The organism is Burkholderia crassaminum, from assembly GCF_964265005.1.
Taxonomy (GTDB): domain Bacteria; phylum Pseudomonadota; class Gammaproteobacteria; order Burkholderiales; family Burkholderiaceae; genus Burkholderia.
The window spans coordinates 1-57,671 of record NZ_OZ183799.1 but is presented as its reverse complement, the minus strand read 5'-3'; the positions used below and the strand labels follow the sequence as shown (position 1 = coordinate 57,671).

36 protein-coding genes, 1 tRNA gene and 3 rRNA genes (1 of these 40 running past the window's edge) are annotated in these 57,671 nt (G+C 61.8%); 28 read left to right on the top strand and 12 right to left on the bottom strand.

All coding sequences use genetic code 11. The features are described 5' to 3' along the window. From ACPTTF_RS00200 to ACPTTF_RS00165, 8 genes are all read left to right on the top strand, one after another. Nucleotides 1–292: the 3' end of an ABC transporter substrate-binding protein gene (locus ACPTTF_RS00200; RefSeq protein WP_166963994.1), read on the top strand. 713 nt of this gene lie to the left of the window's left edge; 292 of the gene's 1,005 nt are visible here — the last part of the coding sequence; its start codon lies off the left edge, out of view; it ends in the stop codon at nucleotides 290–292. A gap of 115 nt (nucleotides 293–407) precedes the next feature. Next, nucleotides 408–1,205, top strand: a complete 798-nt coding sequence (locus tag ACPTTF_RS00195; RefSeq protein WP_040142661.1) for an ABC transporter ATP-binding protein — start codon at nucleotides 408–410, stop codon at nucleotides 1,203–1,205. A 29-nt stretch (nucleotides 1,206–1,234) separates the two neighbouring features. Beyond that, nucleotides 1,235–2,092, top strand: a complete 858-nt coding sequence (locus ACPTTF_RS00190; RefSeq protein ID WP_166963995.1) for an ABC transporter permease — start codon at nucleotides 1,235–1,237, stop codon at nucleotides 2,090–2,092. A gap of 88 nt (nucleotides 2,093–2,180) precedes the next feature. Then, on the top strand, nucleotides 2,181–3,548 hold the full coding sequence (locus ACPTTF_RS00185; protein ID WP_166964049.1) for a sensor histidine kinase: 1,368 nt from the start codon (nucleotides 2,181–2,183) through the stop codon (nucleotides 3,546–3,548). Nucleotides 3,549–3,560: 12 nt separating this feature from the next. After that, entirely contained in the window at nucleotides 3,561–4,238 is a 678-nt protein-coding gene (locus tag ACPTTF_RS00180; RefSeq protein ID WP_047851516.1) for a response regulator, read from the top strand. A 286-nt stretch (nucleotides 4,239–4,524) separates the two neighbouring features. Continuing rightward, complete coding sequence (locus ACPTTF_RS00175) at nucleotides 4,525–5,655, top strand: porin (protein ID WP_423369953.1); 1,131 nt, start codon at nucleotides 4,525–4,527, stop codon at nucleotides 5,653–5,655. 336 nt (nucleotides 5,656–5,991) lie between these two features. Next, nucleotides 5,992–8,010 carry a site-specific DNA-methyltransferase gene (locus ACPTTF_RS00170; protein WP_423369952.1) on the top strand — a complete coding sequence of 673 codons (2,019 nt, stop codon included), beginning with the start codon at nucleotides 5,992–5,994 and terminating at the stop codon, nucleotides 8,008–8,010. After that, entirely contained in the window at nucleotides 8,010–11,036 is a 3,027-nt protein-coding gene (locus tag ACPTTF_RS00165) for a type III restriction-modification system endonuclease (protein ID WP_423369951.1), read from the top strand. Before ACPTTF_RS00170 ends, ACPTTF_RS00165 begins: the two co-directional genes overlap by 1 nt. Nucleotides 11,037–11,291: 255 nt before the next feature. Here ACPTTF_RS00165 and ACPTTF_RS00160 read toward each other — a convergent pair whose 3' ends face one another. The 5 genes from ACPTTF_RS00160 to egtB all read right to left on the bottom strand — a co-directional run bounded on the left by ACPTTF_RS00160 (nucleotide 11,292) and on the right by egtB (nucleotide 14,972). Further along, on the bottom strand, nucleotides 11,292–11,681 hold the full coding sequence (locus ACPTTF_RS00160; RefSeq protein WP_166964004.1) for a hypothetical protein: 390 nt from the start codon (nucleotides 11,679–11,681) through the stop codon (nucleotides 11,292–11,294). A 188-nt stretch (nucleotides 11,682–11,869) separates the two neighbouring features. Beyond that, nucleotides 11,870–12,124, bottom strand: coding sequence for a hypothetical protein (locus ACPTTF_RS00155; RefSeq protein WP_166964006.1), 255 nt, complete (start codon nucleotides 12,122–12,124; stop codon nucleotides 11,870–11,872). A gap of 37 nt (nucleotides 12,125–12,161) precedes the next feature. Next, nucleotides 12,162–12,449, bottom strand: coding sequence for a hypothetical protein (locus tag ACPTTF_RS00150; RefSeq protein ID WP_166964007.1), 288 nt, complete (start codon nucleotides 12,447–12,449; stop codon nucleotides 12,162–12,164). A gap of 302 nt (nucleotides 12,450–12,751) precedes the next feature. Beyond that, complete coding sequence (gene egtD / locus ACPTTF_RS00145; RefSeq protein WP_423369950.1) at nucleotides 12,752–13,765, bottom strand: L-histidine N(alpha)-methyltransferase; 1,014 nt, start codon at nucleotides 13,763–13,765, stop codon at nucleotides 12,752–12,754. After that, nucleotides 13,749–14,972 (bottom strand): ergothioneine biosynthesis protein EgtB, encoded by a 1,224-nt coding sequence (gene egtB, locus ACPTTF_RS00140; RefSeq protein WP_423369949.1) that lies wholly within the window; start codon nucleotides 14,970–14,972, stop codon nucleotides 13,749–13,751. The genes egtD and egtB overlap by 17 nt, the downstream gene beginning before the upstream one ends. Before the next feature lie 560 nt (nucleotides 14,973–15,532). Between egtB and ACPTTF_RS00135 the strand changes: the two genes are divergently transcribed. Together ACPTTF_RS00135 and ACPTTF_RS00130 are read left to right on the top strand one after the other, a co-directional pair. Next, nucleotides 15,533–16,009: a carboxymuconolactone decarboxylase family protein gene (locus ACPTTF_RS00135; protein WP_423369948.1), complete on the top strand. Its 477-nt coding sequence runs from the start codon at nucleotides 15,533–15,535 to the stop codon at nucleotides 16,007–16,009. After that, entirely contained in the window at nucleotides 16,009–16,890 is an 882-nt protein-coding gene (locus ACPTTF_RS00130) for a sigma-70 family RNA polymerase sigma factor (RefSeq protein WP_166964015.1), read from the top strand. Before ACPTTF_RS00135 ends, ACPTTF_RS00130 begins: the two co-directional genes overlap by 1 nt. Before the next feature lie 93 nt (nucleotides 16,891–16,983). Here the strand turns inward: ACPTTF_RS00130 and ACPTTF_RS00125 are convergent, their stop codons facing one another. Both ACPTTF_RS00125 and ACPTTF_RS00120 read right to left on the bottom strand, forming a co-directional pair. Continuing rightward, a complete protein-coding gene (locus ACPTTF_RS00125; protein ID WP_423369947.1) occupies nucleotides 16,984–17,499 on the bottom strand; it encodes a DUF2628 domain-containing protein in 516 nt (171 codons plus the stop codon). A gap of 309 nt (nucleotides 17,500–17,808) precedes the next feature. Beyond that, nucleotides 17,809–17,885 (bottom strand) — tRNA-Val (locus ACPTTF_RS00120). A 596-nt stretch (nucleotides 17,886–18,481) separates the two neighbouring features. On the opposite strand from ACPTTF_RS00120, the gene ACPTTF_RS00115 reads away from it, so the two are divergent. The 7 genes from ACPTTF_RS00115 (at nucleotide 18,482) to ACPTTF_RS00085 (ending at nucleotide 26,583) form a co-directional block, all read left to right on the top strand. Continuing rightward, complete coding sequence (locus ACPTTF_RS00115; protein ID WP_423369946.1) at nucleotides 18,482–18,736, top strand: hypothetical protein; 255 nt, start codon at nucleotides 18,482–18,484, stop codon at nucleotides 18,734–18,736. A 312-nt stretch (nucleotides 18,737–19,048) separates the two neighbouring features. Continuing rightward, complete coding sequence (locus tag ACPTTF_RS00110; RefSeq protein WP_423369945.1) at nucleotides 19,049–19,657, top strand: hypothetical protein; 609 nt, start codon at nucleotides 19,049–19,051, stop codon at nucleotides 19,655–19,657. A 179-nt stretch (nucleotides 19,658–19,836) separates the two neighbouring features. Next, complete coding sequence (locus tag ACPTTF_RS00105) at nucleotides 19,837–22,611, top strand: type VI secretion system Vgr family protein (protein WP_423369944.1); 2,775 nt, start codon at nucleotides 19,837–19,839, stop codon at nucleotides 22,609–22,611. 2 nt (nucleotides 22,612–22,613) lie between these two features. Continuing rightward, nucleotides 22,614–24,191, top strand: a complete 1,578-nt coding sequence (locus ACPTTF_RS00100; protein WP_423369943.1) for a hypothetical protein — start codon at nucleotides 22,614–22,616, stop codon at nucleotides 24,189–24,191. Then, on the top strand, nucleotides 24,188–25,261 hold the full coding sequence (locus ACPTTF_RS00095) for an Imm72 family immunity protein (protein WP_423369942.1): 1,074 nt from the start codon (nucleotides 24,188–24,190) through the stop codon (nucleotides 25,259–25,261). The genes ACPTTF_RS00100 and ACPTTF_RS00095 overlap by 4 nt, the downstream gene beginning before the upstream one ends. 89 nt (nucleotides 25,262–25,350) lie before the next feature. Further along, nucleotides 25,351–26,250 carry an Imm72 family immunity protein gene (locus tag ACPTTF_RS00090; protein ID WP_423369941.1) on the top strand — a complete coding sequence of 300 codons (900 nt, stop codon included), beginning with the start codon at nucleotides 25,351–25,353 and terminating at the stop codon, nucleotides 26,248–26,250. Between the two features lie 15 nt (nucleotides 26,251–26,265). Further along, nucleotides 26,266–26,583 carry a hypothetical protein gene (locus tag ACPTTF_RS00085; protein WP_423369940.1) on the top strand — a complete coding sequence of 106 codons (318 nt, stop codon included), beginning with the start codon at nucleotides 26,266–26,268 and terminating at the stop codon, nucleotides 26,581–26,583. 816 nt (nucleotides 26,584–27,399) lie between these two features. Here the strand turns inward: ACPTTF_RS00085 and ACPTTF_RS00080 are convergent. Beyond that, the gene (locus tag ACPTTF_RS00080) at nucleotides 27,400–28,158 is read right to left on the bottom strand and encodes an anti-sigma factor family protein (RefSeq protein ID WP_423369939.1); all 759 of its coding nucleotides are present in this window, start codon (nucleotides 28,156–28,158) and stop codon (nucleotides 27,400–27,402) included. Then, nucleotides 28,155–28,676 carry a sigma-70 family RNA polymerase sigma factor gene (locus tag ACPTTF_RS00075; protein WP_059527789.1) on the bottom strand — a complete coding sequence of 174 codons (522 nt, stop codon included), beginning with the start codon at nucleotides 28,674–28,676 and terminating at the stop codon, nucleotides 28,155–28,157. Before ACPTTF_RS00075 ends, ACPTTF_RS00080 begins: the two co-directional genes overlap by 4 nt. 156 nt (nucleotides 28,677–28,832) lie before the next feature. Between ACPTTF_RS00075 and ACPTTF_RS00070 the strand changes: the two genes are divergently transcribed. The 11 genes from ACPTTF_RS00070 (at nucleotide 28,833) to mads8 (ending at nucleotide 51,800) form a co-directional block, all read left to right on the top strand. Further along, nucleotides 28,833–29,927 carry a catalase family peroxidase gene (locus ACPTTF_RS00070; protein WP_423369938.1) on the top strand — a complete coding sequence of 365 codons (1,095 nt, stop codon included), beginning with the start codon at nucleotides 28,833–28,835 and terminating at the stop codon, nucleotides 29,925–29,927. Then, nucleotides 29,924–30,457, top strand: a complete 534-nt coding sequence (locus ACPTTF_RS00065) for a cytochrome b (RefSeq protein ID WP_423369937.1) — start codon at nucleotides 29,924–29,926, stop codon at nucleotides 30,455–30,457. Before ACPTTF_RS00070 ends, ACPTTF_RS00065 begins: the two co-directional genes overlap by 4 nt. Before the next feature lie 574 nt (nucleotides 30,458–31,031). Next, a 16S ribosomal RNA gene (locus tag ACPTTF_RS00060) occupies nucleotides 31,032–32,564 on the top strand. Nucleotides 32,565–33,013: 449 nt separating this feature from the next. Continuing rightward, a 23S ribosomal RNA gene (locus ACPTTF_RS00055) occupies nucleotides 33,014–35,895 on the top strand. 155 nt (nucleotides 35,896–36,050) lie between these two features. Next, a 5S ribosomal RNA gene (gene rrf / locus ACPTTF_RS00050) occupies nucleotides 36,051–36,163 on the top strand. The 16S, 23S and 5S rRNA genes sit together here, the layout of an rRNA operon. Nucleotides 36,164–36,675: 512 nt before the next feature. Beyond that, nucleotides 36,676–36,891: a methylation-associated defense system helix-turn-helix domain-containing protein MAD1 gene (mads1, locus tag ACPTTF_RS00045; protein ID WP_103524192.1), complete on the top strand. Its 216-nt coding sequence runs from the start codon at nucleotides 36,676–36,678 to the stop codon at nucleotides 36,889–36,891. Next, nucleotides 36,884–38,926 (top strand): methylation-associated defense system DNA methyltransferase MAD2, encoded by a 2,043-nt coding sequence (gene mads2, locus ACPTTF_RS00040; protein WP_423369936.1) that lies wholly within the window; start codon nucleotides 36,884–36,886, stop codon nucleotides 38,924–38,926. The genes mads1 and mads2 overlap by 8 nt, the downstream gene beginning before the upstream one ends. Before the next feature lie 46 nt (nucleotides 38,927–38,972). Beyond that, nucleotides 38,973–40,385 carry a methylation-associated defense system restriction endonuclease subunit S MAD5 gene (gene mads5, locus ACPTTF_RS00035; protein ID WP_262539240.1) on the top strand — a complete coding sequence of 471 codons (1,413 nt, stop codon included), beginning with the start codon at nucleotides 38,973–38,975 and terminating at the stop codon, nucleotides 40,383–40,385. Further along, nucleotides 40,385–44,548 carry a methylation-associated defense system protein kinase MAD6 gene (gene mads6 / locus ACPTTF_RS00030; RefSeq protein ID WP_423369935.1) on the top strand — a complete coding sequence of 1,388 codons (4,164 nt, stop codon included), beginning with the start codon at nucleotides 40,385–40,387 and terminating at the stop codon, nucleotides 44,546–44,548. Before mads5 ends, mads6 begins: the two co-directional genes overlap by 1 nt. Beyond that, nucleotides 44,548–46,221: a methylation-associated defense system protein MAD7 gene (gene mads7, locus ACPTTF_RS00025; protein ID WP_262539238.1), complete on the top strand. Its 1,674-nt coding sequence runs from the start codon at nucleotides 44,548–44,550 to the stop codon at nucleotides 46,219–46,221. The genes mads6 and mads7 overlap by 1 nt, the downstream gene beginning before the upstream one ends. After that, the gene (gene mads8 / locus ACPTTF_RS00020; protein WP_423369934.1) at nucleotides 46,218–51,800 is read left to right on the top strand and encodes a methylation-associated defense system ATP-binding protein MAD8; all 5,583 of its coding nucleotides are present in this window, start codon (nucleotides 46,218–46,220) and stop codon (nucleotides 51,798–51,800) included. The genes mads7 and mads8 overlap by 4 nt, the downstream gene beginning before the upstream one ends. A gap of 244 nt (nucleotides 51,801–52,044) precedes the next feature. Here mads8 and gyrB read toward each other — a convergent pair whose 3' ends face one another. The 3 genes from gyrB to dnaA all read right to left on the bottom strand — a co-directional run bounded on the left by gyrB (nucleotide 52,045) and on the right by dnaA (nucleotide 57,560). Continuing rightward, a complete protein-coding gene (gene gyrB, locus ACPTTF_RS00015; protein WP_423371830.1) occupies nucleotides 52,045–54,519 on the bottom strand; it encodes a DNA topoisomerase (ATP-hydrolyzing) subunit B in 2,475 nt (824 codons plus the stop codon). Nucleotides 54,520–54,710: 191 nt separating this feature from the next. After that, on the bottom strand, nucleotides 54,711–55,817 hold the full coding sequence (gene dnaN / locus ACPTTF_RS00010) for a DNA polymerase III subunit beta (protein WP_006750113.1): 1,107 nt from the start codon (nucleotides 55,815–55,817) through the stop codon (nucleotides 54,711–54,713). A gap of 168 nt (nucleotides 55,818–55,985) precedes the next feature. Next, complete coding sequence (gene dnaA, locus ACPTTF_RS00005) at nucleotides 55,986–57,560, bottom strand: chromosomal replication initiator protein DnaA (protein WP_243771782.1); 1,575 nt, start codon at nucleotides 57,558–57,560, stop codon at nucleotides 55,986–55,988. Between the last annotated feature and the right edge of the window lie 111 nt (nucleotides 57,561–57,671).

Below are 57,671 nucleotides of genomic sequence, written 5' to 3'. Positions count from 1 at the left end.
CAAGGCGGAGGCGACCAAGCTCGCGCACGCGTTCGCGAAGACGATGCAGTTCATCCATACGCACAGCGCCGAGGACATCGCCGCGAAGATGCCGGCCGACTACCAGAAGGACAAGGCGCTGTACTTGACCGCGCTGAAGGCATCGCTGCCGATGTACACGGCCGACGGCAAGATGCCGGCCGACGGCCCGGCCACCGTGCTGAAGGTGTTGTCGGCGTTCAACCCGTCGGTGAAGGGCAAGCATATCGACCTGGCGCGCACCTTCACGAACGATTTCGTGAACGCGAAGTAACGCGCTGCGGCGCCGGCGGCGGCGATCCCGCCGCCGTGCGTTCCCCGTTCCGGCCCGGCTGACCGGCCCGGCGTCGCCACGATGCGACGCCCTCCTCACCCGCAGGACGAATGCGATGAACCAGGCAGTCTCCCCGAGCACACCGGCGATCGAGTTTCGCAACGTGTCGTGCCGCTTCATTTCGCCGGAAGGCAAGGCCACCGTCGCGCTGCGCGACTTCAGCATGAGCGTCGCGCGCGGCGAGTTCATCGCGATCGTCGGGCCGACCGGCTGCGGCAAGTCGACGACGCTGAACCTGATCACCGGGCTGCTCAAGCCGGTGTCGGGCGAAGTGCGCGTAATGGGACGCCCGGTCGACGGGATCGATCCGCGCATCGGCTTCGTGTTCCAGGCCGACGCCGTGTTCCCGTGGCGCAACGTGATCGACAACGTCGCGGCGGGCCCGCTGTTTCGCGGCCGCTCGAAGGACGTCGCGTATGCGCAGGCCGAGGAATGGATCCGCAAGGTCGGCCTCGACAAGTTCACGAAGCACTACCCGCACCAGCTCTCCGGCGGGATGCGGAAGCGCGTCGCGCTCGCGCAGACCTTCATCAACCAGCCGGAAATCCTGCTGATGGACGAGCCGTTCTCCGCGCTCGACATGCAGACGCGCACGCTGATGCAGGACGAGTTGCTGCAGCTCTGGTCGGCGAACAAGGGCTCGGTCGTGTTCGTCACGCACGATCTCGAGGAGGCGATCGCGCTCGCCGACCGCGTGTTCGTGCTGACCGCGCGCCCCGCGACGCTCAAGCGCGTGTACGAGATCGACCTGCCGCGCCCGCGCGTCACGTCGGAGATCCGCTACGACGCGCGTTTCATCGAAATTTCCAAGGACATCTGGCACGACCTGCGCGAAGAAGTGCAGATCGGCTGACGGCAGCAAGGACAGGATAGGACAGGAGCATGACCGACATGACGCTTCCCCCCACCGCCATTCCGGCGAAGTCGCTCGACGACGAGTCGCGCGCCGCGCAAACCCGGCTGCGCCGCCGCCGGCAACTGATCATCGGCCTGCGGATCGCCGTGCTCGTCGTCGTGCTCGGCGGCTGGGAACTCGCCGCGCGGCTCAAGTGGATCGACCCGTTCTTCTTCTCGCAGCCGACGCTGATCTTCGCGCAGATCCAGGACTGGATCGTCAACGGCACGTCGCAAGGGCCGCTGCTCACGCAGGTGTGGGTGACGCTCGAGGAAACCACGATCGGCTTCCTGATCGGCTCGGTGGCCGGCGTGATCTGCGGGATCGTGCTCGGCCGCAACAAGCTGATGTCCGACGTGTTCGGCCTGTACATCCAGATCGCGAACTCGATTCCGCGCGTCGTGCTCGGCTCGATCTTCGTGATCGCGCTCGGCCTCGGGATGGCGTCGAAGATCGCGCTGGCCGTCGTGATGGTGTTCTTCGTCGTGTTCGGCAACGCGTTCCAGGGCGTGCGCGAAGCCGACCGCTACCTGATCGCGAATGCGCAGATCCTCGGCGCGTCGCGCCGGCAGATCACCACGTCGGTCGTGATCCCGTCCGCGCTCTCGTGGATTCTCGCGAGCCTGCACGTGAGCTTCGGTTTCGCGCTGGTCGGTGCGGTCGTCGGCGAATTCCTGGGTTCCAAGCAGGGCATCGGTTTGCTAATCTCCACCGCCCAGGGCGCGTTCAACGCGAGCGGCGTGTTCGCGGCGATGATCGTGCTGGCGGTGGTCGCGCTGGCCGCCGACTACCTGCTGACCTGGCTCGAGAAGCGGCTGCTGAAGTGGCGCCCCGCGGCGTTCTGAACGCCGCAGACGGACGCCTGACATGACACTTCCGACCGCGCCGGCGCTCCCGGCGCGGTTCGGCATTTCGGAGAAGGAGCGCAACAGGATGGCGCACAGCCTGCGCGGGCGATTGCTGTGGTGGCTGCTGCTGCCGCTCGCGGTGTTCATGCTGATCGCCGGCGCGATGTCGTACGACACCGCGCGGACCACGGCCGCGCTCGTGCAGGACAGCGCGCTCGTCGCGTCCGCGCGCACGATCGGTGAGGACATCGAATGGCGCAACGGGCTGCCGGTCGCCGACGTGCCGCCGGCCGCGCTGGAGATCTTCGAATCGCCGTCGGGCGATTCGGTGTTCTACAAGGTGATCGACGGGCACGACCGCCTGCTCGCGGGCACGCCGGCGCTCGACGTGCCCGCGCGGCACGGCGTCGAGCCGACGCTGTACGACGCGTCGCTCGATGGCGTGCCGCTGCGCGCAGTGGCCTACGATCGCCAGCTTTACGACGAGGGACGGGTCGAGACGGTCACGGTGGTCGTCGCGAAGACGACGCGCTCGCACCGCGCGATGGTCGCGACGATCTGGCGGCCGCAGCTCGTGCGCCTGTCGCTGATGCTGATGCTCGCGATGGGGCTCGTGTACCTCGGTCTCACCTTCGAGATGCGTCCGCTGCTGAAGCTGAAGGACGACGTGGCCGATCGCGGGCCGATGGAGCTGGAGCCGATTCGCCCCGAGCGGCTGCAGAACGAGCTGCGGCCGATCGTCGATGCGATCAACCAGTGCATCGCGCGCCTGAACATGCACACGGCCACGCAGCGCCGCTTCATCGCGGATGCCGCGCACCAGTTGCGCACGCCGATCGCGGTGCTCGACACGCAGATCCAGTACGCGCAGCGGCGCGGGCACGACGATCCGGAGCTCGCGTCGGTGCTCGACAGCATGCAGCGCAGCAGCCGCAAGATGGCCGACGTGACCGACAAGCTGCTGCTGCTCGCGCATGCGGAGGCGACGCCGTCGACGCTGCTGACCCAGCGCGTCGATCTTGCGGCCGTGGTGTCGAGCGTGCTCGAGGAAACGATCGTGCTCGCGCAGCGGCGCAATATCGACCTCGGTGCCGATCTCGGCGAGCGGCTCGACGTCGCGGGCAGCGACAGCCTGCTGACCGCGCTGGTGATGAACCTCGTCGACAACGCAGTGCGCTACACGCAGCCGGGCGGCTGCGTGACGGTGGTCGCACGCCGTGACGGCGACGCGATCGTGCTCGACGTGGTCGACAACGGCCCCGGCATCCCGGCCGAAGCGCGACCGCACGTGTTCAAGCGGTTCTACCGCGTGGCGGCCGACACCGAAGGCTCGGGCCTCGGGCTCGCGATCGTCCGCGAGATCGCGCAGGCACACGGCGGCAGCGCGTCGCTCGCGCCGGGGGCCGGCAATCGCGGTATTGTCGTGACCGTGCGGCTGCCCGCATACGATTGAAGAGAAGTCGCCATGAAACTCCTGCTGGTCGAAGACAACGCCGAACTCGCGCACTGGATCGTGAACCTGCTGCGCGGCGAGGATTTCGCGGTTGACTCCGTCGGCGACGGCGAGCGCGCCGACACGGTGCTGAAGACCGAACGCTACGACGCGGTGCTGCTCGACATGCGCCTGCCCGGCATCAGCGGCAAGGAAGTGCTCGCGCGACTGCGGCGCCGCAACGACAACGTGCCGGTGCTGATGCTGACCGCGCACGGCTCGGTCGACGACAAGGTCGACTGCTTCGGCGCGGGCGCCGACGATTACGTCGTGAAGCCGTTCGAATCGCGCGAGCTGGTCGCCCGGATTCGCGCGCTGATCCGCCGGCAGGCCGGGGTCGGCACGACGCAGCTCGTGTGCGGCGATCTCGTCTATGCGTTCGGCACGCGCGAATTCCGCTGCGGCGAAACGGTGCTCGCGCTGCGCCGCCGCGAGCACGCGATCCTCGAAACGCTGATGCTGCAGCAGAACAAGACGGTATCGAAGGCACGCCTGATGGACAGCGTGTTCGCGCTCGACGACGAGCCGAGCGCCGACGCGATCGACATCTACATCCACCGGCTGCGCAAGCATCTCGCGGGCAGCACGGCCGAGATCATCACGCTGCGCGGGCTGGGTTACATCCTGCGCATGAAGAGCGCGCAGGACTGACGCTCGCTCACCCGTCGCCGGGAACGGCACGTCGATTCGTAGCACGAAACGTGTGTGACACTAGCCGGATGCCCGGCAGGCCCGCCTTCGCGCGCCTGCCCGATTCGTGATTGTTGCGCGTTCGGTGTTTTCACCGATCCGATTCTTGCGCCCGGGAAAGCGTCGTGAAGGATTGCACCCTCTACGATGCTATGCGTCGGCCCTCTCGCTGTGGCCGGCAAGAGTCGGCATACATTACGTACTGCCAACGACCAGATTTCAATGCGGCAGCTCGGAGGAGACGATCTTGAAACGAAAAACCCTTGCCCTTTCCATCGCGGCGGCTGGCCTGTGCGCCGGCACCCAGGCGCACGCGCAGTCGAGCGTGCAGCTCTACGGCCTGATGGACCTGAGCTTTCCGACCTACCGGACCCACGCCGACGCGAACGGCAATCACGTGATCGGCATGGGCAACGAAGGCGAGCCGTGGTTCAGCGGCAGCCGCTGGGGCCTGCGCGGCGCCGAAGACATCGGCGGCGGCACAAAGATCATCTTCCGCCTCGAAAGCGAATTCGTGGTCGCGAACGGCCAGATGGAAGACAGCGGCCAGATCTTCGACCGCGATGCGTGGGTCGGCGTCGAGGACGATCGCTTCGGCAAGCTGACGGCCGGCTTCCAGAACACCATCGCGCGCGACGCGGCGGCGATCTACGGCGACCCGTACGGCACCGCGAAGCTTTCGACCGAGGAAGGCGGCTGGACCAACTCGAACAACTTCAAGCAGATGATCTTCTACGCGGCCGGCCCGACCGGCACGCGTTACAACAACGGCATCGCGTGGAAGAAGCTGTTCAGCAACGGCATCTTCGCGAGCGCCGGCTACCAGTTCAGCAACTCGACGCAGTTCGCGACCGGCTCCGCGTACCAGGTCGCGCTCGGCTACAACGGCGGGCCGTTCAACGTGTCGGGCTTCTACAACCACGTGAACAACGGCGGCTTCACGAACCAGACGTTCTCGGTCGGCGGCAACTACACGTTCGACATCGTGCGCCTGAATGCCGGCTATTTCCGCTACAACGGCGACCAGGGCCCGCTCGGCCAGCGTCACGACGATTCGTGGACGGTGTCGATGAAGATCGCGCCGAAGGGCGCGCTCGACTACGAGCTCGGCTACCAGCAAATGCGCATCAAGAACGCCGCGAACAACTCCGACGGCTTCACGCCGAACGCGAACCTCGGTGCGTTCAGCCTGACCAACGGTGTCAGCAACGGCTTCAAGGAGACGATCTACGGGTCGGTGTTCTATCACCTGAGCAAGCGCACCGAGGTGTACCTGGCCGGCGACTACATGAAGCTGCACGGCGGCTACACGGTGTCGACGACGTTCGGCGCGAAGAACCAGCTCGAACTGACGTCGGGCATCCGCACGCGTTTCTGACCCCGAGCGGGGCCCGTCGGGCCCCGCCGTACCCTCCATCCGGGATTCTCCATGCGGGCACGCCGGCGCTTGGCGCCGACCGTGCCCTTTTTTTCGTCTGTTCCGGAGTGCCCCGCGGATGCCCGGCGGGCGGCCGCCGGCCGGCCATGCGACAACCGGCCCGAAACCGCTTGCGGCCCGTGGGGCGGGCGATCGCGGCCGATGCCCGCACGATCGGCCCACATCGGCGCTTGACCTGCGCCGACCGACTCGATAGCGTTTCGGGTTTGCCCGGGCGGCCATTGCCGCCGGTGCCGTGAGCACGCCCGACGTCGTGGCGCGCGCGGCCGGGCTCCGATGGAAAAGACGATGCAGAAACTCGATGCGGCCAGCCCGCAGGCGATGTCGACGGATTTCACCGCCGACAACGTCGCGCGCCTGAAGGCGCTGTTCCCCGAACTCGTGACCGAAGGCCCCGGCGGCGCGTCGGTCGACGTCGACGTGCTGAAGGCGCTGATCGGCGAACGCACGGTCGGCGACGCCGAAGAACGCTACGGCTTCCACTGGCATGGCAAGCGCAGCGCGCGCCAGGCCGCGCTCACGCCGTCGACGGGCACGCTGCGGCCCTGCCCCGACGACAGCGTCGCGTGGGACGACACGCGCCATCTCGTGATCGAGGGCGACAACCTCGACGTGATGAAGCTGCTGCACAAGAGCTACGCGGGCAAGGTGAAGCTCGTCTACATCGACCCGCCGTACAACACGGGCAGCGATTTCGTCTATCCGGACGACTTCAGCGACAGCATCCGCCACTACCTGGCGATGACCGGGCAGACCCAGGGCGGCGTGAAGCGCAGCACCAACACCGAGGCGAACGGCCGGTTCCACACCGACTGGCTGAACATGATGTATCCGCGCCTGAAGCTCGCGCATGCGCTGCTGTCCGACGAAGGGCTGATCGCCGTGCACATCGACGAGCACGAAGTGCATGCGCTCGTGCTGATGCTGCGCGAGATCTTCGGCGAGGAGAACGAGCTCGGCGTGGCCGTGTGGGACAAACGCAACCCGAAGGGTGACGCACGCGGCGTCGCGTACCAGCACGAATCGCTGGTGCTGTTCGCGCGCAACGCCGAGACGCTGCTCGAACAGGCGCCGCTCAAGCGCCCGAAGCGCAACGCGCAGCGCATGCTCGACGCCGCGCACGACGCCGTGTACCGCAGCGGCAACCCGAAGGACGCGCAGAAGGCGTATCGCGCGTGGATGAAGGCGCAGACCAACCTGTCCGGCGGCGAGGTGATGTACGACCGGCTGTCGGAAGAAGGCCGCGTGTACCGCCTCGTGTCGATGGCCTGGCCGAACAAGAAGAAGGCGCCGGAAGAGTATTTCACGCCGCTGATCCACCCGGTCACCGGCAAGCCGTGCGCGATGCCGGCGCGCGGCTGGCGCAACCCGCCCGCGACGATGCAGGCGCTGATCGAGCGCGGCCAGATCGAATTCGGCGCGGATGAAACCACGCAGCCGCAGCGGATCTACTACCTCGACGAGAACATGTACGAGAACGTGCCGTCGGTCCTGCCGTTCGCCGGCTCCGACGACGCGCTGCTCAAGACGCTCGGGATCCCGTTCGACCTGCCGAAGCCGGTCGATTTCGCGGCGGCCGTGATCGGCTGGTGCACACGCGGCGACGACATCGTGCTCGACTGCTTCGCGGGCTCCGGCTCGACCGGCCACGCGGTGATGCAGGTGAACGCGACCGACGGCGGCGCGCGCCGCTACGTGCTCGTGCAATTGCCCGAAGCGCTCGACCGCCGCGACAAGACGCAGCTCGCGGCTGCCGATTTCTGCGCGAAGCTGAAAAAGCCGCTGACGCTCGCCGAAGTCACCAAGGAACGCCTGCGCCGCGCCGCGCAGCAGGTCGCGCGCGATTACCCGGAAAGCTATGGCGACCTCGGCTTCCGCGTGTACCGGCTCGACACGACCAACGTGATCGAGTGGGACCCGCGCCGCGACGACTTCGACCATGCGCTCTTCGCGTCCGTCGAGCACGTGAAGACCGGCCGCACCGAAGACGACCTGCTCGCCGAGCTGACGCTGAAGCTCGGCCTCGACCTGTGCACGCCGGTCGAGCATCACCAGGTGGCAGGCAAGGCCGTGCACCTGATTGGCCGCTCGATCGTCGCGTGCTTCGATGCACACATCGCGCGCGACGACGCGGGCCCGCTCGCCGACGGCATCGTCGACCTGCTCGATGCGACCGGCACGACGCACGACGTCACGTGCCTGTTCCGCGACAGCGGCTTCGTCGACGACGTCGCGAAGCTCAATCTCGCCGCGCTGCTCGAACAGCACGGCGTGAAGCGCGTGCGGAGCCTGTGATGCGGCTGCATTTCGAAGCGGATCTCGACTACCAGCGCGACGCAATCGACGCCGTCTGCGACCTGTTTCGCGGCCAGGAATCGTATCGCGGCGACTTCAGCGTGCTCGCGAACGCCGCGCCCGGCACGACGGCCGCGGCGCAAGGCTCGCTCGGCTTCGCGGTGTCGGAACAGGGCGTCGGCAACCGGCTGTCGCTGACCGACGACGCGCTCGCGCGCAATCTCGCCGACGTGCAGCTGCGCGGCGGGCTGCCGCCGTCCGGCCTGCCCGGCTCGCGCGACTTCACCGTCGAGATGGAGACCGGCACCGGCAAGACCTACGTGTACCTGCGCACGATCTTCGAGCTGAACCGCCGCTACGGCTTCACGAAGTTCGTGATCGTCGTGCCGTCGATCGCGATCAAGGAAGGCGTGCACAAGACGCTGTCCATCACCGAGGATCACTTCCGCGCGCTGTACGCGGGCGTGCCGTACGACTACTTCCTGTACGACTCCGCGAAGCTCGGCCAGGTGCGCCACTTCGCGGCGAGCGCGGCGATCCAGGTCATGGTGATGACGGTGGCCGCGATCAACAAGAAGGAAATCAACAACCTCTACAAGGACAGCGAGAAGACCGGCGGCGAGAAGCCGATCGACCTGATCCGCGCGACGCGGCCGATCGTGATTGTCGACGAGCCGCAAAGCGTCGACGGCGGGCTCGAAGGCCGTGGCCGCGAAGCGCTCGCCGCGATGGCGCCGCTCTGCACGCTGCGCTATTCGGCCACCCACGTCGACCGTCACCACATGGTGTACCGGCTCGACGCGGTCGACGCGTACGAGCGCAAGCTCGTCAAGCAGATCGAGATCGCGTCGGCGATCGTCGAGGATGCGCACAACAAGCCGTATGTGCGGCTCGTGGGCGTGTCGAACCGGCGCGGCACGATCAGCGCGCGCGTCGAGCTCGACGTCGCGACGGCGGCCGGCGTGAAGCGCCAGATCGTGACGGCCACCGACGGCGACGATCTCGAACGCCTGACCAAGCGCGCGCTGTACGCGGGGTTGCGGATCGGCGAGGTGCATGCGGTGAAGGGCGCCGAATACGTCGAGCTGCGCCATCCGGAAGGCGAGGCGTTCCTGTCGCTCGGCGAAGCGTTCGGTGACATCGACACGCTCGCCGTGCAACGCGAGATGATCCGCCGCACGATCCGCGAGCATCTCGACAAGGAGCTGCGGCTCGCGGAGCGCGGCGTGAAGGTGCTGTCGCTGTTCTTCGTCGATTCGGTCGAGCGCTATCGCCGCTACGACGAGAACGGCATGCCCGCGAAGGGCGACTACGCGCTGATCTTCGAAGAGGAATATGCGCGCGCGGCGCGCGTGCCGGCCTATCGTGCGCTGTTCGACGGCGTCGACGTGGCGCTCGAGGTCGGGCGCGCACACAACGGCTACTTCTCGATCGACCGCAAGGGCGGCTGGACCGACACGAGCGAGAGCAGCGCGGCGGCCCGCGAGAACGCGGAACGCGCGTACGGCCTCATCATGCGCGAGAAGGAAGCGCTGCTGTCGTTCGACACGCCGCTGAAGTTCATCTTCTCGCACTCGGCGCTGAAGGAAGGCTGGGACAACCCGAACGTGTTCCAGATCTGCACGCTGCGCGACATCCAGACCGAGCGCGAGCGCCGCCAGACGCTCGGCCGCGGGCTGCGCCTCGCCGTCGACCAGGACGGCGAACGCGTGCGCGACGCGGGCGTGAACACGCTGACCGTGATCGCGACCGAGCGCTACGAGTCGTTCGCGGAGAACCTGCAGAAGGAAATCGAGGCCGATACGGGCATCCGTTTCGGGATCGTCGAGGAACACCAGTTCGCGGCGCTGCCCGTGCAGGAAGGCGATGCGCCCGCGCATGCGCTCGGCGTCGAGCTGTCGCGCGTGCTGTGGAATCACCTGCACGAGCAGGGCTACGTGGACGCGCAGGGCAAGGTGCTCGACCGGCTGAAAGATGCGCTGCGCCAGAGCGCGCTGGTGCTGCCCGAGGCGTTCGAGGTGCTGCGCGCGCCGATCGTCGCGACGCTGCGCAAGCTGTCGGGCCGCTTTGCCGTGCGCAACGCGGACGAGCGCCGCGCGATTGCACTGCGGCGCGATGCGTCGGGCAAGGCCGTCGTGTTCGGCGAGGAATTCCGCGCGTTGTGGGATCGCATCCGTCATCGCACCGTGTACCGCGTCGAGTTCGACAACGCGAAGCTCGTGCGCGACTGCGCGGCCGCGCTGCACGACGCGCCGGACATCGCGCGCGCGCGGCTGCAGTGGCGCAAGGCCGAGATCGATATCGGCAAGGCCGGCATCGAGGCGATCGAGGTGGCCGGCGCCGGCACGGTGCTGCTCGACGAAGGCGAACTGCCGCTGCCCGACCTGCTCACCGAGCTGCAGGACCGCACGCAGCTCACGCGCCGGTCGCTCGCGACGATCCTGGCCGACAGCGGCCGGCTCGAGGATTTTCGCGCGAATCCGCAGCAGTTCATCTCGGTTGCGGCCGATGCGATCAACCGCTGCAAGCGGCTCGCGCTCGTCGCGGGCATCGCGTACCGCAAGCTCGGCGAGCGCCATGTGCATGCGCTCGAATCGTTCGAAAGCGAGGCGCTGACCGGTTATCTGCGCAACCTGCGGCCCGATGCGCAAAAGTCGATCCACGAGGCGGTCGTGTGCGAGACGGATGCGGAGCGCGCGTTCGCCGATGCGCTCGAGGCGCACGACGGCGTGAAGCTGTACGCGAAGCTGCCCGCATGGTTCCGCGTGCAGACACCGCTCGGCAGCTATCACCCGGACTGGGCCGTGCTCGCGGAACAGGACGGCGGCGAACGGCTGTACTTCGTCGTCGATACGCCGAATGCGGACGGCCACGTGCCGAGCGAACACGAGCGTGCGAAGCTCGCGTGCGGCGAAGCGCATTTCCGGGCGCTGGTGGAGGGTGACGGCGCGGCGTGCTTCGTGCGCGTCAGGCAGGCGGACGCGCTGTTCGAACCTGCGGTGCCGCTGGCGGGCACCGGGCGGTAAGACGAAGGGCGGCGATGAGCCGCCCTTTTTTGTCGGCTTTTCGACGCGGCCGCGCGTGCTTGCGATGCGCGCGCCTCGCGCCGGTTTCCTGTCTGTTAACTGCCCGTAAGCGATCCGTATTCGCGCGCCTTCGCGGCGCGGTTACGGCTGGTTGCAAATCGGGTCGGCACGATGTTTTCGCGCGACAGCCGCGTTGCATTGCCACGATGAAAAAAGGGCACCGAAGCGCCCTTCCTTCACGTTTGCGTGCCGCGCTTAGAGCGTGCGGCCGAATGCGTGGTGACGCGAATGATGGGTGGACGTCGACGCGTGCGTGGTGTGGCCGTGTGCATGTCCGTGCGTGTGACCATGGCCCGGCTGCACGCCGGCGCGATCGGCGATCGTGTCGGAGCGGTCAGCCGCGCGCGACAGGCCCTTGTCGCGGTCGCCCGCGTGCATGCCGTTCGAGTTGCTCAGCGCCTCGCCGCTCATATGGCCGCCCGACATGCCGCCGGCATTGCCGCCCAAACCGCCTGCGCCGTGACCGCCGCCACCGTTTCCACCGCCATTTCCACCACCGTTACCGCCGGCTGCCGCATACGCGGAAACCGTGCCGAGCGCGAGCAGCGCGGCCGTCAGTACGGACAGATATCGTCGATGTTTCATCTTGTGCTCCCTGTTGTGCGTTTGTGTGACTGCATTCTAGGAATGCGCGCCATTCGCGCCACCCGACGTTGTAAATGATCGTAACGATGCGCGCGACGCGCATTCGTCGGATCAATCAGGATCGTGTGTGAACGGGAAACGAAGCAGGCGGGTGCGGCGCCGCAGCGCCGCCCCGGTGACGATGACGCTTACTGAGCCGGCTGCATGCCCTGCGTGGCGGCCTTGTGCTGCGCGGCCTGCTCTTCAGCATGCTTCTTCGCCATGTGGTGGCCGACGATACAGCCGCCGACCGCGCCGACGACCGCGTGGTGCCCCGCATAGTGGCCGGCCACACCGCCGACCACTGCGCCCTTCATGCAGCCCGCCGCGTGCGCGCTGCCGATCGTGGCCAGCGCAACGATCGCGGCGCCGGCGCACAGCCTGATGTGTCGAATGGGCATCATGTTTTCGTTCTCCTCTTGTCGTAGTCAGTCGAGCCGCTCAATCCCAGCGGCGGCCGCGCCAGTCGCCGCGATCATGCCATTCGTGCTCGCGCCATTCACGGCGGCGCCACTCGTGTTCGCGCCATTCGCGCGCACGCCAGCCGTCATCGCGATAGCCGACCGGCGCGTACATGACGGGCGGAGGCGGCGCCACGTAGACGGGTGCCGGCGCCGCATAGGCCGGTACACCGATGCCGACCGACAGGTCGACGTGGGCCGATGCGACGCCCGAAGCTGCCAGCGCCGCTACACCGAGAACTGCACCGAGAATGAGTTTCTTGTTCATCTCGCGACTCCCTGCACGTGTCGTGCGTCATGTGAATACGGTTCGGAGTCTAGGCACCGGGCACTGACACAGGTGAAACGGGTATGCGAGACCGGTAACGGACGTTTACGGCTGCCCGCAAAGCCTTGCCGGACAAGGAAGAGGCGGCACTCCAGATACCGTTGCAACGCTGCATCGGGCCGGTAAAGGAGGGATTTTCCGCACGAAGCCGGGCGATCGGTACGCGCCGGCGAGCGCTGGAACGGGCATGCGCCGAGAGCGAACCGCCCGCACCATACGCGAGCGATTCGCAAGCATGGGCGTTACGCGCGGATATCGTCGACGCTGCGCAACCAGTGCACGCTGAACAGGTTGTCCGCGTCGGTCCACACGGTATCGGGCTCGAATCCTGCGCGGCGCGCGATCGCATGGAAGCCGTCGATCGTGAACTTGTGCGAATTCTCCGTGTGGATACGCTCGCCGGCGTCGAAGCGGAACGCATGGCCGCGTACGTGTACGGTCTGCGCGATGTCGCTGACGAGATGCATCTCGATGCGCTGCCGTACGCTGTCGTAGAACGCGCAATGCGAGAACGCGTCGACGTCGAAATCCGCGCCGAGCTCAGTGTTCGCGCGCACCAGCAGGTTCAGGTTGAACTGCGCGGTCACGCCCTGCGCATCGTTGTACGCGTCGTGCAGCGTGCGCGTGTCCTTCACGAGATCGGCGCCGACCAGCAAGCCGCCGCCTCGCAGCAGCCGCGCCGCATCGCGCAGGAACGCATCGGCTTCTTCCGGCGAGAAGTTGCCGATCGTCGAGCCGGGAAAGAAGCCGATGCGCCGCGCCGGTGTCGCGGTCAGCGCGGCCAGTTGCTCGGCCTTCGTGTAGTCGGCCGCGAGCGGCGCGACGTCGAGCCACGGATAGGCCGAACACAGTCGCGCGGCCGCGCCGTGCAGGTAGTCCGCCGAGATGTCGACCGGCACGTAGCGCGCCGGCGCGTTCGCATAGTTGCCCGCGAACGCGTCGAGCAGCACGCGGATCTTCTCGAGCGAGCCGGCGCCGAATTCGACGAGTTCCGCATGCGGGCCGACGCGCCGCACGATCTCGGCCGCGCGATCGCGCAGGATGCCGAGCTCGGTGCGGGTCGGGTAATACTCGGGCAGTTCGCAGATGCGATCGAACAGCGCGGAGCCGGCCGCATCGTAGAAGTATTTCGGCGGAATGCTGCGCGGCGTACGCGACAGTCCGTCGATCAGGTCGCGCTCGAACGCGCTCGGCCGCGAATCGCGGGCGGGTTGCTGGCCACCGCTCGTGGCCGTCTGGTCAGACGTCTCGCGCAAGTCGCACTCCCGTGAATTGCCAGCGCGCGGCCGGCGGAAAGAAATTGCGGTACGTCGGCCGTTCGTGCCCGGGCGGCGTCGCGATGCTGCTGCCGCGCAGGACCTGCTGGCCGACCATGAACTTGCCGTTGTATTCGGCCGCGACGCCTGCAAGCGGCCGAAAGCCCGGGTACGGCTCGTAGGACGAGCGCGTCCATTGCCACACGTGCCCGAGCATCTGCCGGATGCCTTGGGCGGGGAACGCGGCTTCCCATTCGAATTCGGTCGGAAGGCGCGCGCCGGCCCATTCCGCGTACGCGGCCGCTTCGTAGAAGCTCACGTGGCACACCGGTGCGTCGGGTGCGAGCGGTTCGATGCCGTGCAGGCCGAACCTGCGCCGTACGCGCGTGGCGGCCGCATCGTCGTCGTCGGGCATCCAGTACGCGGGCCCTTGCCACCCTTCCCGCTGCACCGTGGCCCAGCCGTCGGACAGCCAGAACTCGGGGCGCGTGTAGCCGCCGTCGGCGATGAACGCCGCGAATTCCGCATTCGTCACGAGGCGGTTCGCGATCTCGTACGGCCGCACGAGCGCCGTATGACGCGGCCGTTCGTTGTCGAACGAGAACGCATCGCCGTCGTGGCCGATCTCGACGAGCCCGCCCGGCTGGTGCAGCCAGTGCTGCGCGCCGGCATCGCCCGCGGCCATTGCGCCCGCGTCCGTCCCGTTGCGCGGCCGGAACGCCGGCTTCAACGGGTTGCACGAGAACGCGTGCAGCATGTCGGTGACGATCAGTTCCTGGTGCTGCTGCTCGTGATGCAGGCCGAGCACGATCTCGGGTGCAATCGTATCGAGCAGCGTGGCATCGGCACCGGCCAGCGCGCGCAGCATCGCGTCGTCGACGTATTGCCGGTACGCATGCACCTCGTCGAGCGACGGTCGCGTGAGCAGCCCGCGTTGCGGCCGCGGGTGACGCGGGCCGAGCGCTTCGTAATAGGAATTGAAGAGGAACTGGAAGGCGGCGTCGAACGGCGCGTAGCCGGGCACGCGGCGCATCAGCACGACAGTTTCGAAGAACCAGGTCGTATGCGCGAGATGCCATTTCGTCGGGCTGGCGTCGGGCATCGACTGCACGGCCTGGTCTTCGGCGGACAGCGTCGCGGTCAACGCGACGCTATGCGCGCGCACGTCCTGGTAACGGCGCTGAAGGTGTGATGCAAGGAGGCTCATCGGTTTACCGTTCACGTCGCGATTCGCTGCGTTGCGTTGCCGGAAAAAGGAAAGCCTTGCGCGTGATGCGCGCGGCTGACGTGCGACCTGCTGCTGCGTCGTCGGGCAGCCGGCGCGCGCGCCGGGCCGCGAATGCGGCGTCACTTCATCTGCCCGTGCAGAACAGTATGGTCCAGAAATGTGAATGCTGCGAATCGGGATGCCGGCGAAACGCGAACGAAAGAAAAATGAAAGTGTTGGCTGCGCGCATGTCGGATGCGTGACACACGGGCCATGCTTGCCCGTTCGGGCGTGAACGCCTTGCGCGACGCGCTCGTCGGCGCATGCAGGCTACTGACGCCCCATGACATCCGCGCAGCGATCGTGAGTGAAGGCCTGGTGACGCACGGGTTTGTCTGACGAACGCGTTCGTGCGCCGCCATCGGCACGGCGATGAACCGCCCCGCCCTTCGTCCGGGATCCGCAGCTACACACGCTTCGAAAAATTTTTTGCTCCGATGTCACACACGCGGGGGGCTCGCTCGTCATATCACCGGAACCCACACGAAAGGAGAAGGACCATGACTGCGAAACTCAATCCGTTTGCCGCCGCGCCCGCACTGATGAAGAACTGGATGACCGTATCGGTCGCCGCCGCGCAGAGCCTCGAACCGACGCTAATCGAGCTCGTGAAGATCCGCGCATCGCAAATCAACGCGTGCGCGAACTGCATTAACATGCACACGGCCGAAGCACGCGAGCAAGGCGAGACCGAGCAGCGCATCTACCTGCTTTCCGCGTGGCGCGAAGCGCCCTGCTACACCGACCGCGAACGCGCGGCGCTCGGCTGGACCGACGCGCTCACGCGGCTGTCGGAGGGCCACGCCGCGCACGAAGCGGCCTACGCGGCGCTGAACGACCACTTCAGCCAGGAGGAACAGGTGAAACTCACGCTGATGATCAACGTGATCAACGGCTGGAACCGGCTCGCGGTCGGCTTCGGGCTGTGGATCGAGCCGGCCGATGCGAAGGCCGCCGCCGCGAAGATGGTGGCCTGATGCCGACCCTCGACCCGGCCAAGGGCAGCGCGGAAGAACGGGCCGATGCGGCCGCGAGCTTCGACCCGCTACGCCGCACGCTGATCCGCGTCGCGTACCGGATGCTCGGTTCCGTCGCGGATGCCGAGGACATGGTGCAGGAGGCGTTCATCCGCTGGATGGACGTCGAGCGCACCGAGGTGCGCGTGCCCGAGGCGTTCCTGCGCCGCATGGTGATGCGCATGTGCCTCGACCAGCTGAAGTCCGCGCGGCACCAGCGCGAGACCTATATCGGCCCGTGGCTGCCCGAGCCGGTCGTCGAGGAAGACGAACAGGAAGACGTCACGCTGCCGCTGCTGCTCGCGCTCGAACGGCTCTCGCCGCTCGAACGCGCGGCGTTCCTGCTGCACGACGTGTTCGGCCTCGAGTTCGACGAAGTGGCCACGACGATCCAGCGCGATGCGGCCGCGTGCCGGCAGCTCGCCGCGCGGGCCCGCACGCATGTGCGCGAGGCGCGGCCGCGTTTCCATGTCGAGAAACAGCGCGGGATCGAATTGGCGGAAGCGTTTTTTGCGGCGTCACGCAGCGGCGACATGCGCGCGCTCGGCGCGATGCTTGCCGAGGACGTGAGCCTGCATTCGGACGGCGGCGGCAAGCGCACGGCGGCGGGCAAGCCGGTGTTCGGCTTCGAACGCGTGATGAAGGTGCACGAGTACCTGGCCGAGCTGTTCGCGACGCATGCGTCGAAGCTCGTGCGTGCCGGGTTCATCAACGGGCTGCCGGGTTTCGTCACGCTGGAATCCGACGGCGAGCTGCAGACCACGGCGCTCGAGATCGAGGACGGAAAGATCGTCGCAATCTATGTCGTGCGTAATCCTGACAAGTTGAAGCATCTGCACTGAGGGTGGCGGGATCGCGCGCCGTGCGCATGCACGGCCGCGCTGCGCTCCGTCCTGCCGCCCTGCTTTACCGGCCGCCGGTTCGTGCTCGTGCGATCAATACGTCCCGGCCACGAGGTTGCGGATCACGATCATCAGGAAGCCGAGCAACGGCGTCGCGACCGCGAAACCGGTCGCCGCGAGCCAGTTCGTGCCGCCCTGCGCTTCCAGCAGCGCGAGAAACGATTCGCGGGACGTCGCGTTCGGGCGCAGCTTGTCGATCTTGCGCTCGACGTGCGCCTTGTAGATGCCGTTCCCGTACCAGCCGAGCGACACCGCGATCCCGATCGTGACCGGGTCGAGCGTGCTCGATTCGAAGTACTTCGGGAAGAACAGCAGCTCGACCAGCGTGATCGCGAGCGACGCGCCAAGGACGGCCGACGCCTGCCAGTACATGCATCGATACGCCATCCAGACCGGGCCCAGGAAACAGGCTGCCCAGTTCCACGACTGCCGGTTCTTTCGCGACGCGGCGAGCGTCCATTTCTTCTCGAACCAGGGGGCTTTCTTGCCGACGTAAGCGGCGATTTCGTCGTTGCTTGCGGACGATGTGGCGGTTGTGACGTCGGACATGGTCGTGTGCTCTCAGTCGCGCGGGTCGCGCGTCGTTGTTTTGATACGTTGGAAATCGGGCGACGGCCGGAACAGCCGCTTCGATGCGCACACGATTCTACGCGCGGCGTAGCGGCCGTTGTATGGCGAATCGAGGTGTCGGTGAGGAAGGATGCGATGCCGTGGATCACGCAACGCATCGGGGCGACATGCGTTGTTTCGGCCGGAAAAAGAAAAACGCCACGCGAAGTTGCCGCGTGGCGTTTGTATGTTGGCGAGCCGCATTGCCTGTAGGCAAGTTGTGCTGCCAGACCCCTTCATTTTGTTCGTTGGTAGGCTCGATTGGATTCGAACCAACGACCCCCACCATGTCAAGGTGGTGCTCTAACCAACTGAGCTACGAGCCTAAGAAGCCGCGAATTATAGAGAGGGTTTTTGAGGAGCACAAGCCCCTTCGTGAAAATTTTTTGAATCGGGGTGCGCGGAGAAAGACGATCGATGTTGGATGGCGATGCCAGGGACGCTGGCTTCACTGCTTCGCATCACAGCAAAACGTGTCGATGCGCTGTGATGTTATCCACATTGCCCTCTGGATAACCCTCCGGCAAGCCTCTGGATTCACAGTGGAACGATTGAGGATATGTCGCCGCGGCTGTGAATCGACGAAAAGTTGTTCTGTGCTGCGCGGAACTGTTCACGCGACACACCCATGGTTATGCATCCTGCTTCCTGTAGAAAATTCAGGATGTTAGGGACGTTATCCACTGTGGGGCACAGGGCTTGTTAACTATCACTACGTATGTATACGAACCCTGTTAACACCTTTGGATAAGCACAGTCCGTCGACTGTGATCCGCGCAGGATATGCACTGCGTGCACCCATCGGACAAACGAAGCGGCAAGCTGTGACGCGCATCGGATAATGGGCAAGCCGCCGTATCTGTAGATCTGTAGAATCGCCGGCATTCAGGATGCGAAGGCCTGGCGCACAGGCTCACGGCACATGACCGATTCTTCGTTGACCCGGCTCGACGCACTCGATATCGATGCCGTCGTACACCGGTTGCAGCAACATGCGGGCGACATCGTGCTCGAGCAACGCGTGTCGATCCCGGAAGCCGAAGTCCTGTGTTGCCGCTACAAGGGCGAACGATTCAACGTGAAGTTCGATCTCGACTACGGGGTGTTTGTCGATCGCGTCGGGAAGCTGTCCCGCAAAGACATCGAAGAGATCGTCAGATGGCTCGTCACGGTGTGAACCGGATGATGAGAAGCACAGGCAGATGATCGATTCATTGACTGCGCTGCAGCGCTCGTACGGTTCGATTGCATCGCGCGGGCCGGGACAGTACGTCATTGAACGCCATGGATACGGTGCGTGAATGATCGATATCTTCCACGGCGCGATGAACCCGAAGAAAGAGCAGAGCGACGCGAGCCGTGCTCGCAACTGGAGCAAGTAATGGGACCGAGCGTTTGCCATCGGCACGGACACGCTTCCACGGCGACAACGTCGACAGGCGTTGCCGCACGCATCAGGCTGCGCGGGCAGTGTGAGCCCGGCGAACTCGTGAAGGTCTCGCTCGACCGGCCGAGATACAGCTGGGAGATGTGGATGATGCGCGCCGAGCTCGACGAGCACGAGGTCGACGCGACCTTGGTCGATCAGGTCGCGCACGTGAAGGCATTTCCGAAGATCGCGGCGCTGGAGCGCTTGCGCGCGTATGTCTGTTTGGCGTGCCTTGACGAACTGCTCGTGCGCTCCGGCGAAGCGCCGTATAAACCGACGACGAAAGAGCAGGCGTTCGACACGTCCATCGTCGCGGCGAATGCCAAATGGCCTAGCAATCACGCGCGATGCGAGCTTCATGGGCTGATCCGGCCGACGCGGGCATCGCCGGATATCGAAACGGCGATCCTGACGATCGACGTGATCCGTGATTGTCACGTCGTGCGAGTAACCAATGGCAGCGTGAAGCATGAATCCGCGTATTGGTTCGACGAAGCGTTTTTGCGCAAGGTGCTCGGGCCGGATATCGACATCGTCGATTCAACGTTCCGGATCGACGATCGGGCCATGTTCGTGCGGCTGTGGGACGCCGGTGAGTACGTGTGTCCGGTGTGCCTGCGGGAGGTGTTGAAACGTAGCGGCCTGGGCGATGGCAACGCGACAGCCTGACCCGAACGATGCGACGGCGGCCGGCGCAATCCGCATGACGAATCGTGCCGCGCGTGTTGCGGTCATGCCCCTGTTCCTGGTCCGACGATTAGCGTTAATGCCCTGATTAAACGGTAGAATCTCGCGCGACTGAGTCACAGACACCATCCGAGGGTGCTGAAATAAAAAAGGGCTGCATCATGAACGTGCCGGACGTCGGCGCCGCGCTTCGCGGTGGATTGCTTCAGCAGGACCGTTTGCTCAAGTTGGATACGCCGCTGGGAGCCAACGTACTCGCGGTACAGCGCGCGATCGGCCGATCGCGGATCGGACGAGACTATTCGTTCACGCTCGATGTCGTCGCGGGCAATGACGATCTCGAACTCAAGAAGCTGATCGCGCAACCGGCCACGCTATGGATTCAGCAGGCGAACAATGCGTACCGGCCCGTCAGCGGCTACATCTACACCGCGCGCCGGCTTGGCGCGAATGGCGGGGTGACGACCTATCAGCTCGAACTGCACGCGTGGATGCATGTCCTGCGGTTCCGCCGCGACGAGAAAATCTGGATCGACAAGAACGCAGAGGACATTATTTCCGATGTGCTCGACGTGCATCCGGAGGCGCGCGGACGGTTCCGGTTTGTGTTGTCGCAGCCATTGGAGAACCGGTCGTATACGCGGCAAAGCGAGACGGACTGGAACTTCGTGCACCGGCTGATGGAAGATGAGGGGCTGTACGGCGCGTGGCAGCAGGCCGACGACGGCAAGTCGCATACGCTCGTCATCACCGACAACCTGCAGGCGTTCGCGCCGCTGTCGCCGGAAACCGTGCGCTTCTATAGCGGCGGCGTGGGCAGCGAGGCCGACGCGTTCACGCAATGGTCGGGCACGCGCACGCTGCAGAGCGTGACGCGTACGACGCGCACGTTCGACTACAAGAATCCTTCGCAGTCGGCGAACCCGAAGGGCACATCGCTGCCGACGATGGGCGGCCAGGGCGAGTTGCCGGATCAGCTCGAAGTCTACGAATACACGGGCGCCTATACGTATCTCGACCAGACGCGCGGCGACCATCTGACCAAGGTGCGGATGGAGGAGTGGGAGTCGCAGGCGAAGCGCTTTCATGGCGCGGGCGGCGTGCGTGCGATCGATGCGGGCCGGCGCTTCACGCTGGCCGACCACCCTGCGCACGAACGCGATTCCGCCGATCAGCGCGAGTTCGCCGCGATCGGTGTTTCCTGGTGGATCGAGAACAACTTGCCCGTATCGGGCACCGACTCGGATTTCCCGCATAGCCTGGGTCGTGCGCTCGGTCAGGTGCGCGCGCGATACGAAAACACCCCCGGCCTTCAGGTATCGCACGGAGACGGGTCGGTCGGCTTCTATCTCGTTGAGGTCGACGCGCAACGCGTGAGCGTGCCGTATCGCAGCCCGTTCGAACACAGCAAGCCCGAGATGCATCTCGAGACGGCGATCGTCGTCGGGCCGCAGGGCGAAGAGGTGTATACCGACGCGCTGAACCGGATCCGCGTGCAGTTCGTGTGGGACCGGATCAATCCGGGCAACGAGAACGCATCGTGCTGGGTGCGCGTCGTGCAGTCGGACAGCGGCGGCGGTTACGGCGGCGTGCATGTGCCGCGTATCGGCGAGGAAGTGCTGATCGACTACGTCGGTGGCGACTGCGACCGGCCGCTGGCGGTCGGGCGCGTGTACAACGGCGCGAACCAGCCGCAGTGGCATACCGACGGGATCCTGTCGGGCTATCGATCGAAAGAGTATTCGGGCAGCGGCTACAACCAGCTCGTGATGGACGACGCAACCGGGCAGAACCGCGTGCAGCTGATGAGCAGCAGCGCGAACAGCCTGCTGCATCTCGGCTACATCATCGACCACAACGCCAATTCACGCGGGTCGTATCTCGGCAGCGGCTTCGACCTGCGCTCCGATGCGTATGGCGCGGTGCGGGCGAGCCAGGGCCTGTACGTGACGACGCATCCGAAGGCGGCGAACAGCCAGCCGCTCGATGTGAAGGAAGCGCAGCAGCAGCTCGTGACGGGCGAGAGCCTCGTCGAGGCGATGTCGAGCGTGAGCGAACAGCATCAGGCGGAAAGCCTGAAGGACGCGCAGGACACGATGCGCGCGTTTGCCGACGCAACGCAGAACAGCGCGTCGGGCGGCGCATCAGGCGGACGCACGGCCGGCGGTGGCACGGGCAGCGCGAACGCATTCAAGGAACCGGTGATGCTGTTCGGCAGCCCGTCGGGGATCGGGCTGGCGACGCAGCAGTCGGTGCATGTGGCCGCGCAGGACCACGTGAACGTCGCGAGCGGGCAGAGCGTGCATATCGCAACCGGCAAGTCGCTGGTGGCGAGTATCGGGCAGAAGCTGAGCCTGTTCGCGCAGAACGCGGGGATGAAGCTGTTCGCGGGCAAGGGCAAGGTGGAGATCCAGGCGCAGGCGGACAACATCGAAGTGACCGCGCAGAAGGCGGTGAAGGTGGTGTCGTCGACGGACCGGATCGAGATCGCGGCCGACCAGGGGATCCTGCTGACGAGCGGCGGCGCGTACATCCGGATCCAGGGTGGAAACGTCGAGGTTCATGCGCCGGGCAAGGTCGATATCAAGGGCGCTTCGCATACGTTCGCGGGGCCGACGAGCATGGCTTATCCGCTGCCGGCGTTGCCGACTTCCGTACACGCGGCCGCGCTGCAATACCAGTATCACGACAACGAGCCGGTGCAGGGCGCGAAGTACGTCGCGACGCTGTCCGATGGCGCCACGCGCGAAGGCGTGCTGGATTCGCAGGGACGGATGCATCTGGAGAACGTGCCGGCCGGCGCGATCAAGGTCGAACTCGGGCCGGACGCGCGGCCGTATGCGCGCAAGGACAAGACCACCAATCCCGACTACAAGGGAGAAAGCCTCACCGAAGCCGACATCGACGCAATCATCAACAAGCACGGGGGAGCGTGAGCGTGAGCTGGACGATCGAGGATTTCAAGGCAACGTCGCTGGAAGTCGGGCAATGGTGCTGGGGAACGATGGAAGGCGCGTTCAACGAGAAACAGACCATCAGCCAGATCATCGTCGATGCCGCGATCGGGATGATTCCGCTCGTGGGTGACGCAACCGCCGTTCGCGATCTGCTGGCCGTCAGCATCGGCATGAGCCAGGATCCGGTCAAGCGCGACGACAAGATGCAGCGCGTGCTGCTGGTTGTGCTCATCTTCGCGCTGATCCCGGTCGTGGGCGGCGTCATCAAGGGGCTCGGGCGATTGCTGCTGAAGGTCACTGGTGATGTCGCGAAGGATGCCGAACTGCTCAAGGCGGTCGTGCAATTCCTGAACCGGATGGGGCACGGCGACGCGCCGAAGTGGTTGAAGGCGCTGGACCTGGGCAAGTACCAGGCGCAAGTCCTGGGGAAGCTGAAGGATTTTTGCGCGGGTATGCGCGTGACCATTGGCCAAGTGCTTTCGTCACGCGTCGGCCGGTTGCTCCCGGACAAGTATCGCGCCGCGCTCGAGCGTGTCAGCAGCGGTTTTCACGCGCTTCAGGATATGGCCGACAAGATCGTGCCGGACGCGATCAAGGAACTGAACGCGAAGCTCAAGGTGCTGCAGAACATGGTCTATCGCGGCGAGATGCATGAAATCGCGACGGGCGGGGCACCGAAGATCAAGCGCGAGGCCGAGGCGTATCTGCAGGAGCGCAAGTTTGCTCGCGAGATTCGTCGGGGGCGGTTTCCGTCGGAGGAGTGCCTGGCTGACAAGCGTGGCGAGGCGCGGCTCAAGGCGAAATACGGCGAGAAAATTGCCCGCGGTTGGCCGAACATCGTCGACAGGAAAGGCAAGATGCCTCTGTTCGGCGATAAGGATGTGTTTCTCGACATCGCGTCGTTCAGCGGCCCGATCAAGGCGCTGACTGCGAAGGAACTCGCCGGCAAGAAGGTGTACCGCGTGTTCGGTAACCCGTCCGAACTGGCGAAGTGGGAGGGTGGCAGCTCGGCGGGCGGCAGAAGTCCCGCGTTCTGGGGTGTCGGCGAGCCGCCGAAGACCGCGGAGGAGTGGCGCAGGCTCTCCGCCGTGCTGGATTCCTGGAACGGCAACGGGTTCATCGTCGTCATGCAGTTGCCGCACGATTTCGGCGAGCGGATGCCGAAGGCCAACGCATGGGCTGGAAAGATTGCCGAACAGTACGGCACGGAGAAGCCCGTGCAGTATCTCGAAGGCGGCGGAGATCAATTGGTCGTCGACTTCGGCGAACTGTCTGCGTTTGTGCATGCAGAGGGAAACAAGATCAAGAAGGATTTCGAGAATTTCACCGGGCACGCGGATCTGCATGTCAAGCGGGAGTACAACGGCGTCAAGATCGAGTTCCACAAGACGAACTGGGAGAATGTCGAGAAGGTGTACGGCTACAGCAAGTACGAGGACGACATCCACTATGCGACGGAGACACGCCGGCTGGCGGGTGACGAAATCCAGACCAAGGCGACCAACAGCAAAGTGACCGCAGCGACTCGATCGGCAGCGAACAACGAAGGTCAGAGATGACGGATACGATCAAGCAGGACGACATGACGGATGACGCGACGCGGCGCAGGATTTTCTGGCTGCTTCAACGCCTGACCAGTTATTCGCTCTGGAAGCGCAAGCGCGATGCGTTTGCACTCTTCGCGAACGAATACGAGCACGCGGTGAAGACCTGGCCTGAAGGTGATCCGGAGAGGGTGCCGGCAGACAATTTGCCGACGGTCTTCGAGATTCTCGCCGCTTACGATCGAGGGCTGACCGAGTTGGCCCGAGGGTACCGGTTCGTCTGGCAGCGCGGTGAGCCGCTGCAATACGCGATCGATCGGTACAACCATTTGAACGCGTATTTTTTCCCGCATTACGATTACTGGGACCGTGGTGCGCAGTTTGCTCCCTATCCGCCGAAGGTCGACGCGCTGGCCCAGCTGCTGCATGCATCGGAATACCAGGTGGAGTATGCGCCGTTCGAGCCGCCACCTTTGGAAGACTACCTCGCACAACTGTGCTCGATAGACTTGCTGCTGTCTCCGGAGGCGTACGAGCACAGCTTCTACACACTTCCGTATCCGGTGTTTCCGGTGGATTTGCCTGAGGTTCCAGAGCCAGTCGGCCCGGTGATCAAGTCAGGCGAGAAGGTGCCTTGCGACGGCATCTGGGAACCCGTTGCGGTCGAGCAATCGAAATTGTTGGGCATCGTGCCGGTCGGCAATCGCAGTTTGCGCAGTAACGGCTGCTTCAATTATTTCATTCGGGACATCCGCGCGCCGAACCTCAGCGATGACGACACGGGTGCGGTCGTCAAGACACACTGGCGATTGTTGTGGGAAGACAAGCGATACGCGGACGGCGTCATTCCCGACGAGTCGCAGTATTTCCTTGAGCCACCGGCGCCGCAGCCGGCTCGGGAAACCGTCACTGAGGTCCGGACCGGCGATCGCTGCCCGGTTTCTGGCGAATGGCAGACGGACGAATACGGCGGCAAGACGCTGCACGTCGAAGCCGGGGCTGCGATGCCCGACATGCTCGTCAGGGACAATCTCGGCGAGCTCAAGGTGCACTGGGTGACGTGGCGCCTGGTGAAGCGTTCGTAGTGCGGGCGAGCGACGAAATCGAGACCGGGGCGAGCAACAGCAAAACGGCTCCAGCGGGCTCGATCGGCGAGGAATGGCGAAGATCAGCGATGACGGATGCGATCACGCTGTACGACATGACGGATGATGTGACGCGGCGCAGGATTTTCTGGCTGCTTCAACGCCTGACCAGTTATTCGCTCTGGAAACGCAAGCGCGACGCATTTGCACGATTCGCAAACGCGTACGAGCATGCGGTGAACACTTGGCCCGATGACGATCCTGATGGAATTCATGACAAGCACTTTCCACTCATCGCAGAGATTCTCGCTGCTTACGATCAAGGGCTGACCGAGCTGGCCCGAGGGAACCGGCAAGTCTGGCAGCGCGGTGGGCCGCTGCAGCAAGCGTCCAGGCGCTATGACTTTCTGGAAGCGTATTTCTACCCTCATCCCGATTACTGGGATCGCGGCGCGCAGGCTGCGCCGTACCCGCCGAAGATTGAAGCGCTGGCCCAACTGCTGCACGCGTCGGAGTACCAGATGGAGTATGCACCGTTCGATCCGGGGGAAAGATTCGGCGACGTTGCAAAACTGCACACGGCAAGGCTGCTGCTCTCCCCGAATGCCTATAAGCGCAACTTCCACACGCTTCCGTACCCGGTGTTTCCGGAGGAGCTGCCTGCGGTTCCACAAGCGGTGGGCCCGGTCATCTGGACCGGCCGGAAAGTGCCTTGCGACGGCATCTGGGAGCCTGTCGTCGTCAAGTGGTCGAGGCGGCCGGGCATCGTGCCGCTCGTCATGCCCAGTTTGCGTAACGGAGGTTGCTTCAATTATTTCATTCGGGGCGCTCGTGCGCCGAACCTCACGGATGACCTCCCGGGATTGTTCATCCCGACGTGCTGGCGATTGCTGTGGGAAGACCGGCGTTACGTGAACGGCATCATTCCCGACGAATCGCAGTATTTCCTCGAGCCACTGCAGGTACCGCAGACGAGCCTGAACCCGTGATATCCGGAGAACGCCATGAGCAAGCTGAATTTCGGCAAGGTCGATCGATGTTCCGTCCGACTCAATACCGCGACGCTGCTCGGCCTGAAGGCCGCCTATGAGGATTTTGCAAAGACCGGGCAGGATCTGCACAACTTCGAGATCTGCATCGAAGACGAAAGTGAAGGCATGGCGGATCCGACGCCCGAGGATCACGTCATCAGCGTGACGTTCGTGGCGAAGATGCCTCCCGGCATGCGCGGGCTCGGCAATGCAAGTCCGCTCGGGACGTCGATGAAATACGTCATCTCCCCGGAGACCGGCGAGATTCTCAAGGTTTATCTGACCAAGTGACCTTCGGAAGCGGCGAAGGTGGTCAGCCTTCGTATGTGGATAACTGCGGCGCAAACGACGCGAAACGCTGTGCGAGCAACAGGTGAGCATGCACCCGGATCGCAAGCCGGGTGCGGATCCTGGTGAATTCGGACCGTGACAAGCTCAACCGAATGCGTAAGCACACGACTGGTCGGAGGGCAGCCTGTTCTACGATGTGGGTCCGTGTGGAATGAGCGTCGCGTTTCGTGCGCTTGTCGGCGGTCTGCATGTGGACAACCCGCACACCAACCAGTCGAACTCCTGTGCATCGAACAGGTGAGCGCTTTGCATTCGACCACACGAATCAGCTCGAACGCCTTGTCTGACATGACCTCGCCGGAATAGAGCAGACGATGTGGATAGCTTTCGCGGGGTCCATCGTGATTGAATGCCTTGTGGATATCGAGAAGTCAAAGCACTCGAAGACCTGTGCATTCAGCGAGTGAGAGTAATCGAATTCGGTGCAAGTGTTCGCGTTATCTCGCTGGTTGTGGATATCGCGCTCCGAAACAACCTCAAACGCTGTGCAGACGGAGAGTGAGCGAGTCGACCGATGGCTGCGCGCGGCGATTGTCACGATCGATGTGGATATCCCGTTCCGCAGCGACTCGAAACCCTGTGACTCCAAAAGGTGAGGGTGCCGGAGGCGCTTCGGTGTGGACAACCGACCAGGAAAGTCAGTCGAAACACTGTGCAGGCGAGTGGTGAGCGCAAGCGAGCCCGAGCCAGCAAAGCCGCATCATTCCGGACGCCGACGGCCACCACCGCCCGCCGACAGCGCGCGCATCGTACCACTCAAGTCTGCTGATCGAGCGCCTGCGCGACCGCTTTCTCCGCGAGGCTCCCGGCCGGCCCGACCACCGCATAGTTGAGCCCGTTCACCGACCCGTACCGCGCGAGCAACGCACCATCCACGCGTTGCCCGGCCGGCAGCAGCCGATGTTTCGATTCCGCCGGCCGGAGATAGAAGCTCAGCGTCCGCCCGGCCTCGTCTTCATAGAGCACCATCGCAGCCGTTGCGCCGCTGTCCGTCGTAAACAACCGCCCACCGACCGGCCTGAACCCCGCCGCGCTCAAATCCGGCAGCCTTGCCGATGCCCCGACGCGCCTGGTGAGCCACCCCTGCAAATCGCCCGCACCGGTCGGCCGGTAATCGACCTTGGCCGTCTGATCGACCACCATCATCCGGTAAGCCTCGAGCGCGTCGCTCATCGGCGCGATGGGCGGCGGCGCGTTCCACCCGCGCGCCTGCCATCCGCCGAACGTTCCCAGCCCGACGCAGAACACGAACGAAGCCGCGATCGCGAACCGCATCCGCGCGCGCTCCGCCCGCCGTCCGCGAATGGCCGCGGGATCCAGCGCAGGGTTATCCGCCGGCATCCGCACGCTTTCCAGCGCGGCCCGCAACCGCTGCGCATCCTGCTGCCATTGCTTCATCTGTTCCGCGCGCTCCGGATGCAGCGCGAGATAGCGCTCGACCGCGGCGCGCGCATCGTCGTCGAGCTGGCCGTCGACGTAGGCCTGAAGGTCGTGTTCGTTCGGAGGGGTGTTCATTTTTTCATCAATCGCAAAGAAGGAGCGGGGAGCTCGCCGTCGCTGAGCTGGCGCAGCGCCTGGCGCGCGCGGGAGAGCCGCGACATCACGGTGCCGATCGGCACCTCGAGCAGGTCGGCGACTTCCTGATAGGTGAAGCCCTCGACCGCGACGAGCAGCAGCAGGCTGCGCTGCTCGTCCGACAGCCGGCCGAACGCTTCGAGCGTCGCGCGCGCCGTGAATTCGCGTTCGGCGGACGGCCAGTGCGCTTCGTCGTCGTCACGGATCCGGCCGAGCAGCCAGTTGTAGCGCTTCGCGCTGCGTTTCCCGTCGAGAAACTGCCGGTACAGGATCGTGAAGAGCCAGCTGCGCAGCGACGCGTCGTCGCGGCGGCTCGTCCAGCGCGACAGCGCGCGCTCGAGCGTCGACTGGACGAGATCGTCGGCCGCGTGGACGTCGCGCGCGAGCCAGAGCGCGAAGCGTCGCAGCCTGGGGATGAGTTCGCGCAGTGCGTCGTCGTCGAGGGCGGTGGAGGGCATGGCCGGGCCGGTTGCCGAATGGGTCGAGATGCCGCGTAAGACGCCGGTGGGCGCCGCTTATTCCACCAGCATACGAAAAAAATTTTCGTGGAATAAAGCGGTGCGGGTGGCGTCCTACGCGGGTTCGACAATGACCTGACGGTCGGGAGCACATTCATGGAGCGATCTTCTTCCTCTTCTTCGCCGCAGCGCGAGCTTGGGCGCGGGTGGTGGCGCTGGGCCGCGATCGGCGGCGCGGTGGCCGGCGTGGCCGTGGCGTTCGGATATGTCGGCGGGTGGCTCGCACCGGCGCGTCTGACCCCGCACCGGATCGTCGACGCGTTGCAGACGGCCGGCGGCGGCATTCACCCAGGCTTCCGGCGCAATCACGCGAAGGGCGTGTGCGTGACCGGTTACTTCGAAGGCAACGGCGCCGCGAGCGCGTATTCGGTCGCGCCGTTCTTCAAGGCGGTGCGCACGCCGGTGGTCGGGCGTTTCGCGTTGCCGGGCGGGAATCCATACGCACCCGACAGCAGCGTGCCGATCCGCAGCCTCGCGCTGAAGCTCACTGCGCCCGATGGCGAGCAATGGCGAACCGGGATGAACGCGATGCCCGTGTTTCCGGTGGCGACGCCGCAGGCGTTCTACGCGCAATTGCTGGCGACCCGGCCCGATCCGCAGACGGGCAAGCCCGACCCGGCGAAGGTGAAGGCGTTTTTCGGCGCGCACCCGGAGACGGCCGCGTTCCGCGAATGGGTGAAGGGTGCGAAGCCGAGCGCGAGCTACGTCACCGAAAGCTATTACGGATTGAACGCGTTTTACTTCGTCGATGCGGCCGGCAAGCGCCAGGCGGTGCGGTGGCGCGTCGTGACGGAGCAGACGGCAGGCGCCGGCGGCGTCGCGACGGCGGCGGATCCAAACGTATTACAGCAGGACGTGACGCAGCGCATCGCGGCGGGTGCGCAGAAGTGGAAGCTGCTGGTCACGTTGGCGGAGCCCGGCGATCCGGTGGACGACGCGACCAAGGTCTGGCCCGCGCAGCGCACGACGATCGACGCGGGCACGCTCGTGCTCGACCGCGTGGAGGCGCAGGACAGCGGGCCGTGCCGCGACGTGAATTACGACCCGACGGTGCTGCCGCAGGGGATCCAGGTGTCGGGTGATCCGTTGCTGGCGGCGCGTTCTGCGGCGTATGCGGATTCGTATCTGCGGCGCACGAGCGAAGAGGCCGGGGTGGCTGGCGTGGCGCGATTGAGTGGGGAGGGACGATGATGAAGGCTTCGACGACGTTTAGCTTGCCGGCGCGGGTGCTGCACTGGGTAATGGCCGCGATGATCCTCGCGATGCTGTTCATCGGGGTGGGGATGGTGGCGTCCGTTTCCGAGCGGCACGAGATCCTGGTGGCGATTCACAAGCCACTGGGTGTGGCCGTCCTGGTGCTGGTGTGCGTGCGGATCGTGGTGCGAGTGCTGTCGAAGTCGCCGGCGTTGCCCGAGGACCTGCCGTGGTGGCAGAAGGTGGCCGCGCACGGGTCGCATCTCGTGCTGTATGCGCTGATGCTCGCGATGCCGCTGATCGGGTGGGCGATGCTGTCGGCGGGCGGGTACCCGGTGACGCTGGGCGGTGGCGTACAACTGCCGGCGCTGGTTTCGGCTGATCCGGTGACGTTCGCCTGGCTCAGGGTCGCGCATCGCGTGCTGGCGTATCTGTTCTTTGCGACGTTCCTCGCGCACTTTGCCGCGGCGCTGTATCACGGGCTGATTCGACGGGACGGCGTGGTGAGGGCGATGGTGGGGCGGTAACCGGGAAGGTTGCGTTCGCGGCGGCGGGGCTGTTCACGTGCGACCGAGGCGGCTCTTGCCGTGCCGCTTATATATGACCGCCGGGTCGGCTCAGCGGCTCCCGGCTTAGCATGTCAAAAATATTTCACAAAGGGGCTTGCGTAGATGAGGGCGGGTGCTTAGAATCACGCCTCTTTCGCGCTAACGGAAACGCAGCGCGGGAGAAAGAAGGGAAGCGGTGCTGTTGAAGTCGGTTTTATCGATTCCAGTGCACACGAAATTAAACCGCAGTCGTCGCAACGAAGTAGTTAAAAAAGTTGTTGACGAGTTTTAAAAAACGGTTGATAATCTCGCTTCTCTGCTGCTGAAAACGCAGCGCTGCTGAGAAACACGAAGTTCCTCGCAGAAATGTTCTTTAAAAATTAACAGCCGATAAGTGTGGGCGCTTGATGGCAGCGAGCTGATCCTCGGATCAGATAGCGAAAGTATCAAGAGTCTCACACTAAAGTAAGTCAGGTTTATGAAGTGATTCATATTCCTGTCAGTTTTGAGTGAGCGACCGGTTCTTAACTGAACCGAAAACAGTAACAGGTTTAAACTGAAGAGTTTGATCCTGGCTCAGATTGAACGCTGGCGGCATGCCTTACACATGCAAGTCGAACGGCAGCACGGGTGCTTGCACCTGGTGGCGAGTGGCGAACGGGTGAGTAATACATCGGAACATGTCCTGTAGTGGGGGATAGCCCGGCGAAAGCCGGATTAATACCGCATACGATCTACGGATGAAAGCGGGGGACCTTCGGGCCTCGCGCTATAGGGTTGGCCGATGGCTGATTAGCTAGTTGGTGGGGTAAAGGCCTACCAAGGCGACGATCAGTAGCTGGTCTGAGAGGACGACCAGCCACACTGGGACTGAGACACGGCCCAGACTCCTACGGGAGGCAGCAGTGGGGAATTTTGGACAATGGGCGAAAGCCTGATCCAGCAATGCCGCGTGTGTGAAGAAGGCCTTCGGGTTGTAAAGCACTTTTGTCCGGAAAGAAATCCTTGACCCTAATACGGTCGGGGGATGACGGTACCGGAAGAATAAGCACCGGCTAACTACGTGCCAGCAGCCGCGGTAATACGTAGGGTGCGAGCGTTAATCGGAATTACTGGGCGTAAAGCGTGCGCAGGCGGTTTGCTAAGACCGATGTGAAATCCCCGGGCTCAACCTGGGAACTGCATTGGTGACTGGCAGGCTAGAGTATGGCAGAGGGGGGTAGAATTCCACGTGTAGCAGTGAAATGCGTAGAGATGTGGAGGAATACCGATGGCGAAGGCAGCCCCCTGGGCCAATACTGACGCTCATGCACGAAAGCGTGGGGAGCAAACAGGATTAGATACCCTGGTAGTCCACGCCCTAAACGATGTCAACTAGTTGTTGGGGATTCATTTCCTTAGTAACGTAGCTAACGCGTGAAGTTGACCGCCTGGGGAGTACGGTCGCAAGATTAAAACTCAAAGGAATTGACGGGGACCCGCACAAGCGGTGGATGATGTGGATTAATTCGATGCAACGCGAAAAACCTTACCTACCCTTGACATGGTCGGAATCCTGCTGAGAGGTGGGAGTGCTCGAAAGAGAACCGGCGCACAGGTGCTGCATGGCTGTCGTCAGCTCGTGTCGTGAGATGTTGGGTTAAGTCCCGCAACGAGCGCAACCCTTGTCCTTAGTTGCTACGCAAGAGCACTCTAAGGAGACTGCCGGTGACAAACCGGAGGAAGGTGGGGATGACGTCAAGTCCTCATGGCCCTTATGGGTAGGGCTTCACACGTCATACAATGGTCGGAACAGAGGGTTGCCAACCCGCGAGGGGGAGCTAATCCCAGAAAACCGATCGTAGTCCGGATTGCACTCTGCAACTCGAGTGCATGAAGCTGGAATCGCTAGTAATCGCGGATCAGCATGCCGCGGTGAATACGTTCCCGGGTCTTGTACACACCGCCCGTCACACCATGGGAGTGGGTTTTACCAGAAGTGGCTAGTCTAACCGCAAGGAGGACGGTCACCACGGTAGGATTCATGACTGGGGTGAAGTCGTAACAAGGTAGCCGTATCGGAAGGTGCGGCTGGATCACCTCCTTTCCAGAGCTTCTCGCAAAAATTGAGCGCTCACGCTTATCGGCTGTTGATTAAGACAGACTAGCTGTCTGCGGTTAAACCGGTTATAATGCCGGCCGCTTTCAATAATCTTCAATGACAAACATTCGAATGAAGTTTGGTTCGAGTTTTTCTCATTGGCGATTGAGCCAGTCAGAGTGATATGAGTAACACCATATCGGCTGTCGTTCTTTAACAATCTGGAAGAAGTAAGTAATTTGGATAGCGGAAGCGTCTATGAGATGGACGTGAAAGTTATCCGGGTTGTGATTGTATCGATGTATCTCAAGATGATTCGAACTCTATGTTTGACTCAATTGGAATACGGCACAACGCGAGAACTCAACCTGTAACGACTGTCGTCCCCTCGGGGATGGGGTCCTCGTAAGCGCTAAAGCGCTAACGACGACCGACATGAGACAGACTCGTTATAGGGTCAAGCGAACAAGTGCATGTGGTGGATGCCTTGGCGATCACAGGCGATGAAGGACGCGGTAGCCTGCGAAAAGCTACGGGGAGCTGGCAAACAAGCTTTGATCCGTAGATGTCCGAATGGGGAAACCCACTCCTTTTGGAGTATCCATGGCTGAATACATAGGCCATGTGAAGCGAACGCGGTGAACTGAAACATCTAAGTAACCGCAGGAAAAGAAATCAACCGAGATTCCCAAAGTAGTGGCGAGCGAAATGGGATGAGCCTTGTACTCTTTATTTGTATTGTTAGCCGAACGCTCTGGAAAGTGCGGCCATAGCGGGTGATAGCCCCGTAGGCGAAAACAGTATGAAAGAACTAAGTGTACGACAAGTAGGGCGGGACACGTGAAATCCTGTCTGAAGATGGGGGGACCATCCTCCAAGGCTAAATACTCGTGATCGACCGATAGTGAACCAGTACCGTGAGGGAAAGGCGAAAAGAACCCCGGGAGGGGAGTGAAATAGATCCTGAAACCGCATGCATACAAACAGTCGGAGCCTCGTAAGGGGTGACGGCGTACCTTTTGTATAATGGGTCAGCGACTTACGTTCAGTAGCAAGCTTAACCGTATAGGGCAGGCGTAGCGAAAGCGAGTCCGAATAGGGCGTTCAGTTGCTGGGCGTAGACCCGAAACCAAGTGATCTATCCATGGCCAGGATGAAGGTGCGGTAACACGTACTGGAGGTCCGAACCCACTAACGTTGAAAAGTTAGGGGATGAGCTGTGGATAGGGGTGAAAGGCTAAACAAACTTGGAAATAGCTGGTTCTCTCCGAAAACTATTTAGGTAGTGCCTCGTGTCTCACCTTCGGGGGTAGAGCACTGTCATGGTTGGGGGGTCTATTGCAGATTACCCCGCCATAGCAAACTCCGAATACCGAAGAGTGCAATCACGGGAGACAGACATCGGGTGCTAACGTCCGGTGTCAAGAGGGAAACAACCCAGACCGCCAGCTAAGGTCCCCAAATATAGCTAAGTGGGAAACGAAGTGGGAAGGCTAAAACAGTCAGGAGGTTGGCTTAGAAGCAGCCACCCTTTAAAGAAAGCGTAATAGCTCACTGATCGAGTCGTCCTGCGCGGAAGATGTAACGGGGCTAAGCTATATACCGAAGCTGCGGATGCGTGCTTTGCACGCATGGTAGGAGAGCGTTCCGTAAGCCTGCGAAGGTGCGTTGAAAAGCGTGCTGGAGGTATCGGAAGTGCGAATGCTGACATGAGTAGCGATAAAGGGGGTGAAAGGCCCCCTCGCCGTAAGCCCAAGGTTTCCTACGCAACGTTCATCGGCGTAGGGTGAGTCGGCCCCTAAGGCGAGGCAGAAATGCGTAGCTGATGGGAAGCAGGTCAATATTCCTGCACCATTGTTAGATGCGATGGGGGGACGGATCGCGGAAGGTTGTCCGGGTGTTGGAAGTCCCGGTCGCTGCATTGGAGAAGGCGCTTAGGCAAATCCGGGCGCGGAATTCAAGGGTGTGGCGCGAGCTCCCTAGGGAGCGAAGCAATTGGAAGTGGTTCCAAGAAAAGCCTCTAAGCTTCAGTCTAACGATGACCGTACCGCAAACCGACACAGGTGGGCGAGATGAGTATTCTAAGGCGCTTGAGAGAACTCGGGAGAAGGAACTCGGCAAATTGGTACCGTAACTTCGGGATAAGGTACGCCCTTGTAGCTTGATGCCCCTGCGGGCAAAGGGTGAAGGGGTTGCAATAAACTGGTGGCTGCGACTGTTTAATAAAAACACAGCACTCTGCAAACACGAAAGTGGACGTATAGGGTGTGACGCCTGCCCGGTGCCGGAAGATTAAATGATGGGGTGCAAGCTCTTGATTGAAGTCCCGGTAAACGGCGGCCGTAACTATAACGGTCCTAAGGTAGCGAAATTCCTTGTCGGGTAAGTTCCGACCTGCACGAATGGCGTAACGATGGCCACACTGTCTCCTCCCGAGACTCAGCGAAGTTGAAGTGTTTGTGATGATGCAATCTACCCGCGGCTAGACGGAAAGACCCCATGAACCTTTACTGTAGCTTTGCATTGGACTTTGAACCGATCTGTGTAGGATAGGTGGGAGGCTATGAAACCGGAACGCTAGTTTCGGTGGAGCCGTCCTTGAAATACCACCCTGGTTTGTTTGAGGTTCTAACCTTGGCCCGTGATCCGGGTCGGGGACAGTGCATGGTAGGCAGTTTGACTGGGGCGGTCTCCTCCCAAAGCGTAACGGAGGAGTACGAAGGTACGCTAGGTACGGTCGGAAATCGTGCTGATAGTGCAATGGCATAAGCGTGCTTAACTGCGAGACCGACAAGTCGAGCAGGTGCGAAAGCAGGTCATAGTGATCCGGTGGTTCTGTATGGAAGGGCCATCGCTCAACGGATAAAAGGTACTCTGGGGATAACAGGCTGATACCGCCCAAGAGTTCATATCGACGGCGGTGTTTGGCACCTCGATGTCGGCTCATCTCATCCTGGGGCTGTAGCCGGTCCCAAGGGTATGGCTGTTCGCCATTTAAAGAGGTACGTGAGCTGGGTTTAAAACGTCGTGAGACAGTTTGGTCCCTATCTGCCGTGGGCGTTGGATATTTGAAGGGGGCTGCTCCTAGTACGAGAGGACCGGAGTGGACGAACCTCTGGTGTACCGGTTGTCACGCCAGTGGCATCGCCGGGTAGCTATGTTCGGAAGAGATAACCGCTGAAAGCATCTAAGCGGGAAACTCGCCTTAAGATGAGATATCCCTGGGGACTAGATCCCCTTGAAGGGTCGTTCGAGACCAGGACGTTGATAGGTCAGGTGTGTAAGCGCAGTAATGCGTTCAGCTAACTGATACTAATTGCCCGTAAGGCTTGATCCTATAACAAGTCTGCCTTGTAGATCGGCGCCGTGCGACAGCACCGGCCGCAAGATCCAGAGCGACAAGTTGGATTCTCGTGTGTGATACACACAACTCAAAATTACTGCTTCTTCCAAGATTGGTTGTGCTGCGAAGCAGCGCAACAACCCTCTTTGCCTGATGACCATAGCGAGTCGGTCCCACCCCTTCCCATCCCGAACAGGACCGTGAAACGACTCTACGCCGATGATAGTGCGGATTCCCGTGTGAAAGTAGGTAATCGTCAGGCTCCCTAAGCCAGAAACCCCCGCCCGAAAAGGCGGGGGTTTTTGCATTGGGGCGGCGGAAATCTAGATCTCGATGAACGACGAATCCTGCGACGCAATCAGGCGCGGTGACGGGGAACACTGGCAGGCACATACATCGTCGCTCAATCCGGCCTACCTATGGAAAAAAGTTGAAGCGATCGTGCCGGGCAAGGAAGCCATGTGGTCGATGGCTGGATGCCCCTTCGTTCCTCAAAGCGGTAATCGGACTGAGGCTGTCCCTAGCACGACCTACCTGCTGAATTTAGGCGCTGCGTTGCCATCGCGAGCGCGATGCGCCGCCAGACACCGAGGCTCATCATCATCCAAGCTCGGGAAGTGAAGCACGGTTCGAATGGCCCGATCCGCGTTCAATTGGTGCTGGCATTAACAAACCCAATCAAAGCCGTCTCAAACTAACTAAACTCAATTAAAATAGTTTAGACTCTATTCAGCTGCCGCCATTCTGGCGGCGCTTTTCTGTTTGGGTACAGACATGGACGACCGCTGGCTCTCTGTCGATGAAATCGCCGACTACCTCGGTGTAGCCAAAGACACCATCTATACCTGGGTGACCTCCAAAGGCATGCCGGGGCACAAGGTCGGGCGCTTCTGGAAGTTCAAGAAGGAAGACGTGGACGCCTGGGTGAGAGAGGGCGGTGCCGCTGCCAGTAGTGATGACTTTGACGACAAGGAGCCGCGCAATGCCTAAGCAGCGCTCCGCACAGGACAACAACGAAATGAGTGACCTGGATCAAGAAGCCCAAGCGCCCGAGAGCGCGCTCGAAGAGGGCAAGGTCTTTGACTACATCACCGGCAACCCGGTAAAGGACAGCGACAAGGAGCAAGTCCGCCAGCGCATTGCTCGCGCCATCATTCATGAGTACGGCATCGCCGCCGAAGACATGGAGCCTGACTTCAAGGTCAAGGTGAAGGGCAAGAACAGGAAACTCGACATCGCCATCTTCAAGCCAGGCCAAGCGCACAAGGTGGACAACCTCTACCGCGCCGTAGTAGTTGAAAAGGAGCCCAAGCTCGGAACCAAGGGTGCCTACCGCATGCGTGACCCGGAAGAGGCGCGTAAAGAGTTCGAGGTGCTTGAAACCGTGATGGCTGAAGTCGAGAGCTGCAACTACGGCCTGTGGACAAACGGCCTGGAATTCTTCTTCTTCAAGAAGGAGGTCACTCGCTTCGACACCAAATTCAAACCAATTGGTGACTGGCCCTTGGGTGACGATACCTTCAGTGTCGAAGGCCGCTCCATGGGCCGCCTACGTCGCGCCGATCCGGTCATGTTGCGCACGGCGTTTCGCCGCTGCCACAACTACATCCACGGCAACGAAGGCATGCCCAAGGACGCTGCCTTCTGGCAGTTCCTGTACCTCATCTTCTGCAAGATGTATGACGAACAGCAGCCCAACGACGCACGCCGTTTTTGGGTGGGGCCGTTCGAGCCATTTGAAGTAGCTGGGCGCGAGCAAATCCGTCTCCGCATCAGGCCGCTTTTTGAGGCAGTGAAGAAGAAATACGACGGTCTGTTCAAAGGCAACGAAGAGATCAACCTGTCTGACCGGGCCTTGGCCTTCATTGTTTCAGAGCTGGCCCGCTACGACTTTGGTCGCACCGATGTGGATGCCAAGGGCACGGCTTACCAAGAGATCGTCGGCACCAATCTGCGCGGAGATCGCGGCCAGTACTTCACACCACGTGGTGCCATCAGCTTGGTCGTCAAGATGCTGGCCCCAAAAGAGCATGAGCGCGTGCTGGACTCGTCCTGCGGCACTGGCGGTTTCCTGGTCGAGACCCTGAACTACTTGAACAAGGTCTTCCACGAAGAGAAGCGCATCAAGGCGGGCGACGAGAACACTGAGGAGTTCGCCTCCATCCGTGACCGACTGGCAAACTACGCGGCCAACAACCTGTTCGGCGCTGACTTCGACCCCTTCCTGGTTCGCGCCGCACAGATGAACGTTATGATGGCCGGTAACTCACTGGGCCACCTGTATCACATGAACTCATTAGAGTTCCCTCTGGGACATCTTCCTGGCGTCCAGGCGGCGAAAGATGCCATCCCGCTCGGTACGATTGATGTCTTGATGACCAACCCGCCGTTCGGGTCGGACATCCCCGTCACCGAGAAGACCATCCTGGAGCAGTACGAGTTGGCTCGCCGTTGGGAGCGGCAAGGCGACGGCTTCGTGATGACCAACGTGGTCAAGCCTGCAGTGGCACCTGAAACGCTTTTCATCGAAAGGTGTGTGCGGTGGCTCCGGCCAAACGGACGGCTTGGTATCGTGTTACCTAATGGTGTCCTTGGAAATCCAGGCGACGAGTACATCCGGCATTGGATTCTTCGTCATTGTTGGGTTTTGGCAAGCGTTGAGTTGCCCGTCGAGTCTTTCATCGTCGAAGCCAATGTCAACATTCAAACCACTTTGCTGTTCTTGAAGCGAAAGCCTATTGAAGTCATCCAAGCAGAGGATTTGGGCCATAAACAAGACTACCCCGTTTTCATGGCGGTTGCCGATAAAGTGGGTTTCGATCGTCGTGGCAACACCTTATACAAGCGTAGCCCTGATGGCGAAGAGATCCTAGTGGATGTTAGCCACGAAGAGAAAGTCCGCATCGCTGGTGGTCTGCACGTGCGCACGCTCCATCGCAAAGAGCGCATTCTCGACGATGATTTGCCCGCAATCGCCAAGGCTTATGCTGAGTTCCGCATCCAGTATCCGGAGCCAAGAAAATGAGCATGCTTACCCAAAGGTACATCGAGTTGCAACATGGAGCCCATGGATGAGCTCGCTCGGATTTGATAAAGCCCGCGTTGTGCGGTCGAGTTGGCTGGAAGCAAGTGGACGGCGACTCGATTGCAACCCGTATATGTCAGGTGCACTGGAAGCGCGGGACGCTCTGAAGCGTCTTCCTGCAACTGAAAAGCTCGTCGACGTCACGGAAGGAATTTTTCATGCCGGTCGAGAAGGGAGGGTCTGGGTTGATGATCCTAACCACGGCGTCCCTTTTCTGGGTAGTACCGACATACTTGCGGCCGACCTTTCGGCGCTACCGTTGATTGCTAAGAAGCAGGTTGAGCGAAATCCTTTATTCACTCTCCGGGAGGGCTGGACTCTAATAACCCGGTCGGGAACCATCGGGCGCATGGCATATGTCCGCCCTGATATGGCCGCCTTGGCTTGCTCAGAGCACGTACTGCGAGTCGTTCCGAATACTGAACGCATCCCGTCGGGATATCTATACGCATTCCTCTCCTGCCGTTATGGCGTACCCTTGGTCATATCGGGCACCTACGGCGCTATCGTCCAGCACATTGAGCCTGAACATATTGCGGGTCTACCGGTACCTAGATTGGGGCAGGCATTCGAGAGTCAAATTGATAAGTTAATTTCGTCTGCGGCGAATGATATAAGCGAATCGAGTCGCCTCATCAATTTGGCAACGCGGACTTTGCTGTCCAGCATCGGCCGAGAAGATTTGCGCGATGACTTATGGCATCAAGATGAAAGAACGCTTGGTTGGAAAGAAAGCGCTGTTTCATCGGAGAGTTTCCGTGCTCTGAACTACGACCCGAGAGTTGCAAAGATTCGCCGTGAAATTGAGGCAGGGCCTCATTCGCGGCTTGGCTCTTTGTGTGATCCATCACAGTTCAAGGGTAAGATTATTTTTACTCGAATTGATGCGGAACCTGAGCATGGATACATGTTATTGGGTCAAAGAAATGCATTTCATATTCGTCCGGAGGGTAGGTGGATTTCGAGAAAGTCTGTTGCAGGTCTTGGACTAATTGTTCCTCCTGGCACTACCTTGGTTCCTTCACACGGAACGCTTGGCGAATTTGAACTATACTGCCGTGCGCTTATTGTGACGCAGCGCACGGCCCAGTACGCCTACAGCGGTGACTTTTTCCGTTGCGTTCCGCTTGAAGGCGCCATTGCACCGGGATACTTGTTCGCCTTTATGCGATCAAGGTTGGCCTTCCGCATGCTTCGATCTATTAGTACAGGTGGAAAGCAGCAGGAGCAGCATCCCTTGATGATGTATCGCCTTCCCATTCCACGATTGGGAGACGAAAAAGAGCTCGAGATTGCCGCTTTGGTCGACAAGAGCTGCCAGCTTTACGACCGAGGTTTATCTGCCGAGGATCAGGCGCGGTCATTGGTTGAAGAACATATTCTGAGCGGAGGAGTTTGATGGCCAAAGTGATCCCAGTAGGCCAGCCGGTCAATGATGCAGAGCGCTGCGCCATCGCTTACCTGCGGGATCGCTTGCCAGACAGTTTCGTTTTGCTTCACAACTTCGAGATTGACCGCCAAGGCGAGCGCTTTGAGATCGACCTCGCGCTGCTGACGCCGCACGCGCTTTACATGATAGACGTGAAGGGAACGCGCGGTACCATCGATGTGTACGGCAACAAGTGGCACCCGGAAGGGCGTGCGCCGTATCCGTCCCCACTGAGTAAATTGCGATGGCATGCCCGCACCGTGAAGGGCTTGGTGACCCAAGCCAATCCTGGGCGGCATGAGCTGGACGACATCTATGTGGATGCTGCCATCCTGCTCACCGCGCCCGATGCTTACTTGAACGATCGCGAGCAGCTCGATGCAGATCGAGTTGTGAAGCTGAAGGACGCTGAGCGCTACTTCAAGGACGCCACGCGCATCCCGGCGCGCTTCCGCAAGAACATCCTGCAGCAGCAGGGCTTGATCCTACGCGCCTTGAAAGTGGTGAAGCCCGCTTCTGCTGTGCAGCGCTTTGGGCACTGGGAGGTGAAGGAGAAGCTGGGGGCGGCAGAGGCCTACACCGAGTTCCGTGCCGAAAACGCTTTTGCGGGTGGCACGGCTCGCTTGCGCGTATATCAAGCCGACCCCTACCAGCCTGAAGACGTGCGCCAGGCCCAGGTCAACCGCATCGCTAATGCCTACCGGGCGCTGTCCAAGTTGCCACTGCACCCCAACATCGTGGCCGCGCGGGACTTCTTCCCGACCGACGACGATAAGTCTTTCATCCTGATCTTGGACGATGCGCCCGGCCAAGCGCTCACCGTGCACATGGCGCGGCCTCAGTTGGCGCTGACGCTGGACCAAAAATGGCGAGTCGCCAAAGACTTGCTGGCAGCCCTGGCTCATGCGCACCAGCACGGAGTAGTGCATCGCAATCTCACGCCAGGCGGGATCTTGATCGGCCAGGATGGTACCACCCGCATCACAGACTTCGATTTCGCCAAGCCTGGCGTGGACCGTAGCCTAACGATTGCAACGGACATTGTTGATCTGGTTGAGAAGGCCTATGTGGCGCCTGAGGCGTTTCGAGAGCCGAGCGCCGCGTCCACGGCATCAGACATCTTTTCGGCAGGCGTCATCCTCTACGAGCTGTTTACCGGGGAGCGCCCATTCGCGGGCGAGCCGACCACGGTTTGGGATCGCGCGGGGGAATTCCTGAACAAGCCCTCTGCGCTGCGGCCGGAGCTGAATGAGGCCTTTGACGGCTGGCTGCAGAGCCTGTGCGCATTTGACGAACACAAGCGACTAACCGCATCGGCTGCGTTGGCGGCGCTGAATGCCTTGTTGCGACCCGTGGTGCAGCCTGCAGCGGGGTCGGTTGAAGCGCCAAGGCCTGATCCCGTTGATGCAGCAGATAATCAAGTCGACTACTTGAACTTGGCAGCAGGCTACCGGCTGACTCACAAGTTCATCATCGAGAAGAAGCTGGGGCGTGGCAGCTTTGGCGTGGTCTACAAGGTGATCGATACCTTGGGTGATGTGGCGCGCACGGTGAAGCTCATCGTCAGCGACCGGCACTCGACATTGGAGCGACTGAAGAAGGAGTATCGCCACCTGGTACACATCCTAGAGCATCCACACGTGGTGCGTGTGCTGGACGCGGATGTGATTCCTGGCCGTGACATTCCCTTCCTCGTGTTCGAGTATGTGGAAGGGGCTGACGTTGGCGACATGATTCAAGACCGCTTGCTGTCACCGGAGGATGCGCTGGAGCTGGGCAAGCAGGTTATCGAGGGCCTGGTGCACCTGCATGCGCAGGGGTTCCATCACTGCGACATCAAGCCGCGCAACCTCTTGTGGACCCAGAAGGGTGCCAAGATCATCGACTTCAATGTCTCGGTGCGAGCTGACGACAAGGAGTCGCGCGGTGGCGGCTCCCGGCGCTATCTGCCGCCGGACTTCAACCCAGAGGTCATTCCGCACAACGGAGAGCGCGCCGATCGTGATCTGTATGCCCTGGGCTTGACCTTGTATGAGGCACTGACTTCCCGCTATCCCTGGGACACGACCGAGCCTCCCATCAATAAGCCTGCACCGGACCCACGCGAGCTATCGGGTTTTGCCGACCTAGCACCGGAGCTGGTGAATGTGGTGCTGAAAGCCATCGCCCCGCGCCGGGCTGAGCGCTACCACACCGCTTTTGACTTCCGGGATGCGTTGGCAGAAGTGCGCCATGCGCGTCGCATTCAATCGGTCAGCCTCACTGCCATGACGGCGGCTGCCAGCAGTGGTCATGCCGTTTTGGCCGAATCTGCGCCGAACAGTAACGCCTTTGTCTCTCATCTGTTGACGCTCTATAGTCAAAGCCGCCGTAGCAATGCCGGTACACGTGGCTTGGACGTCCTAGGGTTCTCCGCCTATGTGGACACCGCGCTGGACCGGGCCTTGTTGCCCGCCGTACTGCAAGGTGAGTTCCGGCTGGTGCTGATCTCGGGCAATGCGGGCGATGGCAAGACGGCGTTCTTGCAGCACCTGGAGAAGGAAGTCGAAGCCCGAGGTGGTTCTGCCAATCGTGACCTCGTCAATGGCAGTGAGTTGACCTTGGATGGCAAGCGCTACCTGATCAACTATGACGGTAGCCAGGACGAGGGCAACAAGGACAACAACCAGGTCCTGTTGGACTTCTTGGTCCCGTTCAATGGCGGTGACGCTAAAGCATGGAAGCCACAAGAAACGCGGCTGATCGCGATCAATGAAGGCCGGTTGGTGGACTTCCTCGCGACCCATGAGCGAGACTTCCCTGCGCTCGCCGCGCTGGTTCGGCGTGCTTTCTCAACCGGTGCAGCTGAGTCTGGCGTGGCGGTGGTGAACTTGAACCTGCGTAGCGTCGTGGCCGACGCTGAAGGCGGTTCGATTCTGGAGCGCATGCTGCGAAGCATCGTGCGGCCCGAGAACTGGTCCGCTTGCGAACGGTGTGACTTGAAGGACAGCTGCTACGCCTTGCACAATGTGCGCAGCTTCCAGGATGAGATCGCTGGTCCACGCTTGCTGGAACGTCTCAAGACTCTGTACACCATGGCGCACCTGCGAGGGCGCTTGCACATCACGATGCGGGATCTGCGCTCGGCCCTGTCCTTCATGCTGATTGGCAGCCGCGACTGTGGCGAGATTCATGCGTTGTACGTGGCCGGGAAGCACGATGAAGTGGCACGTAGCTTCTACTTCAACAGCTGGATGGGTGGCGGGCAAGCCACCTCGGATCGATTGCTCACGCTGCTGAGCGATCTCGATGTGGGCAAGCAGGAAGACCCACGCTTTGATCGAGGGTTGGACTTTGTTCAGCCCGATGACCGGGCCTTGTTCCGATTTGAGCGCCGGGGGCAGTTCGACTTCGAGGTGTTGAAGCGCCTGTTCGGTGACCTGCCGCGTGGAGTGTCGGATTCGTCGATCCGTCAACGAGCGCGTAAGCACCGTGAGTATGTGGCCATGGCTCGCCGCAAGCACTTCTTCGAAAGGCGCGACACCAGCTGGGAAAAGATGCTGCCGTATCGCTCAGCCAAGCGCATGGTGGAAATCGTTCGAGGGATAACGCCCCTTGACGAACTCACGAGCGAAATCCTGCATGCAATCAACCGAGGTGAGGGTCTGCAACGTCCAGAGCGGCTGGGTGCCAGCTTGGCATTGCAATTGCGACAGGTCGAGCACGGGACGGTGCGTAGCTACCGCCTTTTCCCTGTCGAGGGTTTTGGGCTTCAGGTGCAAGACTTTGCGGCCAAGGCTCGTTTCGTTGAGCACCTGCCGACAGGCCTGCTGCTGAAGTTCCAGGGCCTAGGTGCCGGCGCCATCGCGAGTGAGTTGATCATCAACCTCGACGTGTTCGAGATGTTGATGCGCTTGAATGAAGGCTACCGGCCTAGCGTCGAGGAAATGCAAGGCTTCTATCTCTGCCTCGGCGTTTTCAAGAACAGCCTGAACGCGCAGCCCTACCGGGAAATCCTGCTGACTACAACCGGGCACGACTTCTATCGCCTGGCTCGCCATGACGATGGTTGTGTGGAGATGCGCTTACTGAAGGGACCGGTGTCGGGCGTGCGTCAAGAAGAAGCCGAAGAAAACGGCGTCAGGGGGAATTGATGGCATTGCAGAAGAAGGACAGGGAGTTCCGACTCCCGAAAATCAGCTATCTCGACTTCAAGACCATCGAGATGGACCGAGTGCTCACGGGTCTGTTCGAGCGCCTGGAGCATGGCGGCTATCCGAGCGTCTTTCGCGATAAGCGTGAGCTGACCGTGGACAAGTTCGTCGATGACATCCTCGACGCCAGCGACAAGTTCTTGGGCTTCACGCAGCACCGAGACATGGTGGAGCGTTGGGTGGAAACGCACCTGATGGACATTGTGAACCGGGGAAAGAAGAACGCGGCTGTGGCTGGCCCGCGCCCCCTGCATGGCTACACCTACCGTTTTCGCAACCCGAAACATTCGCGCGACTATGGTGCGGCTCAGCATCTCTATCAGATGCTGCACCACGCACGTCACCTTGCTGGCCACAAGGCCATCGAGCATCTGAAGGGTTTCTTCTTCGATGGTTTCGACAAGCTCACGCGTGAGTTGAACGACAAAGCACTTACGGACATCGAGACGGCCACGCTGTTGCACTTCTTGTCTCAGCGGAAGGACACGGCAGACACGCGCGCGGGCGGTGATCGGTTCGCGCCGGTGTGTATCGGATCGGCCGATCTGATGGCTGAGGACATCCAGCGACTGCTGTTCTACAAGAAGTACATGCCGCGCTCGGTGATGGTGGAATATCTGAAGGTGTTGCTGTCGTTCCACTTGGCGCTGTATCACCTTCGCCTGCTGAAGCTGCTGCCCGCCTGGCAGAAGCTGGAGGGAGCGAATTCGCTGTGTGCCGAATCGGTGTGTCCGATGAAGCCACGCGAGCAACGCGAACCTCAGGGGGACTGCCCTTACAAGCTCGGCCTGTTCGTTGACCTATCGGGTAGCGCGGAGTCCGCTACTGCTGCGCTGGCTGAGCGCAGCGCAGATGGGTACTACCGGCGCATCCCAGGTTTCGTCCGTGCGTACTTCGTCGCCAAAAAGCTGGACGAGTTCTCGGAGCACCTCGTTCGGCGCGGCAAGCTGATCCGCCCCTTGAACTCGGTGTTTTCGGTGGGTGAGCTGTACGGACTGCAGGGCGAGCCCTTTGCGGAAGAGCGGGACAAGTTTTTCGGCGAGCGCTTGGCCGGGCTCCTGGAATCCCTGTCCGAAGGAGACGCGGGATTGGACGCTGACGTCGAGGCCATCACCAAAATGGGGCTCTCTGATTTTGAGACCTACATCGAGATTCTGGTGGCCCTGCGTGGCGCCTTCCATCGGAAGTACATCATTGAATCGCTGGACGCGACGATGTTGAAGAACAAGTCTGGCGCGTTACTAGCGCAAACCCGTGCACGCAACGCCCCTCGGCGATTTGCGCTGGAGAGCCGCTTGCTGGAAGTGCTTCTGCAGATTGCGGTTTTGCGGCCAGGGGGGGATCAGGGCTATTTCACCGGGGAAATGCGGATCGATGATCTGCTGTCCTTCCTACGTGAGCGCTATGGGCTCTACATCGACCAATTGCCCCCAGGTGAAGGCTTCAGCACACCGACCATCGACGAGCGTAAAGCTTTGCGGAGCAATGTGCAGGCTTTCACTGGGCGTCTCCGTGAGATCGGTTTCTATCGAGACCTTTCCGATGCCTATGTGACCCAGACAGTTGTGCCGCGCTACACGATTGCAGAACGAGCCGAAGGAGTGCGCGCATGAGCCAAGGACTGCGTGAACTCACCAACCAGGAACTGAATGCTGCGCTGGAATCAGTCCTGCTGCCAAGGTTGTCCCTGCTGCTTGCCGCCCGCGACCTTGGGCATTGCATGCGGGTCACGGACTTGGACCGCGAGCTGATGATTCGCCTGGCCGGTGGCCTGCGGGCTGCTGTGCCGTCTGCCAATGTCGTGGTTTTGGCGGACGACAGCCTGCGTGCCTTGGCGCCGGACTTGGCGGTTAGCAGTACAAAACTAGTTGAGTTGCGGAACCCTCTGGCTAACGATGAACCTCGGCCTCCGCTGCTTGTGTTCGTGCCGAACGATCTGCGCGCGTCGGCGGAAGACTCCTTCGGTGTTGCGACGTTTGAAGAGGTCGCGATTGACGGCGCCTACGCCGAACTGTACGCGCAGCTGATCGCGCAGGTGCCGGCCAATTTGCGTGTTGCCGTAGAAGCGAGCTTGAGCGAGTTGAGTCGGAGGGAGTCCCGCTGGCGCTATGCAGATGATGCTGCCATGGCGCGGTATTTGCTCACCTGCCAAGTCAACGAATTTGATCCTGATGCCATGGGAGCCGCGCTGTTTGAGTTGGCTCTGGTACCCGACTTTGAGCTGTTCCAGCAGGCCGAACGCGCGCCTGCGCGGGTGGCTCGCAACCGGGAGTGTGTCGAGCGAATCACTTGGTCTACGAAGACCGAGCGTGTTCGTGTCCTGGAGCTGGGCTTGCTCGATCCCGTTTTCTGCAAGCAACTGGGGGAGTTCTTTTCGCGAGTCGGCGTTGCCAATCCCAGGGATTGGACTCAGGCAATTGTCCGCGACCGTGTGAACTGGCGCCTAGCGTTCGACAAGTGGTTGTTTGAGGACGGGGGCGTCAACCCTGATGCCATCTACATCGGTGATGTCGTCCTTCCGGACCTTCCAGTGGTGAAGGATGACAATGACAACCCACGCTTGGCAGAGCTGATCGGGCATAAGGTGTTGCCCATCTCGAAAACTGGACTCAAGAAATTCAGTGTGTCTTTCCGCGTTGACCCCGTACCCTCAAAGGTGGAGGGCTTGTCCCGGTTTGTGGCGGAGGTCGTATCGCGCGATAACGGACCAACCGGGTTGCGTCGGCGTAAAGCTGCGTGGGCCAAGAGTACGGATTCAGGTGTGATAGCTTTCTCCTCGATTGGCAAGATTGACTGGGAGGAAGGCTGGCACTACGTGCGCGTATATGCGGAAACCGAAGACGGTGACCGCATTCCACTCGCTGACGGAGAAGGCAATCCTGTGCGCTTCAATGGTGACGCATCGGAGACGCATGCCAATCCCAACGAGAGCGATCTCTTCTATGTGGTCACCGACGATGAGGTCGAGGTAGAGCCACCACAACGTGCCGTGCCGCGCGAGGTGAGTTTGATACACGCGTTGCTACGCGCACGTTTTGCTGCCGTTGCTCAGGACCGAGACCCTGGTTCCGTTTCGGTCACGGGTTGTGGGTGGGTGGAGCGAAGCAGCAAGGCAGCGACCAGCGGTGAGACCTTGGAGATTCGCCTGGGCAAAGAAGGGAAGGCAAACGTCCTCGTGTCGGGTCTGTTGGCAAACTTGGAGCGTGCATTTCTTGATGATCCGGATGGCCTCAACCGTCTGAGACTCTCGGTCTGCGCGTCCGGTGTTGCCACACGCTCTACGACATCGTTTAAGTGGCCGGTAACCGACGAGGTGGCACGGTTCAGGGAGGTACGAGCAGCCTTCTTCGCAGCCGTACTGCAGGGTGATCAGCGACTAATAATGCAGGCCAGCGACCTCCTGCACCTGCAGGAGCCTGCTCAACACTATGCCGCCGCCTACTTGGCTTGGATTGACACTGTGCTAGTGCGCTCCAGCTCAACTGATGCGGCCGTTGCACGGCAAGCTATAGATGAGCTGCGGTGTGCGCTCACCATCGATTCAGTTGCACTGGTGTTGGAGGACTACCAAGGTAGGCGACGAGATGCTGTTCTGTTGGGGCCGACGCATCCACTGCGTGCCAACTGGCATGTCGCCTGGAGCTATCTCGGGCAGACCTGGATGGAGCAGAGTCGGTCGAGCCGCAAGGAGTTCGTGGTCCCTACCCGTGACGCGGTGATCAAGCAGCTTGCACCAGCAGCTTTTCCCCCTGTGGTTCCCTTCGGTGAAGAGCTGGGACGGACAGCGCTGGCGGTCGACAACATCAATCCATTCTGGTCGTTGTACGCAGCAACCGACGAGAAAGACCCTCGTGGATTGATCGGAGAGGTGTGCGCAGCGCTCGGACTGCCGGAGCCTGCAATCGGCGGTGCGACCATTGATAGCACGTATCTGGCCGCGCGCGTGCGGCGTTATCTCGTTCAGCACCCGTATGTCGAGACCCTGACGGTCAACGCCTTCAACGCAGGGCGAGCAGGGGCATTGGCCGAAGTGTTGCTGGCACTCCAGCGAAATCCGGAGTTTGCTGATCTGCGGTACGACATTAGGCTGTTCGTGCTTGACCCGGCTGCCCCATCGACGGGGGAAGCGTTGCTCGAACTTTTGTCGCCAGACTCTGGAACCAATGCGAAGGAGGCGGATGCGTTCTCAACGCCGACCGATAGTCATCTGCACCCGAAGCTGCGATTGGCCATCCGGGCGATCAAGGAGTTCCGCGACGCCCCGGATTTGCACGCGGCGCATTTGTCGTTCTTGTTCGACCTGTTCCCGGCTGAGGAAATTCGAGCCGTAGATGTCGATGACAGCGACGACTCTTCCTTTGTCCATGGTCTGGTTCAGCCCTTTGAGGTGGACTATCTGGAAGACGAACAGTCCATCACCTGGCTTCGTCGCCCGCTACACGGTGTTGCACAGCCTCTGGAGGGGGCTGAGGCACTGTCCGACTTGATAGGCAGCATCTCCCGTGCAGTATCGGTAGCCGTGGCGACCGTCGCACGTAGCCAGTACCTGCCGCACGCCCGCCCTGTGGTTGCGTTGAGCTTGTCAGCCGACGAGCGCGCAATGCTCCATCAGGTGCACGAGGTGAGTGATTGGGTATTCACGATTGATAGGAACCTCGGCATCGAGTTCTTTGATCATCGGCGGCACCCCACGCGGCCAGACTATCTGATTGACCACTCGCCCGATATGGCGAACGCGATGAGCCATCGCTTGGCAATCACTTCGCGATCTGTGGCCGAGCTTGAGGCTTTGCTGGTGCCCATCTTGAGCGAGTATGGTCTGCCAAATACAGGTCGCCATGCCTTGGTGATGCTGGATCAGCTTCGCTCGCTTTCCGGTCGTTTGGCCCTGAAGTTGTTGTCCTCGTCGTCGCAACGAGCCGAGGCGATGGGGCTCGCACTCTCGAGGCTATTCCTCGAACATCAAGGCGTTTTCCAAAACCAGGTTGTGGTGCCGTTAGACGCGCATTTGGAGCTGTACAAGGCGCTACGTCAAACTGCCGAAGAGATGGGGGATGAGGTCAGCTTCCGCAGAACGGATCTTGCGCTGTTTGATCTCGACCCATCAAGCCAAGAGGTGACTTGCCGTTTGGTCGAGGTGAAGTGCTATAGCCAGGTTGGTGATGTGGCTGCCTACGCCCAGCTGAAGGCGTCTATTGCCGAGCAAATCGCACAAACGGAAGATGTTCTCGCCTACCACTTTGACCCGAAGCGAGCTGAGGTGGATCGTCCAGACCGCCCGATCAAGAATCGTGATCTGGCGGCGTTGCTCGGCTTTTATTTGGATCGATCAGAGCGCTACGGCGTAGTCTTGCCCGAGGCGGTCGAAGAAGCGCATTACTTCTTGCGACGCCTGGATGAGCGCTCCTACACGCTAAAGTTCACTCGAAGCGCCGTGGTCTTCGACTTCAGCAAACCGGGAACCGAGCCAGCCGAGCACGAAAATGGTATCGAATTCTATCGTATCGGTAGCGACCTGATCCGACAGCTGGTGGAGTCGGCCGTGACCGACACTGAGAGCGTTGCCAGCGTCCAGTTCGTCCGCTCTGCTGATACGGCACGCGAAGTCACGCAGGAACTGTTGCGCCGCAGGGAGTTGGCGCCTGCCGTACCCACCTTTGAGACAGCAGCCTTCCTCAGCCCGCCGCGTGATCGAACGCTCGCATGGGACGACAACCCACGAGTTGCCTACCAGCGGCGCGAGGTTGCTCCTAGCTTGCAGGCACGTGAGCCGGAACCTGAATACGCACTGCAGGTAACCCCTCGGCCGATCGCAGGCGCTCAGCCTCCAACCGTCGCAGCTGAACCAACGCCATCGCCATCGGACGAGCCGGTTCCGGCTTCGATCTCGACGCAAGTACCGGTGTCAGCTCAGGCTGAAGAAGTGGTCGAGCCTGAGGGTAGTTCTGCTGTGCGTTCTCTTTCACAAGAAGGCGCGACTCCCAATGGCCGCATTGCCTACGACATCATGCTTGGCGCGACCGGGGCAACGCCACAGTACGGCCTGCTTGGCGAGGTATCGGGGCGCAAGGTGGCGCTGGACCTCAATCAAACCCACACCATCAGCCTGTTCGGTGTTCAGGGCGGCGGCAAGAGTTACACCTTGGGCAGCGTTGCAGAGATGGCCTCACTGGCGATCCCTGGTATCAATTGCTTGCCCGAACCGCTGTCCACGGTGATCTTCCACTACAGCCCGACCATGGACTACAAGCCCGAGTTCACGTCGATGGTGGGCGCAAACTGTGTGGAAGACCAGGTCCGGGCGCTGAAAGAGGTCTATGGTGCTGAGCCGAAGGCGCTCGCAGATGTCCTGCTCCTCGTGCCAGCAGACAAGATCGAAGAGCGGCAGGGGGAGTACCCGAATATCGAGGTGCAGCCTTTGCAATTTTCTGCATCGGAGCTGAAGGCGTCGCACTGGAAATTCTTGATGGGTGCGGTGGGCAATCAGGCCACCTATATCCGCCAGATCATGCGCATCATGAAGGCGATGCGCGATGACATCACCCTTGAGGGCTTGCGCGCAGGCATTGATGCTTCATCGATTCCCGATCACCTCAAGGAACTAGCTCGGATGCGCCTCGACTTGGCCGCCGAGTACATCAACGACGCCACCTCGCTCACCGATGTGGTGAAGCCTGGGCGACTGATCATCGTGGACCTTCGAGACGAATTCATCGAGAAGGACGAAGCACTCGGACTGTTCGTCGTGCTCCTCCAATTGTTTGCCGATGCACGGATCGATGGACGCAGCTTCAACAAGCTGGTGGTGTTCGATGAGGCACACAAGTACATCGAGAGTCCTGACCTGGTGGCTGGACTTATCGAGGTGGTACGAGAGATGCGGCACAAGGGCGTCAGCATCATGGTCGCGAGCCAAGACCCGCCGTCTGTGCCAGTGAGTCTGATCGAGCTGTCCAGCCAGATCATCATGCATAAGTTCAACTCGCCTGCTTGGCTGAAGCACATTCAGAAGGCCAACGCTGCGCTTGCCAACCTGACCCCGGAGCGCATGGCCCTCCTTAAAGCTGGGGAGGCCTACGTCTGGTCAAGCAAGGCAACCGATGAGTCATTCTCTAAGGGGGCCGTCAAGCTTCGGTGCAGACCTCGGGTTACCCAGCATGGTGGGGCGACTCGGGTGGCGGTCAAGGATTGAGGACAAATGGCTCGCCGTCGCTGACGGCGCCAGGCAGGGAAATGCAGCAAAGCCGGCCGATTCGCGCAAAAAAAGGGCTTAGCTTGAGCTAAGCCCTTGAATTTGCCTCGGAAAAGTATGGTGGCGAATCAGGTGACCTGTATTAGCCGGAACTCGATCTGACAGGTAGTCGGACCGACAAAGAACGAGTCATCAATGGGGGATGAGTTTCTCCTCTGGCGCCCTACGGCTGCATCCGGTTGAATCAAACGTCAATATTCCCCGCCCGCAACGCATTGCTCTCAATAAACGCCCGCCGCGGCTCGACATCATCCCCCATGAGCGTAGTAAAGATCCCATCCGCAGCAATCGCGTCCTCGATCTGCACACGCAGCAGACGCCGCACCGTCGGATCCATCGTCGTTTCCCACAGCTGCCCGGGGTTCATCTCCCCCAGCCCCTTATACCGCTGCTTCGACACGTTCCGCTCGGCATCCGCCAGCAGCCACTTCATCGCGCTCTTGAAGTCGCTAACAGCCATGCTGCGCTCACCACGCTTGATAACAGCACCTTCCCCAATAAGCCCCGTGAACGTATTCGCGGTGGCCACGAGCTGCTGATAATCCGCCGTGTGCTGGAATTCCTGGTCGATGACCGAAACCCGCACGTTGCCGTGATGGGTGCGTTCGACATGCAGCGACCGCTGTTCGCGAACCGGATCATACGAAGGCACCACGCGCACTTCGTTCTTCAGCGCTTCATCATGCAACGCAGTGTGAAGAGCCTTCGCCGAAGCTTCGGTCGAAGCCTCGTTGGAGAGATCGATCACCACCCCGTCCATGACCGCTTCCAGCGCGGCCGGGTCATACAACCGGCTCAACCGCTCGATCACGCTCTTCGACAGCAGATACGACCGCGCCAGCTCCCCAAGCGCATCGCCCGAAATCGCCGCCGCATTTTCACCCGGCACCAGCTCCGACCCCTGCAGCGCCAACCGCAGCATATGCGCGTTGAGCTCGACATCATCCTTCAGATACCGTTCGTCCTTGCCCGCCTTGATCTTGTAAAGCGGGGGCTGCGCGATATACACATACCCGCGCTCGATCATGTCCGGCATCTGGCGATACAGGAACGTGAGGAGCAGCGTCCGGATGTGCGCACCGTCGACGTCCGCATCGGTCATGATGATGATGCGGTGATAGCGCAGCTTGTCGAGGTTGTAGTCTTCCTTGCCGATGCCGCACCCAAGCGCGGTCACGAGCGTCACGATCTGTTCCGACGACAGCAGCTTGTCGTAACGCGCCTTCTCGACGTTCAGCACCTTGCCGCGCAGCGGCAGAATGGCCTGGAACTTCCGGTCACGCCCTTGCTTCGCCGAGCCACCTGCCGAGTCACCCTCGACGATGTAGATTTCGCACTTCGCCGGGTCTTTCTCCTGGCAGTCCGCGAGCTTGCCCGGCAGGCCGACGCCGTCGAGCACACCCTTGCGGCGCGTCATTTCCCGCGCCTTCCGCGCAGCATCCCGCGCACGAGCCGCCTCAACGATCTTCCCGCAGATGATCTTCGCGTCGATCGGCGTTTCCAAAAGGAATTCTTCCAGCGCCTTCGCCACAACTTCCTCAACCGGCGCACGAACCTCAGAAGAAACCAGCTTGTCCTTCGTCTGCGAGCTGAACTTCGGCTCCGGCACCTTCACGGACAGCACGCACGACAGCCCTTCACGCATGTCGTCGCCGGTCGTCTCGACCTTCGCCTTCTTCGCGATTTCGTTGTCGGTGATGTACTTGTTGATGACGCGCGTCATCGCGGCCCGCAGGCCGGTCAGGTGCGTGCCGCCGTCGCGCTGCGGAATGTTGTTCGTGAAGCACAGCACGTTTTCGTTGTAGCTGTCGTTCCACTGCATCGCGACTTCGACGCCCACGTTATCTTTCTCGCCGGTGGCGAAGAAAATCGTCGGGTGCAGATTGGTCTTGGTCTTGTTGATGTATTCGACGAAGCCCTTCACACCGCCGGCGAACGCGAAATCGTCTTCCTTGCCCGAACGCAGGTCCGTGAGACGAATCCGCACGCCGTTGTTCAGGAACGAGAGTTCACGCATCCGCTTCGCGAGGATGTCGTAGTGATACTCGACCGTGCCGAAAATGGTCGGATCGGCCATGAAGTGCACTTCGGTGCCGCGGTTCTCGGTGTCACCCGTCACGAGCATCGGCGACACTTCCACGCCGTCCACCGTCTCGAGCACGCGATCCTGCGCGACGCCGCGGTGGAACTCCATGAAACGCTTCTTGCCGTCGCGGCGCACCGTGAGGCGCAGCCAGCTCGACAGCGCGTTCACGCACGACACGCCCACGCCGTGCAGGCCGCCGGACACCTTGTAGCTGTTCTGGTCGAACTTGCCGCCGGCATGCAGCTCCGTCATCACGATTTCAGCCGCACTGCGCTTCGGCTCGTGCTTGTCGTTCATCTTCACGTCGGTCGGAATCCCGCGGCCGTTGTCGGTCACGGAAATCGAGTTGTCGGCGTGAATCGTCACGTGGATGTCGTTGCAGTACCCGGCCAGCGCTTCGTCGATCGAGTTGTCGAGCACCTCGAACACGAGGTGATGCAGACCGGTGCCGTCCGACGTGTCGCCGATGTACATCCCGGGGCGCTTGCGCACCGCTTCCAGACCTTCGAGGATCTGGATCGACGAGGCGCCGTAGCTGCTGTTATCGGGTTGCGTATTGTGCTGTTCACTCATGGATATCTTCCGGTTCTGCGAGGCCACTCTAGTGGCGGCGCGGTGCGTTTCAGCGAGAAATCGCCGGGCCGCTCCAGTTTCCTGGCTCGTCCACGGTGCCGGTCAGGCACCGAAAGGACGGGTTGTCGGTTCGCCATAAAAACGCCAAAGGGGCTTGCCGCCCCCTGGTGTGTGTCTTGATGTCGTGCGCGTCAGATGCGCATCGGCATCACGACATACTTGAACTCTTCGTTCTCGGGCACCGTGATCAGCGCGCTCGAGCTGGCGTCGCCGAGGCTCACCTGCACGGTGTCGACCTTCAGGTTCGCGAGCACGTCGAGCAGATACGTGACGTTGAAGCCGATGTCGACGGTATCGCCCTGGTAAGCGATTTCCAGTTCTTCCTGCGCCTCTTCCTGATCGGCGTTGGTCGACATGATCTTCAGCTGACCCGGCGCGATGATGCAGCGCACGCCCTTGAACTTGTCCGAGGTCAGGATGGCCGCGCGCTGCAGCGAGCGCTGCAGTTCTTCACGGCCGATCTCGAACGTGTTCTTGTGCGCCTTCGGGATCACGCGCTGGAAGTCGGGGAACTTGCCCTCGACGAGTTTCGACACGAGCTCGACCTGGCCGAACGTGAACTTGGCCTGGGTTTGCGCGATGTCGATGGTGACGGTGTCGTCGATGTCTTCGAGCAGGCGCTGCAGCTCGAGAATCGTCTTGCGCGGCACGATGACTTCCTGGCGGCCGAACGTGCCGCCTTCGAGCTTCATCGACGAGAACGCGAGGCGGTGGCCGTCGGTGGCCACGGCCATCAGCTGGTCGCCGTCGACGACGAGCAGCATGCCGTTCAGGTAGTAGCGGATGTCCTGCTGCGCCATCGCGAAGTGGACCATGCCGAGCAGCTGGCGGAACGACTTCTGCGGGACGGTCAGGGTCGCGCCGAAATCCTTCGCCTGCGCGACGGTCGGGAACTCGTCGGCCGCCAGCGTCTGCAGCGCGAAACGGCTCTTGCCCGATTGAACGGTGAGGCGCTTGTCGGCGAGCGACAGCGTGACCTGGCCGTCAGGCATCGCGCGCAGGATGTCGAGCAGCTTGCGTGCCGCGACGGTGGTCGCGACCTGGTCGCCGCCGACGCCGAAATCGGCGCGCGTGGTGATCTGCAGCTCCAGGTCGGTCGACAGGAACGAAACGTCCGGGCCGTTCTTGGTGATCAGCAGGTTGGCAAGGATCGGCAACGTATGGCGGCGTTCGACGATGCCGCTGACCGTTTGCAGCGGCCTGAGGAGGGTGTCTCGTTCGGTCTTGACCAGTTGCATAGAGTTCCTTCGTTGAGTAACGGCCTGCAGCGCAGCAGCCTCGCAGCGCCCCGCCGGCCGGGCTCTTGGCCCGCCACCACCGGGGCGGTCAAACCAGTATTGTGCCTCAAAACCGAACCGCCCCCCTTAAATTGGGGCGGAGGCCGAATTATCAAGCGCGCCGCGCGCTCAGCCCTTCAGCGTCTGTTCCAGCACGTGCAGCTCGTGGTTGAGCTGCGCGTCCTTGCTGCGCTCGTCGGCGATCTTGCGCACCGCGTGCAGCACGGTGGTGTGATCGCGCCCGCCGAACAGCTCGCCGATTTCCGGCAGGCTCTTCTGCGTGAGTTCCTTCGCGAGATACATCGCGATCTGCCGCGGCCGCGCGATGTTCGCGGGGCGCTTCTTCGAATACATGTCGGCGACCTTGATGTTGTAGAAGTCGGCGACGGTCTTCTGGATGTTCTCGACCGAAATCTGCCGGTTCTGCACGGTCAGCAGGTCCTTCAGCGCTTCCTTGGTCAGCTCGATCGAGATCTCGCGGCCGTGGAACTTCGAATACGCGAGGATCTTGCGCAGCGCGCCTTCGAGCTCGCGAACGTTCGAGCGCAGGTGCTTCGCGACGAAGAACGCGACGTCTTCCGACAGGTTCACGCCTTCCGACTGCGCCTTGCGCATCAGGATCGCGACGCGCATCTCCAGTTCGGGCGGCTCGATCGCGACGGTGAGGCCCGAGTCGAAGCGCGAGATCAGGCGATCGTCGATGCCCGAGATTTCCTTCGGGTACGTGTCGCTGGTGATGATCACCTGCGCCTTGTTCGCGACCAGCGCTTCGAACGCGTAGAAGAATTCCTCTTGCGTGCGCGACTTGCCGGAGAAGAACTGGATATCGTCGATCAGCAGCAGGTCGAGCGAGTGGTAGTAGCGCTTGAAGTCGTCGAACGCCTTGCGCTGGTACGCCTTCACCACGTCGGACACGTACTGTTCCGCATGGATGTAGCGGATCCGCGCGCCGGCCTTGTCGAGCAGCAGCTGATTGCCGATCGCGTGGATCAGGTGGGTCTTGCCGAGGCCGACGCCGCCGTACAGGAACAGCGGGTTGTACGAGATGCCGGGGTTGTCCGCGACCTGGATCGCGGCGGCGCGCGCGAGCTGGTTCGCCTTACCGGTCACGAAGTTGTCGAACGTGAGCACGGGGTTCAGCTTCGAACGTTCGTACATCGAATCGGCTTCACCGCCGGCGGCGGGCGCGGCGCCCGAGCCCGGTCGCCACGTACGGCGGCCGGCGGCCGCTTCGTGCGCGGGCAGGCTTGGCAGGTCGATGTCGGCGTCGTCGGCGTTCAGGTGGTGCGCGGCGGCCGCAGACGGCGCCATCGGCACATTGGCCGGCGCAGCAGCGGCATTCGCGGCGAGGTTGGCGGCGATCGCGGCGACCGTCGCGGCCGGGCCGCTCGGGGCCAGCGGCGCGCGCGGGGCAGCTGGTGCGGCGCCGGTCGCGGGCGCTGCGCTGCGCATGCCTGCCTTGGGATCGAGGACGAACTGGACTTCGATCGGCGCATTCCAGAAATCTCGGGCCAGATCGGAGATCCGTCCCGAAAACTGGCTCTTGACCCAGTCCAGCTTGAAACGGTTCGGCGCGGCGATGGACAGCGTGTTCGCCGACGCATCGAAGGCCACCGGGGCCAAGGGTTTGATCCACGTCACGTACTGCTGGGGCGTCAGCTCGCGCTCCAGCAGTGCGGAACAGTGTTGCCAGAAATCGTTCATCAAGTAACTGTCGTTTTTTGCGTGCACAGCGCGGCTCGCCGGCGCCCTTGTCGCGGTGGCGCAACAAGGCCCGAAGCGGTCGTGCGAGCGTGCTTCGGACGCCTGCATCAC

Excerpts from the sequence above, each read along its gene's own strand:
- mads8 (WP_423369934.1), top strand. The coding sequence starts at position 46,218 with ATGAGCCAAGGACTGCGTGAACTCACCAACCAGGAACTGAATGCTGCG.
- ACPTTF_RS00070 (WP_423369938.1), top strand. The coding sequence starts at position 28,833 with ATGGAGCGATCTTCTTCCTCTTCTTCGCCGCAGCGCGAGCTTGGGCGC.
- ACPTTF_RS00185 (WP_166964049.1), top strand. The coding sequence starts at position 2,181 with ATGGCGCACAGCCTGCGCGGGCGATTGCTGTGGTGGCTGCTGCTGCCG.
- ACPTTF_RS00095 (WP_423369942.1), top strand. The coding sequence starts at position 24,188 with ATGACGGATACGATCAAGCAGGACGACATGACGGATGACGCGACGCGG.
- ACPTTF_RS00130 (WP_166964015.1), top strand. The coding sequence starts at position 16,009 with ATGCCGACCCTCGACCCGGCCAAGGGCAGCGCGGAAGAACGGGCCGAT.
- ACPTTF_RS00195 (WP_040142661.1), top strand. The coding sequence starts at position 408 with ATGAACCAGGCAGTCTCCCCGAGCACACCGGCGATCGAGTTTCGCAAC.
- ACPTTF_RS00090 (WP_423369941.1), top strand. The coding sequence starts at position 25,351 with ATGACGGATGCGATCACGCTGTACGACATGACGGATGATGTGACGCGG.
- mads2 (WP_423369936.1), top strand. The coding sequence starts at position 36,884 with ATGCCTAAGCAGCGCTCCGCACAGGACAACAACGAAATGAGTGACCTG.
- ACPTTF_RS00075 (WP_059527789.1), bottom strand. The coding sequence starts at position 28,676 with ATGCCCTCCACCGCCCTCGACGACGACGCACTGCGCGAACTCATCCCC.
- ACPTTF_RS00085 (WP_423369940.1), top strand. The coding sequence starts at position 26,266 with ATGAGCAAGCTGAATTTCGGCAAGGTCGATCGATGTTCCGTCCGACTC.
- ACPTTF_RS00065 (WP_423369937.1), top strand. The coding sequence starts at position 29,924 with ATGATGAAGGCTTCGACGACGTTTAGCTTGCCGGCGCGGGTGCTGCAC.
- ACPTTF_RS00160 (WP_166964004.1), bottom strand. The coding sequence starts at position 11,681 with ATGAAACATCGACGATATCTGTCCGTACTGACGGCCGCGCTGCTCGCG.
- gyrB (WP_423371830.1), bottom strand. The coding sequence starts at position 54,519 with ATGAGTGAACAGCACAATACGCAACCCGATAACAGCAGCTACGGCGCC.
- egtB (WP_423369949.1), bottom strand. The coding sequence starts at position 14,972 with ATGAGCCTCCTTGCATCACACCTTCAGCGCCGTTACCAGGACGTGCGC.
- ACPTTF_RS00180 (WP_047851516.1), top strand. The coding sequence starts at position 3,561 with ATGAAACTCCTGCTGGTCGAAGACAACGCCGAACTCGCGCACTGGATC.
- mads1 (WP_103524192.1), top strand. The coding sequence starts at position 36,676 with ATGGACGACCGCTGGCTCTCTGTCGATGAAATCGCCGACTACCTCGGT.
- dnaA (WP_243771782.1), bottom strand. The coding sequence starts at position 57,560 with ATGAACGATTTCTGGCAACACTGTTCCGCACTGCTGGAGCGCGAGCTG.
- mads5 (WP_262539240.1), top strand. The coding sequence starts at position 38,973 with ATGAGCTCGCTCGGATTTGATAAAGCCCGCGTTGTGCGGTCGAGTTGG.
- ACPTTF_RS00165 (WP_423369951.1), top strand. The coding sequence starts at position 8,010 with ATGCGGCTGCATTTCGAAGCGGATCTCGACTACCAGCGCGACGCAATC.
- ACPTTF_RS00105 (WP_423369944.1), top strand. The coding sequence starts at position 19,837 with ATGAACGTGCCGGACGTCGGCGCCGCGCTTCGCGGTGGATTGCTTCAG.
- ACPTTF_RS00190 (WP_166963995.1), top strand. The coding sequence starts at position 1,235 with ATGACCGACATGACGCTTCCCCCCACCGCCATTCCGGCGAAGTCGCTC.
- ACPTTF_RS00135 (WP_423369948.1), top strand. The coding sequence starts at position 15,533 with ATGACTGCGAAACTCAATCCGTTTGCCGCCGCGCCCGCACTGATGAAG.
- dnaN (WP_006750113.1), bottom strand. The coding sequence starts at position 55,817 with ATGCAACTGGTCAAGACCGAACGAGACACCCTCCTCAGGCCGCTGCAA.
- ACPTTF_RS00080 (WP_423369939.1), bottom strand. The coding sequence starts at position 28,158 with ATGAACACCCCTCCGAACGAACACGACCTTCAGGCCTACGTCGACGGC.
- ACPTTF_RS00115 (WP_423369946.1), top strand. The coding sequence starts at position 18,482 with ATGACCGATTCTTCGTTGACCCGGCTCGACGCACTCGATATCGATGCC.
- ACPTTF_RS00170 (WP_423369952.1), top strand. The coding sequence starts at position 5,992 with ATGGAAAAGACGATGCAGAAACTCGATGCGGCCAGCCCGCAGGCGATG.
- ACPTTF_RS00125 (WP_423369947.1), bottom strand. The coding sequence starts at position 17,499 with ATGTCCGACGTCACAACCGCCACATCGTCCGCAAGCAACGACGAAATC.
- ACPTTF_RS00155 (WP_166964006.1), bottom strand. The coding sequence starts at position 12,124 with ATGATGCCCATTCGACACATCAGGCTGTGCGCCGGCGCCGCGATCGTT.
- mads6 (WP_423369935.1), top strand. The coding sequence starts at position 40,385 with ATGGCCAAAGTGATCCCAGTAGGCCAGCCGGTCAATGATGCAGAGCGC.
- mads7 (WP_262539238.1), top strand. The coding sequence starts at position 44,548 with ATGGCATTGCAGAAGAAGGACAGGGAGTTCCGACTCCCGAAAATCAGC.
- ACPTTF_RS00150 (WP_166964007.1), bottom strand. The coding sequence starts at position 12,449 with ATGAACAAGAAACTCATTCTCGGTGCAGTTCTCGGTGTAGCGGCGCTG.